Origin of the sequence: Pseudomonas sp. GM21 (genome assembly GCF_000282215.1) — a bacterium.
GTDB lineage: Bacteria > Pseudomonadota > Gammaproteobacteria > Pseudomonadales > Pseudomonadaceae > Aquipseudomonas.
Window position 1 is genome coordinate 1 of record NZ_AKJS01000076.1, and the last position, 47,628, is coordinate 47,628.

35 protein-coding genes are annotated in these 47,628 nt (G+C 59.5%); 28 read left to right on the plus strand and 7 right to left on the minus strand.

What is annotated here, in order from left to right; translation table 11 throughout:
* The first annotated feature begins 132 nt into the window (after nt 1-132).
* The 8 genes from prmA (at nt 133) to PMI22_RS17560 (ending at nt 10,465) form a co-directional block, all read left to right on the plus strand.
* Complete coding sequence (gene prmA / locus PMI22_RS17595) at nt 133-1,011, plus strand: 50S ribosomal protein L11 methyltransferase (RefSeq protein ID WP_007945213.1); 879 nt, start codon at nt 133-135, stop codon at nt 1,009-1,011.
* A 30-nt stretch (nt 1,012-1,041) separates the two neighbouring features.
* Nucleotides 1,042-2,259, plus strand: coding sequence for a DUF3426 domain-containing protein (locus PMI22_RS17590; protein ID WP_007945214.1), 1,218 nt, complete (start codon nt 1,042-1,044; stop codon nt 2,257-2,259).
* A gap of 184 nt (nt 2,260-2,443) precedes the next feature.
* Nucleotides 2,444-3,454, plus strand: a complete 1,011-nt coding sequence (gene dusB / locus PMI22_RS17585) for a tRNA dihydrouridine synthase DusB (protein ID WP_007945215.1) — start codon at nt 2,444-2,446, stop codon at nt 3,452-3,454.
* Complete coding sequence (fis, locus tag PMI22_RS17580; RefSeq protein WP_007945216.1) at nt 3,451-3,771, plus strand: DNA-binding transcriptional regulator Fis; 321 nt, start codon at nt 3,451-3,453, stop codon at nt 3,769-3,771. Before dusB ends, fis begins: the two co-directional genes overlap by 4 nt.
* An 82-nt stretch (nt 3,772-3,853) precedes the next feature.
* On the plus strand, nt 3,854-5,461 hold the full coding sequence (purH, locus tag PMI22_RS17575) for a bifunctional phosphoribosylaminoimidazolecarboxamide formyltransferase/IMP cyclohydrolase (protein WP_007945217.1): 1,608 nt from the start codon (nt 3,854-3,856) through the stop codon (nt 5,459-5,461).
* Between the two features lie 169 nt (nt 5,462-5,630).
* A complete protein-coding gene (gene purD / locus PMI22_RS17570) occupies nt 5,631-6,926 on the plus strand; it encodes a phosphoribosylamine--glycine ligase (protein ID WP_007945219.1) in 1,296 nt (431 codons plus the stop codon).
* A gap of 100 nt (nt 6,927-7,026) precedes the next feature.
* The gene (locus PMI22_RS17565) at nt 7,027-9,804 is read left to right on the plus strand and encodes a hybrid sensor histidine kinase/response regulator (protein WP_007945220.1); all 2,778 of its coding nucleotides are present in this window, start codon (nt 7,027-7,029) and stop codon (nt 9,802-9,804) included.
* A gap of 64 nt (nt 9,805-9,868) precedes the next feature.
* A complete protein-coding gene (locus tag PMI22_RS17560; RefSeq protein ID WP_007945221.1) occupies nt 9,869-10,465 on the plus strand; it encodes a MarC family protein in 597 nt (198 codons plus the stop codon).
* Nucleotides 10,466-10,539: 74 nt separating this feature from the next.
* Here the strand turns inward: PMI22_RS17560 and PMI22_RS32255 are convergent, their stop codons facing one another.
* From PMI22_RS32255 to cobG, 7 genes are all read right to left on the minus strand, one after another.
* On the minus strand, nt 10,540-16,770 hold the full coding sequence (locus PMI22_RS32255; protein WP_007945222.1) for a TcdA/TcdB pore-forming domain-containing protein: 6,231 nt from the start codon (nt 16,768-16,770) through the stop codon (nt 10,540-10,542).
* Entirely contained in the window at nt 16,725-17,516 is a 792-nt protein-coding gene (locus PMI22_RS32260; protein WP_007945223.1) for a TcdA/TcdB catalytic glycosyltransferase domain-containing protein, read from the minus strand. Before PMI22_RS32260 ends, PMI22_RS32255 begins: the two co-directional genes overlap by 46 nt.
* 218 nt (nt 17,517-17,734) lie before the next feature.
* Complete coding sequence (locus tag PMI22_RS17550; RefSeq protein WP_007945224.1) at nt 17,735-24,826, minus strand: TcdA/TcdB pore-forming domain-containing protein; 7,092 nt, start codon at nt 24,824-24,826, stop codon at nt 17,735-17,737.
* 269 nt (nt 24,827-25,095) lie between these two features.
* Entirely contained in the window at nt 25,096-26,799 is a 1,704-nt protein-coding gene (gene cobJ, locus PMI22_RS17545) for a precorrin-3B C(17)-methyltransferase (RefSeq protein ID WP_007945225.1), read from the minus strand.
* Nucleotides 26,799-27,530: a precorrin-2 C(20)-methyltransferase gene (locus PMI22_RS17540; RefSeq protein WP_033049173.1), complete on the minus strand. Its 732-nt coding sequence runs from the start codon at nt 27,528-27,530 to the stop codon at nt 26,799-26,801. Before PMI22_RS17540 ends, cobJ begins: the two co-directional genes overlap by 1 nt.
* Entirely contained in the window at nt 27,530-28,156 is a 627-nt protein-coding gene (locus tag PMI22_RS17535) for a precorrin-8X methylmutase (protein ID WP_007945227.1), read from the minus strand. The genes PMI22_RS17540 and PMI22_RS17535 overlap by 1 nt, the downstream gene beginning before the upstream one ends.
* Nucleotides 28,149-29,456, minus strand: coding sequence for a precorrin-3B synthase (cobG, locus tag PMI22_RS17530; RefSeq protein WP_033049176.1), 1,308 nt, complete (start codon nt 29,454-29,456; stop codon nt 28,149-28,151). The genes PMI22_RS17535 and cobG overlap by 8 nt, the downstream gene beginning before the upstream one ends.
* Before the next feature lie 144 nt (nt 29,457-29,600).
* On the opposite strand from cobG, the gene PMI22_RS17525 reads away from it, so the two are divergent.
* From PMI22_RS17525 to PMI22_RS17430, 20 genes are all read left to right on the plus strand, one after another.
* Nucleotides 29,601-30,812: a bifunctional cobalt-precorrin-7 (C(5))-methyltransferase/cobalt-precorrin-6B (C(15))-methyltransferase gene (locus PMI22_RS17525; RefSeq protein ID WP_007945229.1), complete on the plus strand. Its 1,212-nt coding sequence runs from the start codon at nt 29,601-29,603 to the stop codon at nt 30,810-30,812.
* The gene (locus PMI22_RS17520; RefSeq protein ID WP_007945231.1) at nt 30,805-31,902 is read left to right on the plus strand and encodes a cobalt-precorrin-5B (C(1))-methyltransferase; all 1,098 of its coding nucleotides are present in this window, start codon (nt 30,805-30,807) and stop codon (nt 31,900-31,902) included. The genes PMI22_RS17525 and PMI22_RS17520 overlap by 8 nt, the downstream gene beginning before the upstream one ends.
* Nucleotides 31,899-32,633 carry a cobalt-precorrin-6A reductase gene (locus PMI22_RS17515; protein WP_007945232.1) on the plus strand — a complete coding sequence of 245 codons (735 nt, stop codon included), beginning with the start codon at nt 31,899-31,901 and terminating at the stop codon, nt 32,631-32,633. The genes PMI22_RS17520 and PMI22_RS17515 overlap by 4 nt, the downstream gene beginning before the upstream one ends.
* A gap of 298 nt (nt 32,634-32,931) precedes the next feature.
* On the plus strand, nt 32,932-33,330 hold the full coding sequence (locus tag PMI22_RS17510) for a DUF2946 domain-containing protein (RefSeq protein ID WP_007945233.1): 399 nt from the start codon (nt 32,932-32,934) through the stop codon (nt 33,328-33,330).
* A gap of 48 nt (nt 33,331-33,378) precedes the next feature.
* Nucleotides 33,379-33,858, plus strand: a complete 480-nt coding sequence (locus tag PMI22_RS17505) for a copper chaperone PCu(A)C (RefSeq protein WP_007945234.1) — start codon at nt 33,379-33,381, stop codon at nt 33,856-33,858.
* Between the two features lie 20 nt (nt 33,859-33,878).
* Nucleotides 33,879-34,322 (plus strand): DUF2946 domain-containing protein, encoded by a 444-nt coding sequence (locus PMI22_RS17500; RefSeq protein ID WP_007945235.1) that lies wholly within the window; start codon nt 33,879-33,881, stop codon nt 34,320-34,322.
* An 83-nt stretch (nt 34,323-34,405) separates the two neighbouring features.
* Nucleotides 34,406-36,523, plus strand: a complete 2,118-nt coding sequence (locus PMI22_RS17495; RefSeq protein WP_007945236.1) for a TonB-dependent copper receptor — start codon at nt 34,406-34,408, stop codon at nt 36,521-36,523.
* 120 nt (nt 36,524-36,643) lie between these two features.
* Entirely contained in the window at nt 36,644-38,026 is a 1,383-nt protein-coding gene (locus PMI22_RS17490) for a PepSY-associated TM helix domain-containing protein (protein WP_007945237.1), read from the plus strand.
* 474 nt (nt 38,027-38,500) lie between these two features.
* Entirely contained in the window at nt 38,501-38,872 is a 372-nt protein-coding gene (locus PMI22_RS17485) for a DUF6124 family protein (protein ID WP_007945239.1), read from the plus strand.
* Between the two features lie 75 nt (nt 38,873-38,947).
* Nucleotides 38,948-39,247 carry a hypothetical protein gene (locus PMI22_RS17480; protein ID WP_007945240.1) on the plus strand — a complete coding sequence of 100 codons (300 nt, stop codon included), beginning with the start codon at nt 38,948-38,950 and terminating at the stop codon, nt 39,245-39,247.
* Nucleotides 39,248-39,470: 223 nt separating this feature from the next.
* Nucleotides 39,471-40,736, plus strand: a complete 1,266-nt coding sequence (gene urtA / locus PMI22_RS17475) for an urea ABC transporter substrate-binding protein (protein WP_007945241.1) — start codon at nt 39,471-39,473, stop codon at nt 40,734-40,736.
* A gap of 163 nt (nt 40,737-40,899) precedes the next feature.
* Nucleotides 40,900-42,402, plus strand: a complete 1,503-nt coding sequence (gene urtB / locus PMI22_RS17470; protein ID WP_007945243.1) for an urea ABC transporter permease subunit UrtB — start codon at nt 40,900-40,902, stop codon at nt 42,400-42,402.
* The gene (gene urtC / locus PMI22_RS17465) at nt 42,402-43,481 is read left to right on the plus strand and encodes an urea ABC transporter permease subunit UrtC (protein ID WP_007945244.1); all 1,080 of its coding nucleotides are present in this window, start codon (nt 42,402-42,404) and stop codon (nt 43,479-43,481) included. The genes urtB and urtC overlap by 1 nt, the downstream gene beginning before the upstream one ends.
* Entirely contained in the window at nt 43,478-44,347 is an 870-nt protein-coding gene (urtD, locus tag PMI22_RS17460) for an urea ABC transporter ATP-binding protein UrtD (protein ID WP_007945245.1), read from the plus strand. The genes urtC and urtD overlap by 4 nt, the downstream gene beginning before the upstream one ends.
* 61 nt (nt 44,348-44,408) lie before the next feature.
* Complete coding sequence (gene urtE, locus PMI22_RS17455; RefSeq protein WP_007945247.1) at nt 44,409-45,107, plus strand: urea ABC transporter ATP-binding subunit UrtE; 699 nt, start codon at nt 44,409-44,411, stop codon at nt 45,105-45,107.
* A 30-nt stretch (nt 45,108-45,137) separates the two neighbouring features.
* A complete protein-coding gene (locus PMI22_RS17450; RefSeq protein ID WP_007945248.1) occupies nt 45,138-45,977 on the plus strand; it encodes an urease accessory protein UreD in 840 nt (279 codons plus the stop codon).
* Between the two features lie 162 nt (nt 45,978-46,139).
* Complete coding sequence (locus PMI22_RS17445) at nt 46,140-46,442, plus strand: urease subunit gamma (protein WP_007945249.1); 303 nt, start codon at nt 46,140-46,142, stop codon at nt 46,440-46,442.
* A 9-nt stretch (nt 46,443-46,451) separates the two neighbouring features.
* Nucleotides 46,452-46,985, plus strand: coding sequence for a GNAT family N-acetyltransferase (locus PMI22_RS17440; RefSeq protein ID WP_007945251.1), 534 nt, complete (start codon nt 46,452-46,454; stop codon nt 46,983-46,985).
* Nucleotides 46,986-46,991: 6 nt separating this feature from the next.
* Nucleotides 46,992-47,525 carry a GNAT family N-acetyltransferase gene (locus PMI22_RS17435; protein ID WP_007945252.1) on the plus strand — a complete coding sequence of 178 codons (534 nt, stop codon included), beginning with the start codon at nt 46,992-46,994 and terminating at the stop codon, nt 47,523-47,525.
* Nucleotides 47,525-47,628: urease subunit beta (locus tag PMI22_RS17430; protein WP_007945253.1), on the plus strand; the 104-nt coding region annotated here is incomplete at its 3' end. The genes PMI22_RS17435 and PMI22_RS17430, both read left to right, overlap by 1 nt.

The window sequence follows — 47,628 nt, forward strand, 5'->3', positions numbered from 1 at the left end:
CGCCAGCTGCTACAGGTGCGTGTTGCAACATGACTGTCCACCCCACTCCCACAAACGCCGCGCGCTCGCGTAAACTTGCGCGCTTCTCGCAGCCCGCTAGGCTGCAATCAATATTTTTCAAAGGTGCCCGCCATGCCTTGGCTGCAAGTCCGTCTCGCCATCAGCCCAGAACAAGCCGAAACCTACGAAGACGCTTTCCTTGAAGTGGGCGCTGTGTCGGTGACCTTCATGGACGCCGAAGATCAGCCGATCTTCGAGCCAGAACTCAATACCACGCCGCTGTGGTCGCACACGCACCTGCTGGCCCTGTTCGAAGGCGGCACCGAAGCCGCCAGCGTATTGGCCCATCTTGAGCTGCTGACCGGCAGCCCGCTGCCCGAGCATCACAGCGAAGTCATCGAAGACCAGGACTGGGAACGCAGCTGGATGGACGGTTTCCAGCCAATGCGTTTCGGTCAGCGCCTGTGGATCGTCCCGAGCTGGCATGCCGCGCCCGAGCCAGACGCCGTGAACCTGCTGCTGGACCCGGGCCTGGCGTTCGGCACGGGCACCCACCCGACCACCGCGCTGTGCCTGGAGTGGCTCGATGGCCAGGACCTGAAAGACTGCAACGTGCTGGATTTCGGCTGCGGCTCGGGCATTCTGGCAATTGCCGCCCTGCTGCTGGGCGCCAAGGAAGCCGTCGGCACCGACATCGACGTTCAGGCACTCGAAGCCTCCCGCGATAACGCCGGGCGCAACAACATTGCCGACGCACTCTTCCCTTTGTATCTGCCGGAAGATCTGCCGCCGGTCAAAGCTGATGTGCTGGTCGCCAACATCCTTGCCGGGCCATTGGTTGCCCTGGCCCCTCAGCTGTCCGGCCTGGTGAAAACGGGCGGGCGCCTGGCGTTGTCCGGCATCCTCGCCGAACAAGGCGAAGACGTTGCCGCCGCCTACGCGCAAGACTTCGATCTGGACCCGATTGCCAATCGCGATGGCTGGGTGCGCATTACCGGCCGTCGGCGCTAGAATGAACGCCTGCATAAACCGGATCGCCGCATGACCGATAGCTTTGTCACCCAGTGCCCGCATTGCCAAACCAGCTTCCGCGTCAGCCATGCTCAGTTGAGCGTGGCCCGTGGAGTGGTTCGTTGCGGCTCCTGCTTGCAGGTATTCAACGCCGCCAAACAATTGCTGGAACAACGGGCCGGCAAAGAAGCCGTCAAACCGGTCGCCCCGGTCATCGTTGAACCGCCGGTGCAACGCGCCATCAGCCAAAAGCAGTGGACGGCCTCCGAACTGGATCTGGACAGCCTGGACCTGGACGAAGAGCTCGCTCGGCTCGAACAGCGGGAAATCCAGCCGACAACAGAGTTTGGCCGGCACCGTGAAGACGGTCTCAGTGCTCGCCGCGACTCTGTCGAAAACGACGAGGAGCCGTGGTCCGACAGCCTCTTTAGCGAGTCCGCCGCCGACCGCGCCCAGTCAGCAGAAACGGAACAGCAGGAAACAGAACCGGAAACAAACAAACACTCGCGAACCGAGCCTTCTTTTTCGCTGGAACCGGTTGATCCGGACGACGAACCCCAGGTGCCCCATCTGCGCCTGCACGATCCACTCGACGCCCCCCTCCCCCACGAACGCCTGACGGCGACCGAAGAGCTAGACGACAACCTGCCGTCCATCGAACCGTTGCGCAAGCGTCGCGAGCGCAGTGAGCCGGGCGTGCGCGCCGAGGTATTGCAAGACCTGACCGACGATCCACTGCAACTGGATTGGCAAAAACGTCGATCCCCCTGGGGTCGGCGGTTGTTCTGGTTGCTCCTGGTACTGCTCGGCGCCGCCGCGCTCGCGGGCCAATACATTGCCTACCAATTCGACGAACTGGCTCGGCAGGACCAGTACCGCCCATGGTTCCAGCAACTGTGCCCGAAAATCGGCTGCACAGTGCCGTCCAAAGTCGACATTGCCAAAATCAAAAGCAGCAACCTTGTGGTCCGCAGCCACCCGGAATTCAGTGGCGCACTGGTGGTCGATGCGATCATCTACAACCGCGCCCCGTTCTCCCAGCCTTTCCCGTTGCTGGAACTGCGCTTTGCCGACCTTAATGGCCATTTGATCGCCAGCCGTCGCTTCAAACCCGGCGAGTACCTCAATGGCGACCTCGAAGGCATGGCGGAAATGCCGCCGCAAACGCCAATCCATATCGCGCTGGATATTCTCGACCCAGGCGCCAAAGCGGTGAACTACAGCCTGAGCTTCCACTCTCCCGAGTGAAACGCTTTACCGTTTCAGGCCTGACGGCAGATTCTTGACTTTGGTCACCACACCAAACTGCTGGCAATAACAGAATAGCTGTTCAGATTTTGTTCAATTCAGCCTTTATCCAGTCATCGAGAGCGGGTATCATGCCAACCCTTTTTCGAACTCTAATGATCCGGCCCCACAACAGGGAAGTCCTATGTCGGCGGTACGCATCGGTCCATACACATTGCAAAACGGCTTGATTCTCGCCCCGATGGCGGGGGTCACCGACCAACCCTTTCGTCAGCTGTGCAAGCGATTGGGCGCGGGACTGGTGGTCTCGGAAATGGTTACCAGCGACATGAGTTTGTGGAACACCCGCAAATCGCGGATGCGCATGATCCACGAAGGTGATCCCGAGCCACGCTCGGTCCAGATCGCCGGTGGTGATGCGCAAATGCTGGCGGACGCGGCCCGGGCCAACGTCGAACTGGGCGCGCAGATTATTGATATCAACATGGGTTGTCCGGCGAAGAAGGTCTGCAACAAGGCTGCCGGCTCCGCACTGTTGAAGGATGAAGCATTGGTCACCGAGATCCTGCAGGCCGTGGTGGCTGCGGTTGATGTCCCGGTGACGCTGAAGATCCGTACCGGCTGGGACCGGGACAACAAGAATGGTTTGACGGTGGCGAAGATCGCCGAACAGGCAGGCATTACGGCGTTGGCGGTCCATGGCCGCACCCGTGCCGATCTGTACACCGGTGAAGCCGAGTACGACACCATTGCCGCGATCAAGCAGGCGGTGTCGATACCGGTCTTCGCCAATGGCGATATCGATTCACCCGAGAAGGCCCGGTACGTGCTCGACGCGACCGGTGCCGATGGTTTGTTGGTAGGCCGGGCCGCCCAGGGGCGGCCATGGATTTTTCGTGAGATCGAGCACTTCCTGCGTACCGGCGAGAAACTCCCGGCGCTGGAACTGATCGAGGTGGAACGCATTCTGCTAGAGCATCTGGCCGCCCTGCACGTTTTCTATGGAGACGTGATGGGTGTCCGTATCGCTCGAAAGCATGTGGGCTGGTATCTCGCAACCTTGCCGGGCGCCAGGGAGTTTCGCGCCCACTTCAATCGTTTGGAAGATACGGAAACACAATGCGCCAACGTTCAGGGCTTCTTCGCCGAACGTTACAAGAGCCTGACAGGGGACGAAAAAGGGGTGGCCGCATGACGATGATGACCGAGACTTTAGTGAGTGGAACTGCACCCGTGAGCGACAACGTAAATTTGAAACAGCACCTCAATACGCCCAGCGAAGAAGGCCAGACCCTTCGCGGGAGTGTCGAGAAGGCGCTGCACAATTATTTCGCCCACCTTGAGGGCGCTGCCGTCACGGATGTGTACAACCTGGTGCTCTCCGAAGTCGAGGCTCCCCTGCTCGAGTGCGTGATGAACTACGTCAAGGGCAACCAGACCAAGGCCAGCGAGCTGCTCGGGCTCAACCGAGGCACGCTGCGCAAGAAACTCAAGCAGTACGATTTGCTGTAAGCATTTAATCAAACCAGAAAGGCGCCCGCGTAAAACCGGTCGCCTTTTTTGCTGACTTCCTTTGCTTTTGATGGAAATTGAGATGACCGACCAGACTACCCGCCTGCCGATCCGCCGCGCCTTGATCAGCGTTTCCGACAAGACAGGGATCCTCGAATTCGCCAAGGAGCTAGAAGCCCTGGGCGTCGAGATCCTCTCTACTGGCGGGACGTTCAAGCTGTTGCGCGACAACGGCGTTGCCGCAGTGGAAGTCGCTGACTACACCGGTTTCGCGGAAATGATGGACGGTCGGGTGAAAACCCTGCACCCGAAAATCCACGGTGGGATCCTCGGTCGTCGCGGTACCGATGACGCCATCATGAGCGAGCACGGCATCAAGCCGATCGATCTGGTTGCGGTCAACCTGTACCCGTTCGAAGCCACCATCAACAAGCCTGGCTGCGACCTGCCGACGGCCATCGAGAACATCGACATCGGCGGCCCGACCATGGTCCGCTCGGCGGCCAAGAACCACAAAGACGTGGCCATCGTGGTCAACGCCAGCGACTACGCCAGCGTTCTCGAAGGCCTCAAGGCCGGCGGCCTGACCTACGCTCAGCGTTTCGACCTGATGCTCAAGGCGTTCGAACACACCGCCGCCTACGACGGCATGATCGCCAACTACATGGGCACCGTGAACCAGGCCGCTGACACCCTCAGCACTGAAGGTCGCAGCGAGTTCCCGCGCACCTTCAACAGCCAGTTCGTCAAGGCCCAGGAAATGCGCTACGGCGAGAACCCGCACCAGAGCGCGGCGTTCTACGTAGAAGCCAAGCCAGCCGAAGTCGGCATCGCCACCGCGACCCAACTGCAAGGCAAAGAACTGTCGTACAACAACGTGGCCGACACTGACGCCGCGCTGGAATGCGTGAAGAGCTTCGTCAAGCCGGCCTGCGTGATCGTCAAGCACGCCAACCCGTGCGGCGTGGCCGTGAGCCCGGACGCCGAAGGCGGTATCCGCCAGGCCTACGAACTGGCGTATGCAACCGATACCGAATCGGCGTTCGGCGGCATCATCGCGTTCAACCGCGAGCTGGATGCTGAAACCGCCAAGGCCATCGTCGAGCGTCAGTTCGTCGAAGTGATCATCGCCCCAAGCGTCAGCGAAGAAGCCCGCGCCATCGTTGCAGCCAAAGCCAACGTGCGCTTGCTGGCCTGCGGCGAATGGTCGGCTGATCGCGCCGCTGCATGGGACTACAAACGCGTCAACGGTGGCCTGCTGGTGCAGAGCCGCGATATCGGCATGATCGGCGCCGATGACCTGAAAGTGGTGACCAAGCGCGCACCGACCGAACAGGAAATCAACGACCTGATCTTCGCCTGGAAAGTGGCCAAGTACGTCAAGTCCAACGCTATCGTCTACGCCAAGAACCGTCAGACCATCGGTGTCGGCGCCGGCCAGATGAGCCGTGTGAACTCCGCCCGTATCGCGGCAATCAAGGCAGAACACGCCGGTTTGCAGGTGCAGGGCGCGGTCATGGCATCGGATGCCTTCTTCCCGTTCCGCGACGGCATCGACAACGCGGCCAAGGTCGGCATCACTGCGGTGATCCAGCCGGGCGGCTCAATGCGTGACAACGAAGTGATTGCTGCCGCTGACGAAGCCGGCATCGCCATGGTATTCACCGGCATGCGCCATTTCAGGCACTGAGTGCAGCGACAAGCCTCAAGCTGCAAGTGACAAGTAAAAGCCGACCTGCGTCGCTCTTGCTGCCACTTGCAGCCTCACTAATTCAGAGCTGCACGCCGCACTTCAGAGCGATAGAGATTGCTCTCAACTTGCAGCTTGTAGCTTGTAGCTTCTCCGAAGGAGTCTCTCTTTGAACGTTTTGATCATTGGCAGCGGTGGCCGTGAACACGCTCTGGCCTGGAAAGTGGCTCAGGATCCGCGTGTACAGAAAGTGTTCGTGGCACCCGGTAACGCCGGCACCGCCATCGAAGCCAAGTGCGAGAACGTCGCTATCGACGTACTGGCTCTTGAGCAGCTTGCAGATTTCGCCGAGAAAAACGTTTCCCTGACCATCGTCGGCCCGGAAGTGCCGCTGGTGGCAGGCGTGGTCGATCTGTTCCGCAGCCGTGGCCTGGACTGCTTCGGTCCGACCGCTGGCGCGGCCCAGCTGGAAGGTTCGAAAGCCTTCACCAAGGACTTCCTCGCGCGCCACAAGATCCCGACCGCCGACTACCAGAACTTCACCGAGATCGAGCCAGCCCTGGCTTATCTGCGTGAAAAAGGCGCACCGATCGTGATCAAGGCCGATGGCCTGGCCGCCGGTAAAGGCGTGATTGTTGCCATGACTCTGGCAGAAGCCGAAGAGGCCGTGCGCGACATGCTCGCGGGCAACGCGTTCGGCGATGCCGGTTCGCGCGTGGTCATCGAAGAATTCCTGGACGGCGAAGAAGCCAGCTTCATTGTTATGGTCGACGGCAAGAACGTGCTGCCGATGGCCACCAGCCAGGACCACAAACGCGTCGGCGACGGCGACACCGGCCCGAATACCGGCGGCATGGGCGCTTACTCCCCGGCCCCGGTCGTGACGGCCGAAGTGCATCAGCGAGCCATGGACCTGGTGATCTGGCCGACCGTTCGCGGCATGGCCGAGGAAGGCAACGTCTACACTGGCTTCCTGTACGCAGGCCTGATGATCGACAAGGCTGGTAACCCAAAAGTCATCGAGTTCAACTGCCGTTTCGGCGATCCTGAGACCCAACCGGTGATGCTGCGTTTGCAGTCCAGCCTGGTCCTGCTGGTTGAAGCCGCTCTGGCTCAGGCGCTGGACAAGGTCGAAGCGCAATGGGATCCACGACCGAGCGTCGGTATCGTACTGGCCGCGGGTGGCTACCCGGGTGACTACGCCAAAGGCGTGGCCATCAACGGCCTGGATGCAGCCGCCGCACTGGAAGGCAAAGTCTTCCACGCGGGCACTGCGCTCAAGGACGGTCAAGTGGTAACGGCCGGTGGCCGTGTGCTTTGCGCCACCGCCATGGGCGCCAGTGTCGATGCGGCTCAGCAGCAGGCTTACAAGCTGGCAGACAAGATTGATTGGGAAGGCTGTTTCTACCGCAAGGACATTGGCTACCGTGCCATTGCCCGTGAACGTGGCGAAAGCCAGGAATAAGGCCATTCATTCGGCGAGGCGAGGGCCGCTGGTCCTTGCCGCACTATTGCGGCACCGCGCATAGTTATAATCTGGCATCAACCTACGAAGGGATTTCGCCGTGCGCTGGCTCAGGATTGCCATAAGCCTCACCGTCACTCTGCTGACCCTGCTCTGCATGCTCCCGGCCCAGGCCGCGCAAGGCAGTGGCTGGGCAGTATTGTTCGACGAACAGGGCGACCTGCAGCTCAACGACATCCGTTCCGCTCGCTACACCAATCAATTCAGCCCCATCGAACTCGATCGCCTCACGGCAGCCGAGCCCGATGGCGCGTTATGGCTGCGTTTCAGGCTGGCCCCCGGCAAGCACGAACAATTGCTGCGGGTGTTCGCACCCGATCTGTCGGCGCTCAATCTGTATGTACTCGACGGCGATACGCTGATCGAGCATATGAACACCGGTACCGGACAGCCACAGGCTGACCGCCCTCTGCCCAGCAGCGACTTCATGTTGCCGCTGCCGCAAAGTGACAAGCCCCTCGACGTCTACCTGCGACTGGTCTCCGACCATCGTTTGCGGCCTTACATCACCCTGCAATCGGCAATCACCACCGCGGCCGATCAGAACCAGACGTTGATTTACGGCCTGCTGTTCGGTTGCCTGGGCATGCTGATCCTGCACAACTTTGTGCGCTACGCCTACACGCGTTCGCGCAGTAGCCTATGGCTAGCCTGGTGTGAAGGGTTGTTGATGCTCAGTGTGCTGTTGCTACTGAACCTGGCCGGGCCATGGTTGCCGAACTGGCACGCTGTTCAGACCCCTGGCGCCTACCTCGCATTATTGCTGACGGCGCCGAGCGGCCTGATGCTCGCCAGGCGCTTCTTCGCCCCGCTCGGCCCTCACCCGCTGAACAAACTGCTGCTGGCGGACATTCTGCTCATCGTTGCCTGTGGCCTGCTATTGTTGTTCGTCAACACATTGCCGCTGAACATCATTACCTACGCCCTGGTTGCCCTGGCAGGGCTGAGCATGCTTTTCGTCAGCGCCTATCACTGGCAAAAAGGTTATCGCCCGGCGCGGTTTTTCGTCGCGGCGATGGTGGTATTCAACATTGGCGCCCTGATCATGCTGCCCGCACTGCTGGGACTGACGCTGGTCGCGCCGCAAGGCCTGATCATCACGCTGCTGGTGTTCATCTGCATCAGCGGCCTGCTGATGAGCATCGCCCTGAGCGAACGCCAGCGCAGCATCACGGAAGATCGCTTCAGTGTCAGTCGCGACCTGGCCGCCAGCAACGCAGAGATCAACGCCAAGGCCGAATTCCTGGCGAAAATCAGCCATGAAATCCGCACCCCCATGAATGGTGTTCTGGGCATGACCGAGTTGCTGTTGGGCACGCCACTGTCGGTCAAGCAACGCGACTACGTGCAGACCATCCACAGCGCCGGCAACGAACTGCTGACACTGATCAACGAAATTCTCGACATCTCCAAGCTCGAGTCCGGGCAAATAGAACTGGACGACGTGCAGTTCGACCTCAATGCCTTGATCGAAGACTGCCTGAGTATCTTCCGCGCCAAGGCCGAGCAGCAGAATGTCGAGCTGATCAGCTTCATCCAGCCGCAAGTGCCGCGCGTCATCAGCGGTGACCCTACACGTTTGCGCCAGACCCTGCTGAGCCTGCTGGAAAACGCGCTGAAGAAAACCGACGAAGGCGAGATTCTGATCGTCGTCGCCCTCGACGAACGCAGTGCCAAACCGCGGCTGCGCATCGCCGTGCAAGACAGCGGTGTGCCGATGGAGGCCGAAGAGCGCGACGCCCTGATGCATGCCGAACTGCACAGCAAGCACTTCCTCTCGGCAACGAGTCTGGGCGGCAACCTGGGGCTGGTGATCGCTCGTCAGCTGATCCGCCTGATGCACGGCGAGTTCGGCATCAAGACCGGCGCCAACCAGGGCAGCACGTTGTGGCTGACGCTGCCACTGGACCCTGACCGACTGGAGCACCCGACCTGCGACCTCGATGGTCCGCTGCAAGGCGCGCGCGTACTGGTGGTGGATGATAACGACACCTGCCGCAAAGTATTGGTGCAACAGTGCAGCGCCTGGGGCCTGAACGTCAGTGCCGTACCTTCCGGCAAGGAAGCCCTGGCGTTATTGCGCACCAAGGCCCACTTGCGCGATTACTTCGATGTGGTCTTGCTGGACCAGAACATGCCCGGCATGACCGGTATGCAACTGGCGGCCAAGATCAAGGAAGACCCGAGCCTCAATCACGATATTCTGCTGATCATGCTGACGGGCATCAGCAATGCGCCGAGCAAGATCATTGCCCGCAATTCAGGAATCAAACGCATCCTCGCCAAACCCGTGGCCGGCTACACCCTCAAGACCACCCTCGCGGACGAATTGAATCAGCGCAACAAAGGCCCGGCCGTTTCGCCTCATCTGCCTGCCGGCCCGGCGCTTCCAGTCAAGGTCCCGAGCGACTTCCGCATCCTGGTGGCCGAAGACAACACGATCTCGACCAAGGTGATTCGCGGCATGCTCGGCAAGCTCAACCTGCAACCGGACACTGCCAGCAATGGCGAAGAAGCCTTGCAGGCGATGAAAGCCCAACGCTACGACCTGGTGTTGATGGACTGCGAAATGCCGATCCTCGATGGCTTCTCTGCCACCCAGCAGTTACGTGCCTGGGAAGTCGGCAATCAGCGAACCCGTACACCGGTGGTGGCATTGACCGCGCACATCCTCGCCGAGCACAAAGAGCGAGCGCGCCAGGCGGGCATGGACGGGCATATGGCCAAGCCTGTGGAGTTGTCACAGTTGCGTGATCTGATCGAGCATTGGGTGGCCCAGCGTGATCAGCAGAACCGGGCAGCGGCGCAACCTTCCTGAGCCGACAGACTCAGCAACGCCTGATAGACTCCCTCTCGACGTCCCTAGCCAGTGAGCTTGCACCATGCTTCAAGTGTTATTCAGCGTTTACCTGAAGATGCTGGTGCTCTATAGCCCGTTCTTCGTGTTGTCCTGCTTCATCAGCTTGACTCGCGGCTATTCGCGCAAGGAACAACGACGCCTGGCCTGGAAAGTGGCGGTCGCCACGCTGGTTTCCAGTGTCTTGCTGTACCTGTTCGGGCGAGTGATTTTCAGCGTCTTCGGCATCACTGTGGATGCGTTCCGCATCGGTGCCGGCAGCGTGCTATTCATCTCGGCGCTGGGCATGGCCCAAGGCAAGTCGGCGGTGCAAACCGATAACGTGCAGCAGGACGTGACCATCGTCCCACTGACAATTCCCTTGACCGTCGGCCCCGGCACCATCGGTGCATTGCTGGTGATGGGCATAGGCCAACCGCATTGGGACGACAAACTCACGGCCATCCTCAGTATCGCCCTGGCGAGCTTCACCGTGGGCGTCGTGCTTTATCTGGCCAACCACATCGAGCGTATTCTCGGCGACCAGGGCTTGCAGATTGTCAGCCGGTTGATGGGGTTGTTTGTCTGCGCACTGGCAGCGCAGATCATCTTTACCGGGGTGAAAGGCTATCTGGTTCCCTGACCGCCAAATGAACAGAGCCGCCGGCTCGAAAGCCGGCGGCATTGCACACGCAGGGATCAGTTCATTGCGCTGGCTTACACGTCGTTCAACCTCTTGACGAGCGACATCAGCGCGAGCCCCTCCGCATCGACGCCATCCATGGCTTGTACCAACTCATCGAGGGGCACCTCGATCGTGCCATCCAGGACTTGAAGACTCAGAGCAAGCGAACTGTGCATGGCTTGAGCGTCACGAAAGACCAGGCTGCGTCCGCTGTCGGGATCGGTAAACAGCAAATGCCCTCCGATCAGGTTTACCTGCCACATATCCTGGGTCCCAGTCTCCAACGTCAATAGGCCGGTCATCCACTCGCCCGCCTCTTTCAAGCGCGCGCACTCGACAATGATGCAGTCGAGTCGTCCCCAGACCTGCGCCGACACTCGACATGCCAATACGCCCCGATCTCTCGCCAGAATCAGCGTGGTGATTTCATCGGGAATCAGCGGCAACAAGTCGTCGATTCGATGGTCGGTTTCAAGGGTCAGCACTGCTGCATTGCGTTGTACAGCGCATGGCATCAACCAAACGTCACGTTTGTTACTGAGTAGCACGCGGTCGATCGGGTCGTAGAGCAGAAAGGTCTGCCGGTCCCGAGTCCCGATGTATGAAGACCACCGCCCGTCGAACCGCCCATCGGTGGTAAAGAGTCGGCCAGCCGAGGTGTCATACCAGGTGAATCTTTCACCTTCATTGGCAACCCTCAAGACGAGCGCAAACCGCTGATTGTCGATCAAGCGTCGCAACTTCGACTCCTGCTGCTGCCGGGTAAGCTGCTGCGGGAGAAACCGCTTGTCCACGCCAGTGATCATGGCCGGCTCGCCGTCGAGCAGCTCAAGGCAGACGCCGTCATGGGTCCAACCTTGCAAACCGGCGCCACTCACCACGACATCAGCAAAGGACCACTGTGGCCATACTGCCTGCATCGCGGGAATCACGTTGTTGTGCCGCAATCGCTTGCCATCGCCGAATGCTGTCTTCAACTGTTCCATTTGAAGGCAGGCCTGACGATAAAGCCGTCCTGCCTCTCGGACAAAAAACCACGCAGCGCGTTTGTCAGGCGTCGAACCCAGCCGTTGCAAATCCTTGCCGTGAGCGGGATCAACAAGCAGCAATTGCTTGTCTTGATACCCGGCGGACATTGGAAAGCCTTCAGCGTTGGAAAGGCCGACAATCGACAAATAATCGACCGAGTACTGCCCGGCGATGTCCGGCAACTCCGTCAGCCATGATGGGTGAGCGCCGAGCCACTGCTCGTTCAGACCTTGCAGCCGGATGACACCATCGTTGCCGACATCAAACAGCAAGCCTTCCCGGGTGAGGGCCAGGTAGCCTCCCGCGACGGCGACCATGCTTTTCAGCTCACTCAGCGCCGCGACCAACATCGGCTTGTCACCAGTACGGCGCGTCCAGCGCCACAGGGTGTGCCGGGCATCATCATAGAACAGCACGCTGTCGCCATCGGTGCCTGAAGGCATCAACAACACCCAACCATTCGTTTGGACTTCATGGTTCCAGAGAAGCCAGTTATCGCTGATGCGCACCCAGGCGGTATGCAGCTGATGTTTGAAGCGAACCTGCATCGAGACAAACGTCGCCGGTGCCCAGTGCTCAATCGAGTCAGCCATACCAACCGTGGAATCCTCAAACGAATCGTGGACGTCGAATCCCGCGAGGAACTGCGTCCAGCCGCCCCAGACAAAGTCCTCACCGGTAAACCCATGTACATCGTCCACAGTCGTTTCGATGGAACAGAGATGTAAACCTTCGGCGGACAGCAGATAGTCCATGCGATAAAGAGTGCCGTCCCGATCCGCGACCTGCTGGACGACACGAATTGCCGCACCTGCATCCTGACAGGCGATGATGGTTGAACCCTGGACAGGGTTCAGCAACCGATACCGTTGGGTCACCTGCCCGGTGATGGCGTCAACGCGCCAGATAGTCGGCTGTTCGCGATGGTAGAAGTACAGATCATCTTCCAACACAACGCCCAACTGAATGTCGGCACAGACAGCAGCCGGCAGATTGCGGGCATACAAGACACGGTCCTTGGCAACTTCGTAGAAACCATTGGTGCGAATCGGAGCCGTCGGATCAGCGAAAGGCACACTGAAGTTGTGCAGCGGCACATAAGGGCTGGCCAAGCGATGTTCGTGAGCGAGTTTTGCCAGATGCTCCTGCAACAGTCGCGAATCGCAAGCGTCTTCGATTTCCTGCTCCTCAAGCACAAGTCGTTTGTGCGTCCAGTCGACGGCGAACATCTGCCCGCCCTCAAGCTGAATATGCAATTGGGTCCCTGATGCAACCTGTACATCGATACCATCAACCCGCAGGCCCGTAGGGTCGATATTTACAGCCTCCTCGCCCACCCACGGTGCACGTAGCACCCAGTGCATCGGCGAATCGGCGGATGTGGTCACCAACCGGACAGCGGCGACACCGGGGTTCAGCGACAATGAGCACTGCCCTCCGACACCTTCAATGTCATAGGTAATCAGTCCTCTCCACTCCAGCGGCATTTGCGGAACGTAAAGGGACTGAATGTCTTTATCGAGCAAGACCCTGACAGTGGTGGGTTTGTAGACTGGTCTGAGGGTGTAGACGATGTACTCAAAAGGGGTCCAGGGTGTGAAGTAGAACTGTCGGTTGCCCTTGGCATCAAACTCCAGCTCACGGACGACATCGAACCCCTTGTCGTGACGATTAACCGCACCTGGCATGAGCTGGTATTCATAGCCGAAGTAGCACAGGGGCGTACAAGGTAAAATCGCTCCGCTGACCGTACGATTTCCTGAGTAGTCATCAGCGGGCTCATCGCCCGGGCCTCCGGCGATCAAGGCCTGCCCCGGCAAACCCCAGCCTTCGCGAATGTTGATCACCTTTGAGATATCGCCATAGTAATCGGGCAATCCCGGCCCGCTACGATGCTCCGCAAACAAGGCCTGACTGCCGAATTCGATCATGCGGTTGCGCAAATCCAGGGTCGTTATCACCACTTCCGACGTCGGATGAACAATTCCATCGATCAAGGAATGACCACCGAGGCCATAACTCTTTTTCAGCCAATCAAAATACAGCCCCACTTGCTGGGCTTTCTCCAGGATCGCGCTGTAGTTGTTTACGAGCGCACTCACGCCATAACCAACACCGGCCAACACAATGGCAAGTGGCCCAGCGAACGCACCGACGGTGCCGCCCACGGCTAATGCCACGCCACTTAACAACAGGCCGGCCAGGTCAAAGGTCAACTGAGTCGCAGCGCGAGCCTTTTGCGCGGAGTTGTCTGCATTGGCCAGCTCATAGATGTCAAATCCGACGTTGACCAAAGCAAGCACATTGCCCACGCCCTCACCTGCTACACGTCCGAACGTGCGGCCCACCACACTGGAAGTGGTTGCAGCGATTACCCGTTCATTCATCAAAGCCTGTCTGACCAACTGAACTACACCAGCAATATCAGCCAGGTTGCCATGAATAAGTTGGGCATAAATCACGTAGCCATGCAGACGCACCGCCGTTGCCAAAGGCGCTACGCTGGTGCGCTGAGCATTGTCTTCATGGTTGTGCAGCCCATTGAACAGAGCCTGGATCGCAAACCCGGCATTCAGCGTATTGACTGCCGACGGCTCGCCCGGAGCATGCTCAGTGTCGCTGCCTGCCAACGTAATAAATCGCTCCTGCAACCACGTCTTGATCTTGAACAGGCGCGAGTCTTCAACGGTGACGCGAACGACTTTTTGCGGATCCTTGATATCGATCAGGGACACGCTCCACTCTCTGGAGGAATCAGCCCGGACGGTTTCCAGCAGCGGCACATAGTCCTGTCCCAACGAATGACTGTCGCGCAGTCGGGTCATCACTTGCTCGAACTGCCGCGCCCAGCCTCTGCCATCCAGCTCCGCCAGACTGCGCCCCAATCGGGCATTCTCGGACAACGCCCGGGCACGCAACGCAGCGTGATGCTGCCAGGTTGCGATCTCTTTTCCACCGATTACCGGGGCACTGGACAACAAATCGGCAACGCGCAAGTTCGAGAGCAACGCCTTCTGGGCAATGCGCGCCCCCTCCAGCGCGATGAGATCGAAACGTGCATTCGCCGAGCCTTCCACACCATAAAGCGCTGCCAGCCCAGGCAGATCGAAGAAACGCTCGAGCCCCTGTCGAAGGGACTGCACCGTATCGAATCCAAACACACCAAAGTTTGGATCATAAAAACGGTAGACACTTTCCCCGGCCACCCCGCCCTTCACCAGCAACACGGAGTGGCTATCGGTATTGAGCATCAGCGCACCGGTCGAGTCTTTCGCGTCTAGCCGTTGAACAGCTTGCTCCAGGCTGGCGTTCCCCGCCTTATGACCAAAATCGGCCATCGGAAACGCGCGCAGCTCATCCAGTATCTGCAACAGAGCATGAGTATCGCGCTCTTCGGGCGCCAGGCTGGCGTTAGCCACTTTGCCGATCAGCGTCCGCTCTGCCGCTTCGCCCTTGCTCAACGCCGCCGCCATCACCAACGCCAACGGATAACAACGCCGGCCAGGATCACCTTCGCCCCGGATCAACAACTCTTGGGGCAACTGCTTGGCAGACGTGGCACCCGAGTTGAACAACAGCGTCCGAACGGCGACACCTCGCTGGAGAATTTGAGAGCGGTACTCGTCATGGGCAACCTTTTGGATACGCGCAACCTGCTCCCCCCACTGCCGGGTACTCAGCGGTTCAGCGAGAGCACGGACCTTTAGTTCCTGAGCACTGTGCACGAAGTTTTCAGCAGCCGGTTGGAGGTTAAAACCGGATTCAAATGCCCCCGTGCGTTGCGAGAGAAGTGCGCGTTCAATGGCTTCATAACGCGCCGAAAGACCTCGATCAGCCGTGTTGGCAGCAAGGGCGCGAGCGTCTTGCCATGTCTTGGCAAAACCCGCCTCGTCCAGCGATTGCGCGCCGAACACTCCACCGAGCAATACACGCTGCAACGGGCTTGTTTGCTCCAGAGGAAGCGAGCCATGATCGATGCGTGTGAACATCTCATTCAGATTGCCGATGGGTTGAGCGCCGATCGAGACCGGGAGCTCGTAGGTGGGTTGCGCGAGGATTTGCCGGCGCTTGTCGAAGCTGATCAACAACGGTTTGTCGAAGGTCACATCGCCACTCAACTTGTCATTCATTGCCTGGATGAAGGGATCACCCAAATCATTGAGTAGCTGCTGAAGAATGGAGGTCTGTAACACCGGCTTGCCTTCAATGATCGGCCAGCCTTGTTTGAAGGTCAGGGTTTGTTCCCTTAGAAGTTCTACGATGTTCCCGGTGTAACGAGACTGGAGTTTGCCGCTTTTCCATTTTTCCTGTTCTTTTGCAAGCCATTCAAGAGGCTCGGCATTAACGGTCCAGCCGGATATTTTTTCTTCTTCAGTGGCGACGTTATAGCCCTCGGTCAACTTCAACTGATCGCGGACATTAGCGATTTCTTCAACTGCCAGATGCGTTTCGGTGTACTCACCCAGTCCGATGACAGCAGCTCCTGGCCCGGTCAGGGTGATCGTGCCGCGTGCACCGATGCGAATTCCGTCCTGGTAATACTCGAAAATGGATTGGCCCAAATTGAATAGAATTTGTTTGCGTGAGAATGTGAGTGCCGTTCCTGTACCTTCTTTTTCAATTAAAACGTTTTGAATGGTATCTAGCAATTCAGCGGTATCGCCCCACTGCTTTCCCCTCTGGAATAATCGGCGCTCAACCTCAAAAAGACAGTCATAGTTGAACCGAATTATCTGCATGATCGATTCGGTCATACCACCCGCTGGGTGGGCGATAAAATGAGAGTTCATTTCCCTATCGAACTGAATAGCCATGCGCAAACCCTCTTTGGGGGCCTGCCTCTCCTGGGGCGGAACAAAAACTTCAAGTAAAGCGGGTTTACTGCGGGCGAACTTGAGCAGTGCCTCTTTATCCCCAGCGGGAATTTTGTCGGTCCTGTCGGGATAATGCTGTGCGTCTCGACCGGGCATCAATGCATCGTTATGGTTGAGCAACAGCTGCAATATGCCGAGCCGGGCCATCTCGTCATACCCTTTGATATCAACTCCACCCAACTTATCGGCCAAAGGTGGCAAGTAATCCATATCACTGTAACGACCACCCTCCAGATACTCGGCCTGCAAGCGCACGACATCACTGGCCGCGGCAAAGTTACCGCGCATGGCGACTTCACGCTGATAAACATCCTTTAAGTAATGGTCGGCGAACTCATGACGAACGTCCCGCAGCAGCAAATCCTGCCCGCCATCTTCAAATGAGTGTCCAGGCACTTGCGGCGAAATGCTTCCAGCACTGCGCGATCCTTGCCATAAGCCCGAACCATCAGGTCGATCCGGGCCTCGTCTGCCCTGTCGGCCCATTGGGGCTGACTGAGATAATCCGCCATTTGCCGTTTCAATACACGAGCGCGGTCCTCGATCATCCTTGAGAGTTTCACCGGGTCAGTCACCTGGTCGCCCCCGGACTCCATCGCATGCACTCTGGCGCTGTCGAGAATCACCCGGTTCATCTCGAAGGCCAACAAGGCATCGCTGTCGTACCAAAGATTGAAGGTATACCCCTCTGAAGCGAGGACCTTACGCCAGATGTTCATGTAATCACGCTGAATCGCGCCTACTTCACTGCCCCCGACCCAAACGAAGTGCATGATCCTGGGCACGGGTGCAGCTGCCTTGGAGAGCATGGCGACCGTATTGGACAGCCTGGCAGCATATTGCTTTAGGCCGACATGGGCCTGACGAAGGGTGGGTGACGACGTGTTTTTTTGACGAAGCAGCGACTCGAATGCTCCCTGAAAGAGTTTTACAGGTGCCAGATTTTCAGACGGCTTGGAACGTTCATTCGCAAGATGATAGTACCGTTCAAGGGCTAAATATTCGGTCTTTCCGGAAAACTCGTAAAAAGAAGCTTTAACGGCTGAAAACTCTTCTGCGGAGAAAAAAACACTCTGTTGTTCCGACACTTTTTCAGTATGACTCATTACACTTTCGTCCTTGAAATAAAGTAAAAAATTAATAAACAGGTACGTTAAAACATCCGCGCAACAATGCGGACACTGCCAGCTCTCAGCCAACCAACATAAAAAAGCTCTGTTAGTTAGCCGAGAATCAATAATGTTTGCCGAACCCGGCCACCTCACATAACGCAGGCAATGTCGTCAGACATTGAACAGGCGAATTAGGTGATGGGGCATCAAACTCAAGCTTCTACTGCTTCAACTTTGCTGATTGGTAAAAGTTCAGAAAGCGACACACTATTCAAAGTGTCATTTCTCGCAATCAGGACACTCACCAGACTCGACATCGCAAACGACGGATAGCCGCTTATTGCCAGAAACACTTCGCCGCGCAAGGCCGGATCCGTAGCGAATACATGACGAAATATAAGGCTGTGCCCACTGTCCGAATCAATCATCACCAAATGCTCGCCAACCTTGCTCAGCAACAGCTTTGCGGGTCTGTCCAGTTCCCAGATCAATTTGCCGGGAATCAAGGCTGAACGACCCAAAGAATGTCGGCAGTCGACAATGACCGACTCCAACCTGAACCAGGCAGCCTTCGACAGGCGGTAAGTGACTGCGCCCTGCCCCAGCCCGAGGACCAACGTATTCACGTCGTCGGGAATCAACGGCAAGAGGTCACTTACCGTCATCTGTCCTTCAATCGCCAGCACTTCGGCATTGCGCTGAACATAACGGACGGGACCGGCCTGCTCCATGCTCGGGTAGGTGTGCAGCAGCCCGTCTTTACGCTCATGCAGCAACACATTGGTCTGCTGCTGAGTGCCCAGGAGTTCGAAGTCGTCGGTTATCGAAGCTTTCGAAACCCGAATCAATCGTCCTGTTTGGGACACATACCATTGCAGATTGTCGGGTTTCTCAATCGACAGGAAGGCCGCGTGCCGGTGGTTCTCCACCAATTGCTTGAGTCCATCCTGCAACGGGCCGGTCTGAACAGTCACCCATTGGCTATCGACCCCAGTGATCAACACCGATTCCTGATAACGCAACTCCACGTTGATGCCCTCAAGCGTTGTGGCGCGAAGTCCTGCGCCTTCTGCTATTACATCGGCAAACCGCCAGGGCGCCCACTCACGCACAGGTGGCGGTATCGCATCGGCCTGCAACAAGCTCGAGCCCTGGCCAAACGCACTGTCCAGTTGCGCAGGATCGATGAAGCTCTGCCGGTAGATTTCACCGGTTGAAAGTTCCAGCAACCAGGCCCCGATGTTGTCCGGCGTAACGCTCAGCAAGCGCACTTCCCCGCCACGCCCCAGGTCGGATAACAGCAACCGATTGTTCACGTACCAGGCACTTAACCGCAGATGACCGTGCAAATGGGTCAACCCCACAATGGCAAAACTCGCGACCGGGTATTGGCTAACTACTGTGTCGAGCGCCAACCACCATCGTGCCCTATCCTTGAGCCAGTCATCTGTCAGGCCACCCAATTGCAGGCGACCTTCGGCGGTCACATTGAAGAACAGGCCTTTATCGGTCAGTGCCAGATATTCCTCTTCAATGGCAACCACATTCACCAGCCCTGCGGGTTCAATCCGCTCAACGGACCAAGTCCCATTCATTCGTTGTTGCCGAGACAGTCGCTTGGCGGCCTTGTCGTAGACGACAAACGCATCACCCTCATTGTTTGCCGGTGGGACAAGTATGAGTTCTTGCAGATACTTGATGGAATCTGGCCAGCCTCGTTCCCGGTGTCGCGACGCGGTTGGGCAAATAATCAGGCGATCACTGCTGCGAATCCAGGCCAGGTCGCGCAGCGTCGCATCCACCTTCCAGCAAATCGAGACGTACACCGCAGGCTGCCAGTCGACTGAGGTCACCACACCATTGGCCGGCGCAGGCGAAAACAAAACATGCTCACCCAACACCTGCGCCCAGTCGCTGAGTGTCTCGCTTTTGCTCACGACCGCGTCCAACACCGGGTCCAGGTCCCGGGTCATCGAACTCAAGAACAGTCCGTCTTGATGCAGCTGGTAGACAAACTCATCCACCGTCTGATCTTTACGAGTGACCTTCTGCACGAGGGTGATCACCCCATGCGCCGTCTCTTTGCAGTAGGTAATGAGACTGTCGGCGGCTTCAGCGAGCAACAGTCGATAACGCCGATGAAGCAGGCCCGTCACTGCATCAACTTGCCAGACAAAGTAGTTTCGCGGGTCATAGAAGTACGCATAACCGTCTACCACTGCGCCCAATAACGCGTCATCGGCTTCCCCCAGCTCATCGTCGCGAAAGTACAGAAAGCGATCGACAGCCGAGTCGTACCAAGCGCTCGTAAACCTGGGTTCATCCGGTTTTTCGAACGGGACCGGAAACTGATGAACCGGCGTGTAAGGCATGCCCAGGCGATGCGCTCGGGCCAACATTTTGAAGTGATCATGCAACACCTCGGCATCCATGCCTGGAGTCGCGTCTTGCTCTATAAGCATCAATGCCATCTTGGCAAAATCAACTTTGAAGACTTGATTCTTGCCGATCTTTATCAGGACCTCATGGTGCCCCTTGCCGCTCATCTCCACGTTGATGGCACCGATAAAGAGCCCGCCAAAAGACTCAACGCGAATATCGCTTTGTTTAGCCCATGAGGCTTGCAGCAACCAACGCGAGGTTTCCTGACTTGGCGACTCCAGTTCGATCCTCACCCCGGGACTGAGCACGATCGAGCAATTGGCACCTGCACCCTCGATTTTATAAGTGATCTTGTCGTGCCACGACTTCGGCAGGGCGGGCACCACCAGCGTGCGCGCGATCGCATCGAGCTGAACATTGATCACCGTCGGCTGATAGACCGGGTTCAGGCGATAAACAATGTAGTCACCGGGAAACGAATAGAACGAAAACAGAAACTGACGTTGGCCATCCGCTTTCCTCTTCTCCAGGCGGCGCGCCGTATCAAACCCGACATCGTGGCGCAGCGTCGAAAAAGGCAGCCATTTGTATTCATAGCCGTAAACCGTTTTAGGTGTGCAAGGCAGCACGATGGTCTGACCCGCAACAGGTGCAAACGCGGCACGTCCTGGCAAACCAAGCTCGCGGCGAATATCAATCGCTCGCTCGTAATCCGCGTCAAAGTCGGGGACACCGAAATGATCACGCAGGGGGAACAGTTCAGGGCTACCGAATGCCAGGGTTCGCGCCTTCAGGTCCAGCGTCTGGAAAACCACTGCCGAATGAGGCAACCACGCGCTGGCCGCCTCATCAAACCTATAACCGCTTTCGCGATACGCTCGTTCCAGCCCGTCAAAAAACAACCCGACCTGTTTGACCTCCTCGGCAATGACCGCAAAACCCTGGGCGAGTGCTGCCGCACCGATTGCCAGGCCGCCCAGAATCACACCGGCACCACCGAGTACTGCGGCCGCTGTACTCGCCCCTACCACGCCAGCACCAATCCCGGCTCCCGCCAGTAACACGCTGGCAGCATCGAATGCCAGCTGAGTACCGTACTGCGCGCGCTCAACATCGTTTTCAGCCGTGGACAACTGGTAGATATCAAAACCTGTGTTAGCTAAACCTAAAACAGTACCCACACCTTCATTAGCGACATGCCCCAATGCTTCGGTCACCACCGGAGCACAGGTTTGCGCGATCACCTTCTCTTCAGCCAGCGCTTGTCGCACCAGTTTGACCAGCCCTACTACATCGACCACATTGCCATGTACCAACTGTGCGTAGTTGACGTAAGCGTGCAACCGAACGGCCATCGTCAATGGTTTTCCAGCACCTTCTTGATTTCGCAACGCGTTCATCAACGCCTGGATGGTGAAACCCGCGTTCAAGGTATGAACGCTGCCGGCACCTGTCGGATCCAACTCATTGAGCGGTGCCCGGGGTTTTGTGGCCAGCGCAGAGAATTGCTCTGACAGATAGGTTTTGATGCGCAGGAAGCGCTGATCGTTGGTGATGACTTGCACCAGATGCTCAGGCTTCTGGGGATCGATCAGGCTCAAGCGATACTCGCCGACCGGGGTAACCTCCAGTGTCTCGAACAACGGGACAAGACCATGTGCCAGCTGATTTTTTTCCAGTAGTTCAGTGGTTGCCTCGCGTATCTGCTGGCTCCATCCATAGCTGTCGAGCCCCAGCAGACTGCTGCCCAGCCGCGGATTATTCATCAGCGACTCGCCGTGAGCACTCGCCAGGCGCTGCCGGACCACAGGCAATGACAGTTCCTTCAAGGGGCCGGGTTGCAGCAGCTCGGAGACACGAATCCCCGATGGCAACAACGTAGCGGACAGACGCGCACCGTCCAGTTCGATCAGGTCAAACGTTGGCCGGGATGCCTCGCCATAAGCGGCGTACTGCCTGGCCATTTCATGTTGCAGGAAGAACTGCTCCAACGCCTCGCGAAAAAGCAGCGGTTGCTCAAACTCGAACACACCAAAGTTCGGATCATAGAAGTGGTAGAGGCCGCGCTCGCCGACAAAAGTTTTCGCCACCAGCATCGAGTGGTTATTGGAGTTGAGCATCAAGGTACTGGTGGATGTCCTGGCTTCCAGTACCGCCACCACCTGCGCTACATCAGAGCGCGCAAGGGCGGTGCCCATTTCGTTGAGCTGCACGCCGCGCATTTCTTCCACGGCGTGCAGAAAGGCCGCAGAGTCGTTTTCCTCATGGTCAATGACCCCGAGGTAGAAGCGTTCCCGCAGGGTATTGGCGGCGGCAGGGCCGTGTACCAACGCCGCGGCCATTGCCAGTGTCAGGGGATAACAGCGGCCACCCACCCGCTCGCCAGCCCCCTGCAGAAGCAGATCCTGCGGTACCAGTTTTGTCGTACCCGCATGGAAGCTGTCCAGAACAATGCTCACTCGCTCGACAACCCGGTCACGGAATTCAAGCTTGGCGACCTGTTGGATGCGGGCGACGTGTTGCCCCCATTGACGCAACGTCAACGGCTGCGCGAGCGCATTGGCCTTGAGTTCCAGTGCATGCTCGGAGAATGCTGGCGGTTCGTCGGGCGCGCTGTTCATTCCTGCCAGGAAGGCCGGCGCATTGTGTTTGAAGAGCTGACGTTCAATGACCGCGTAACGCCCCGAAACACCCAGATCGCGAAGGGTGTTGGCCAGGTTATCCAAATTGCTACTCACCGCCTCGAAGCTACGGTTATCCAGTGCTTTGGCCCCCAACAAAGCACCGAGCAACAGGCGCTGAGCGGGGCTCAATTGCGTCGTCAGGAACGAGCCGCTGGCGAATCCGGTCAAGATTTCATCGACCGATAAAAGCCGCGTCCTCGTATCGCTCAGCGAAGCAGGAGGCAGCGTTTTTGCGTCTTGGGCGAGGATCGATTGCCGGTCATCAAAGCTCAACGGCACGGCCTTTTCAAACGTCACCGTATCGCTGCGCTGTTCATTCATCGCTCGCAGAAACGGCTCACCGAGTTCATCGGCCAAGTGCTGCAACAGACCGGTCGACAACACATGGCGACCTTCGATGACCGGCCAGCCTTCCTCGAAATCAATGCTCTGGTACTTCAGCAGTTGCGTCATGTCACCCATGAAACGGTTTTTGAATGTCCCTTCTAGCCAGCGCTTTTGCTCACTGGCCAGCCATTGGGAGGTGTCACTCGTGTTTTCCTTCCAGGAGTGATCAAGTTCCTCCTCGGTCGCTCGGTTGACGGTCGCAATGGGGGCAATAGTGACGTCCTCTCGCCAGGCGTCAGCTGCCTGAGGGGTGAAGTGAATTCTGACGTAGGCTGCGATCGCATCACGCATCGCCGCAGGTCCGGTCAGGTAGATCGTCACTTCGCTCTGGGGGCGAATTCCATCGCTGTAATAGGTGGCTGCCGCTTCAATCAGAAAACCGAGCGACAGGTCTTCTTCCTCAGGCAGGTCGCGCAAGGGACCGAATTTTTCCTCGACGACCTCCCGCGCAAGATCGATCATGGCCTCAACGTCGATCAAGGCAACCTTTCTCTGCATGGCCAACCGTGCCGTGGCATCGACAATTTCATAGTTGAGCCTGAAACGTTCAATGACTGCGCTCAGCATTGCCGAGTCGGGATGCGCCATCAGGAAGGCATTACTCAAACTGCTTTGCTCGGCGACAGCTCGCAGTCCGGCCGGACGAACGAGGCGCTCGACGGGCGGGCGGAAAACGCTTTTCAACGCTGGACGACTTTTGGCAAAACGTTCCAGGGCCGGACGATGCTCTTGGGGGATGACCTCAAAATAGTCGGTGTACTTGCTGCGAAGCGCCTGACGGCCCGGCATCCATTCGGGATTGTGATCAAGCAACAATTGCAGCACGCCCAGGCGTGCATCAACGCCAAACTGGCTGATGTCCACCTCCCCCAGCACTTCCAGAAGTGGCGGCAGGTTATCGACATCCGCGTAACTTCCTCCTTCAGCCATCAAGGCCTCGACGCGTACAACATCGGAGGCGGCGGCAAAGTTGCCGCGCAGCCTGACTTCTCGGTCGTATATAGTCTGCAAGCGTAGCGGCGTACCATTGCTCGCCAGATCACAAAGTTCCAGACTGCCCTCGGCCAGCGCCGAAAGGCTCTCGCTGTTTTTTACCTTCAAGGCTTTCAAGTGCGCTTCGTTCTGCCCATAAGCGCGGACCAGAAGATCAATTCGCGCATCGTCGGATTTTTCGCCGCGTTTTACCGCGTTGGTGATATGCGCGCTCATCTGCTGCTTGAGGACAATGGCTCGCTCTTCGTACTTGTCACCCAGCTCAAACGCTGTTTTGCTAATCGCCCCACCGTTGATCATCGCATCAGCCTTCGCCGCCTCAACAATGATCCGGTTGGTTTCGTAGGCCAGCAACGCGTCGCTGTCGTACCAGAGTTTGAGGTTATAGCTTTCCCCCGCGAGGGCCTGTTTCCAGACATTGATGTAATCGCGCTGGATGTCCCCGACGCCACCGCCAAGCCATACAAAGTGCAGGTTTTTCGGCACTTCGGTGGCGGCGACCGTTAACTGTTCAACACTGCTGGACAAGCGCGTCTGAAAATCTTCAACGCGGTTGAGAATGTCCGTCAGGGTTGGTGGCTGACCTTCACCCGGTTCCGCCTGCACCGTCACTTCCGCGGAACGCCGGCGTCGCTTTGTGGGCTCTATAAAAGATCCAAGTGCCTGAAGCAGCAATCCAAGCGGCACCCGCATCCGTGGAAAATCGAGTTGGCCAATGCAACCGAAGTAATACCGAAATACCGCGTCATATTCATCGGTCCCTTTATGTTCGTGCAGCGCCTGTTCAAGATCAGACAACTTGAACAAATCGATAAAACTTACATAACCGCCCGCACGACTTTTATCTCGCTCTTGCATAAACACACTTCCTTGTAGAGTAACAATTGACGACCTTATCAACACATAAAATCAACACTAACCGAATTGATTTTCGGTCTCAAAAAATAAAACAGACAATTGATTGCCAATCAAACATTCAGAAATGCAAGAACACCGAAAACAACTAAATAAACGCCAGCCGTTAAAATATCAACTTACACCAGCACCTATAAAATACTGTTGCAAAAGTTTGATATTAATTAAATAGCAGCAAATATAAAGCGGCCTCATAATGAGGCCGCTGACTATCAGGAAGTTGGCTTGTCGCCATACCAGCGCGGCGTATACACCCACTTGCCACCCTCGGCACGCGGGAACACACAGGTGGTGCTGGAGCCGATCAACACCATGGTGCGCATGTCCACCTGATCCGGGGTCAACTGCCCCAGCGTGGTGACGCGCAAGGTCTGACCCGGGCGCCCAATGTCCCGCCCCAGCACCACGGGCGTTTCTGCGGTGCGGTGTTGCGCGACAATCTCCAGTGCCCGCCCCAACTGCCAGGGACGTGAACGCGAGATCGGGTTGTAGAACGCAAGCGCCAAGTCAGCCTGAGACGCCAGATCCAGGCGTTTCTCGATGATTGCCCAAGGCTTGAGGTTGTCCGACAGGGACATCACGCAGAAGTCGTGCCCCAACGGCGCACCGGCCTGAGCGGCGGTTGCCAGGGAAGCAGAAACGCCCGGGAGAATCTCCAGATCAACGCTGTGCCACGTTGGCTCATTCGATTCGTGTAGCGCTTCAAGCACCGCCGCCGCCATGGCGAACACGCCGGGATCGCCGGACGATACGACCACCACCGAGCGCCCTTGGGCCGCCAGTTCGAACGCATGGCGAGCGCGCTGCATTTCCTCGCGATTGTCCGTGCAGTGCAGCACCTGATCGTCGCGGAACGGCCCGGCCATGCGCACGTAGGTTTCGTAGCCGAGTACATCATTGGCGCGCGCCAGTTCGGTCTTGACCGCTGGCACCATCAATTCGGCAGCGCCAGGGCCCAGGCCGATTACCGCCAGACGACCGCGCGGGCGACCGATTCGCGCAGGCTCCAGCGGTTCGCTGGCTACCGCGATGGCAATGTCCTTGTCAGTCGAAAGGATGGAGGCGTTCGGCAGCGCCTCACGGACCACCTCACCGGCTCCGCCGGCGGTCGACGCAAATCGCAAAGGCACGCCCAACTCAAGCGCCGCTTCACGCAACGCCGCATTGGCCATGTGCTGATCACTGGCCAACAGGCAAGCCACCGATTGCACGGCGATGTTCGCCTGATGCAGCGCCGCGCGAATTGAGTTCGGCAGATCCGCCACATCAGCATTCACCGCCACCAACACACTGCGCGGATAAATCATCAACTCATTGGCCGCTGGCGTGCGCGCGGCACTGCCGACGTGAATCGACAACTGCGCCTGCGGATCCTCCGGCAACTGGGCGTGCGCCAGCCACGGTGCAGCCCCTTCGATCCGCACGCTGTGACCGGCGAGTAAATCCGAGACAAAGCGTTTACCCAACTCCAGATCACCGAGCGCATAACCACTCGGCGGGTTGAGCAAGCAGGTACCAAAACGCAACTCACCACTGGTAGTAATCGCCGCTGCGACCTCAAGACCGGCCGCAATCTCCCGAGCCATGACATTCACGCCACCCAGCCCGCCGAGCAGCGGCACCACGGCGCTGCCGTCTTCGGCCACGGCCAGTACCGGCGGCTCGGCGCCTTTCTCCAGCAACAACGGCGCCAGTGTGCGGATCACGATCCCGGCCGCGCACAAAGCGATGATCGGCGTGTCCTGTTGATAAAACTCACGCAAGGTTGCGCCGAACTCGTGATACACACGGTCTGCACCTTCAACCCGTTCAGCCAGGCCGTGGATCAACGCGCCGGGGTAGACCTGCTGAATCTTGCGTGCGGTCGCGAGGCTGCCGTTGCCCAGAATGACAATCGCCGGAACTGGACGGGCCATCAGCCTTGCCACCTTTCACCGGGAACGATGATCAACGAGAAGTACGGCGAGGACATCGGCTCGACCTCATTGAGCGGGACGATTTTCTGGTTGGCCATGGTCGCGCGCTCGACGTACAGCGCACGTTCCGCCAGACCAAGTTCTTCCAGCACCTGACGGACCTTGGGGAAATTGCGCCCCAGCTTCATGATCACCGCCGCATCCGCATCGGCCAGCCGACGCTTGAGGTCGTCATGAGGAAGCACGCCGGACAGCACCGACAAACTCTGATTGCGGTACACCAACGGCGCACCCAGCACCGAAGCGCCACCCAGCATCGAGCACACGCCCGGCACGACTTCGGCTTCATAGCGTTCGGCCAGACGATCATGCAGGTACATGTAAGAGCCGTAGAAAAACGGATCGCCTTCGCAGATCACCGCCACATCACGACCCGCGTCCAGATGCGCGGCGAGTTCTTCGCCAGCCGCATCGTAGAAATCGCTGATCACTTGCTCATAGGAAAGCGGCGCCGGCAGTGCTTCGGTGGTCACCGGGTACACCAGCGGCAGCAGCGTTTGCGCGTCCTGCAAATGCGCTTCGATGATGCCGAAGGCGTTGCCCTTTTTGCCCTTGGCGACGAAGTACGCCACCACCGGCGATTCGCGCAACAGGCGCAGGGCTTTGACGGTTATCAGTTCCGGATCACCGGGGCCGACGCCCAGGCCGATCAAGCGTCCAGGTTGCTGCATCATTCAATCTCCGTGGCGAGGGCATTAACAGCGGCGGCAGCCATGGCGCTACCACCCAGCCGGCCTTGCATGATCACAAACGGCACACCGCGACTGTCGGCGGCGAGCGCGGCCTTGGATTCAGCGGCGCCGACGAAGCCCACAGGGAAGCCGAGGATCAGGGCCGGTTTCGGCGCACCGGCGTCGAGCATTTCCAGCAGATAAAACAGTGCGGTCGGCGCGTTGCCGATCACCACCACGCTGCCTTCCAGGTGCGGGCGCCACAGTTCCAGCGCGGCGGCGGAACGGGTGTTGCCCAACTCACGAGCCAGGTCCGGGACGCTGTCATCGCGCAGTGTGCAAATGACTTCGTTGTTGGCGGGCAAGCGCGTACGCGTGACGCCTTCGCTGACCATCCGCGCATCGCACAGAATCGGCGCACCGGCGGCCAGCGCCTCGCGCCCGGCCTTGCCCGCGCCTTCGGAAAACTGCAGGCCGTCGATGGCATCGACCATGCCGCAGGCGTGAATCACCCGCACCGCGAGTTTTTCCAGATCGGCGGGGATGCGCGCCAGGTTGGCCTCGGCGCGGATGATCGCGAAGGAGTTGCGATAGATCTCCTGACCGTCGCGGATGTAATCAAGCATCTAGGGAGCTCCGTGAACGGTCGTCGAGCAAGGCTGCGACCGCTTCAATAGTAAGATTGCGTGCGTGCAGCGCGCCGAAACCGGGCTGTGCTGCATCGCGAAAATAGAGGTCGTAGTGGCCGGCAGAAACCGCCAGCAAAGTGATCGGCGCGATGTGCGCAGCGGCGCAAGAACGCGAGCAACCTGACAGGTGAACGTTCAGCGCAGGACCCTGACGTTGCAGCAGCGCCGCCAGATTCCGGGCATCGCCCTTGGTGTCGGCCAAGCCTTTGCCACAACCGCTGGAGCCGGTGCAGGCGATCAGTTGTGCCAAGGCATCATCGGCCGAGCAGCGCAGGCCGAGTTGTTCGAGGCTGTGGATAACTTGAGCTGCATGGTCGGCTTGAACACCGGGCAGCAACAGGCTTTGCCAAGGTGTAAAACGCAGGCTGCCGTCGCCCTGCTGCCGCGCCAGTTGTGCGACACCCCGCAGCATCGAGGGATCGAGACGACCCAGCGGTGGCACTGCGCCGATGTACGCACGTTCGGCGTCACGTTGCGGATGGGCGCCGATGTGCAAGACATTCGAACCTGTCTTGCGCTGCCAGTCCTCTATGGCTATCAGCGGCACACGTTCGGCCAGTCGAGCGAGAAACCGGTCGAGCGAACTGTCGGCGAGCAGATGACGCATGCGCGTCTGGTCGGGCCGCGCCAACTCAAGAAACAACTCCAGTACGGCGACCACCAGCGCATGGCCTTGATCCAGCGACACCGAACCAGCGGGTATGTCTGTCGGACACCCGGCCAGACCGAAGGCCCAACGTTGTTCGCCGTCTCGCTCAACCGCTGAAAGCCACAGGTCGTGGGGATGTTCGAGCATTGCCAAACCTTCGCCGCCATCCAGTTGCACGGCAAATTTGGCGCTGAGGTCGTGCATGCGTGCATCGCATTGCAGCGTGGCGAGAATCTGCCCGGCCAACGGGCGCGTGTCGAGCAGCCTCTGCCGGTCAATCCCGGCGCTCGGGCTGAGCATCAGGTTGCGCACATCATCACCAGCGACGCTGCTCGGGCCGAGCCCGGCCGCCATCAGGCTGTCGACCAATGCCCCGTGTTCGCTGCCGATCCCGCGAATTTGCAGGTTGGCGCGGTTGGTCGCCTCGATCACGCCGCCGGCAAACCGTTCGGCCGCTTCCGCAACCGCTTCGGCCTGATCGGCACTGATCGCACCGCCATTCAACTTGATCCGACAGATACCACCATCCAGCGCCTGAACAATACGTAGCAACCCCGGGCAAGCCGAGGGGCGTAAGGCAGTGGACATCGGGCGTTCGTTCAAGGGGGCGACCGGCTGTGTGGGAAAGGCGCTTCGCGGGCGAAGGCGCGGTATTATGCCTGCTTTGTCAGGCGGCATGAAAAGCCTGCCCGTCGGAACCGTCCGGTTGAGGACTATTTTTAAGGACTGCAGATGTCACCCTGGCTGACAGTAGTGGGAATCGGTGAAGACGGCTTCAAGGGCCTGGGCAGAAACGCCCGACACGCGTTGTTGCGCGCTTCGCGGATCATTGGCGGCCAGCGCCAACTGGATTTGCTACCGGTGTGCATCCGTGGCGAGCGCCAATTGTGGCCGAGTCCGTTTTCCCTGGAGTCAATGTTGGCCCGTCGCGGTGAGCCAGTGTGCGTACTGGCCAGCGGCGATCCGATGTTCTTCGGCGTGGGCGCCAGCCTGGCGCGGCAAGTGCCCGCGAATGAAATGCAGATCCTGCCAGCACCCTCCTCCTGCTCCCTCGCGGCAGCACGAATGGGCTGGCCGTTGCATGAGGTGGTCACGCTGTCAGTGGTTGCCCGGCCGATCGCCGCCCTCAATGCGCAGTTGTTCAGCGGCGTGCGTCTGCTGGTGCTGAGCAACGACGGTCAAAGCCCGGCCGCGATTGCCGCACTGCTGCGCGAAAGCGGTTTTGGGCCAAGCCGCCTGAGCGTGCTGGAACATTTGGACGGTGCCGCCGAACGCCGGATCGATAGCATTGCCAACGACTGGAATGATCCGACAGTTGCCGATCTGAACCTGACCGCCATCGAGTGCATCGCCGAACCGAACACGCCGCGCCTTTCGCGACTGGCCGGGCTGCCGGACTCCGCCTTCAAGCACGACGGCCAACTGACCAAGCGCGACGTGCGCGCCATCACCCTCGCCCGCCTCGCTCCGATTCCCGGTGAATTGCTGTGGGACGTCGGCGCCGGCAGCGGCTCGATCGGTATCGAATGGATGCGCGCCCACCCCAGCTGCCGTGCACTGGCCATCGAAGCCGATGGCGGCCGGCAGTTGCTAATCGAACACAACCGCGACGCCCTCGGTGTTCCCGGCCTGCAACTGATTCGCGGCAACGCGCCACAGGCCCTGACCGGGCTCGAACGCCCGGACGCGATTTTCATCGGTGGCGGCGTCACCCGCGAAGGCGTGCTCGACACCTGCTGGGCGCAACTCAAACCCGGCGGCCGACTGATAGCCAACGCGGTCACGCTGCAAAGTGAAATGACCCTGATGGCCTGGCGCGAACAGCATGGCGGTGAACTGACCCGCATCCACATCGCTCAGGCCCAACCGCTGGGTGAGTTCGACACTTGGCGCCAGGCTTTGCCCATCACCTTGCTGGACGTGACGAAGCCCCACGATGCGTGACGAAACCGCCGAACAACCCGCCCCGCTGCGCAGCGGTCTGACCACAGGCAGTTGCGCCACCGCCACCAGTCTGGCGGCGGCCCGGCTGTTGTTGGCCGGGATGAGTGCGGACGCGGTCGAGATCGTGTTGCCCAAGGGCAAGCAGGTGCAGATGCGCCTGGAGTTTTGTCGCCTGACCGACGACGGCGCCGAAGCCGGGACCCTCAAGGACGCCGGCGATGACCCTGACGTGACCCACGGCGCCCTGCTGTACACACAAGTGCGCCTGAGCGCCGAACCGGGCATTCGTTTCAAGGCCGGGCGCGGTGTCGGCACGGTGACGCGCCCCGGTTTGGTGCTGGGCGTCGGCGAACCGGCGATCAACCCGGTGCCGCGCAAAATGATCACCGATCACCTGACGTTGCTGGCTAAGGAGCTCAGCTACAACGGCGGCTTCGAAGTCACCGTCAACGTCGAGGACGGCGAAGCCCTGGCGCTGAAAACAATGAACCCGCGCCTGGGGATTCTCGGCGGACTGTCGATTCTCGGCACCAGCGGTATCGTCCGGCCGTTTTCCTGCGCGGCCTACATCGCCTCGATCCATCAAGGCATCGACGTTGCCAAAACCAACGGCTACCTGCACATCGCCGCCTGCACCGGCAACGCCAGCGAAGACACCATGCGCCGGGTCTATGACTTGCCGGAAATCGCTCTGATCGAAATGGGCGACTTCGTCGGCGCCGTGCTCAAACACCTGCGCAAAGTGCCTGTGGATAAACTCAGCCTGTGCGGCGGCTTCGGCAAGATCAGCAAACTGGCGGCCGGACACATGGATTTGCACAGTCGGCATTCGAGCATTGACCTGCCGCAACTGGCCCAATGGGCGGCGGCGGTCGGCGCTGATGAAGCACTGCAACAGGCTATTCGCGAAGCCAATACCAGCCAGCAGGCTTTGGCGATGGCGGCCGCTGCGGGTATCGCGCTGGGTGATGCGGTGTGTCAACACGCCCTGGAGTTTGCCCGCAGCGTGGTGCCGGCGCAGGTTCAGGTTGAAGTGTTCGCTATTGATCGTCAGGGCGGGATCGTCGGCCATGCGGGAGCTTTTCAATGAAGCGCATTTTGCTGCTCGGTGGCGTTACGGAAGCCTTGGCCATCGCTCGAGCCCTTGGGCCTGAACACATCTACAGCCTCGCCGGCGTGGGTCGCGTGCCGACCGATTTGACCTGCCGGGTGCGCGTCGGTGGTTATGGCGGTGCAGAAGGTCTGGCGCAATTCATTCGCGACGAAGGGATTGATCTGCTGCTGGATGCGACCCACCCTTACGCCGCCCAAATCAGCCACAACGCCGCCTCCGCCGCGCAGTTGACCGGCATTGCCTGCTGGGCGCTCCGCCGACCCGCCTGGCAACCTCAGGCTGGGGATGACTGGCGCGAAGTCGGCGATTGGGCCGAACTGATCGAAACCCTGAAACCCTTCCATCGCCCCTTGTTCACCCTCGGCCGCGAACCGTTGCAGCACCTGCACGAAATCCCGCCAGAGCAATTCTGGACCTTGCGCGCGCTGGACGTTTACCCCGGCAACGACCGTTGCGAAGTCATCGGCGCGCGGGGGCCGTTTGTCATCGAGGATGAGCGTGAACTGTTTGAGCGTCGGCAGATTGATGTGCTGATCAGCAAGAACAGCGGCAGCACGGCGACCGAGCCGAAGCTGGAAGTGGCGCGGGAGCGCGGGGTGCCGGTGATTGTTTTGCGCAGGCCTGTGTTACCACAGGTTGATCGTGAGTTCAGTACGGTGGCGGACCTGCTGGCAGCCCTGCCATCAAAAACACCACATAACCTGTAGCAGCTGGCGAAGCCTGCGTCCGGCTGCGAAGCAGTCGTAAAATCAGGCACCCCGATCTTTCAGATTAACCGTGGATGCAGGGTTTACGCCTGCTGCGCAGCCGGACGCAGCCTTCGGCAGCTGCTACAAAAAAGTACTCGACCTCAGCTGGACGGCACTGGCAATCTGAAATTCGCGACTATCATGAAGTTTATGAAAGCGTGGCACTGCGACACCACACCGCACGCCGCTTTTTTACTTATCGGCCCTGATCAGGCTAAATAGCCGCGCTTGATCGCCCACCCACCGGATTAGTCCCATGTCCCGACATCGGCTTGCAATCGCCTGGATCGCCTGCTTCGCAGTGCTGTTCAACATGCTCGCCATGCCGATGAGCAATGCGATGGCGCAGTCGGCGAAATCGCCCGCCGAGCAATTGTTGTGGGGCAGTTACTGCACCTCCAGCGGCACCAAGATGGTGGCGATTTCCCTGGGGGATATCGAACAGAAAGCACCACAGGGCGACGATCATTCCAACATGCAGCACTGCTGGTGTTGCTCGGGTTCCGCTCCTTTGGTGGCGCTGCCAGGGCATGAGCCGCAGCTGTATTTCGCGCAGTTCGAGAGCAATCGAAGCCTGCCTGCCGCCACACTCGACACCCCCACACCGCGCCAGCAATGGCCAAGCCTCAACCCCCGCGCGTCCCCTCTGGTCTGATTCCTTCTCGCAATTGAACTGCGTTTTGAATCGTTCCGGAGAATTGTCATGTTGAACAAACTCATCGTTTTGGCTGCGTTGCTGCTGCCTGCCTGCTTTGCCAATGCCCAAGACTACACAGTCGGTGAGTTGGAAATCACCCACCCGTGGTCGCAGGAGTTGCCGCCCAATGCGCCAACCGTTGCCGCCTATTTCGTGATTCACAACAGCGGCAAATCCGCTGACCGCTTGCTCAGTGTCGATTCGCCGATTTCCGGTGAGGCGCAACTGCACGAGCACGTCATGCAGAACGATCTGATGAAGATGCAACACGTGCCGAGCGTCGAGATTCCCGCTGGCGGCACAGTAACGTTTGCGCCGATGGCCTATCACGTGATGCTGCTGGGACTGAAGGATCGCAGCCTGTTGAGCGACGGCAAACACTTCCCGCTGACGATGCATTTCGAGAAGGCCGGCGATGTGACGGTTGAAGTCGCCGTGCAAAAGAAACCGTCGGAAAACCCGCAGATGCACGCTCACGCCCAGTAATCGACTGAGCAGAAGCCGCCATGCGCCCGCTTAGCGTCAGGTCATCCGCGTCACGTCGTCAGTCATTGAGCCTGACGCGCGGCAGCTGGATCAGCCTGTTCGCCATGTTGATGATCTTTATCGGCCCGCTGATTTCCCAGTCGATGCCGATGGATCAACGCGCCTCTGCCATGACCATGTCGATGGACATGAGCATGGACATGTCGGCCATGGAGCACGCCGACCACGGCGCGCAACCCGCCGCAGAACACTGCCCGCCCGAAACCTCGCATCACGCGCTCTGGGAAAAATGCGGCTATTGCAGCCTGCTGTTCAATTGCCCGGCGCTGACCGGCGGTGTTTCGTTCACAACCTTCAACACCCCGCCCGCCAACAGGTTCTCCCCCCCTTCCCCCCGCCTGGGCTACGCCCGGCAACCCTTCTTCCCCGGCGCCCGAACCCGCGCCCCGCCCATCGTCGCGTAAACACTCACCTCTGATCTCACACGGCCAAGAATCCAGCCCCCGGCTGCCGGCCGTGTCGTTTATGCCGTTCGATGGAAATTGTCATGTCCAGGTTTTCTGCTGACTCACGCTTGAGCCCTGCCCAAGCTACTTTTGCCCAGAACGAACCCAGTGTTCGATTCAGGCACGCCACCGCATTCCTGTGTGGCGCCCTGTTGACGCCGATGGCGTTGGCCCATGAACAGGCCGGCCACAGCGAAGAGCTGAGCCCGACGGTCATCACCGCGATCGCTCCCAGCTCGCCGCTGACCATCGTCACCAACCCCAAGGATCCGCGCCAACCGGTGCCGGCCAGTGACGGTGGCGACTATTTGAAAACCATCCCCGGCTTCGCCCTCGTGCGTAACGGCGGCACCAACGGCGACCCGGTGCTGCGCGGCATGTTCGGCTCGCGCATGAACATCCTCACCAACGGTGGCCAATTATTGGGCGCCTGCCCCGGTCGGATGGATGCGCCAACCTCCTACCTGTCGCCAGAAACCTACGACAAACTCACCGTGATCAAAGGCCCGCAAACCGTACTGTGGGGGCCGGGTGCGTCCGCCGGGACCATCCTCTTCGACCGGGAACCGGAGAGTTTTGGCGAACTCGGCACCCGGGTGAATGCCAGCATGCTGGCCGGCTCCAACGGCCGCTTCGACAAACTGGTGGACACCGCTGCCGGTGGGCCGCTGGGCTACGTGCGGGTAATCGGCAACACCGCGCATGCCGACGACTACCGCGATGGCAACAACGACATCGTGCCCTCGCGCTACGACAAGTGGAACGGCGACGTCGCGCTCGGCTGGACCCCGGACACCGACACCCTGCTGGAACTGACCGCCGGTAAAAGTGATGGTGAAGCACGTTACGCCGGGCGCGGCATGGACGGCTCGCAATTCCTGCGTGAAAGCCTCGGCCTGCGCTTCGAAAAATCCAATGTCGGCGACATGCTGGACAAGATCGAAGGCCAGCTCTACTACAACTACGCCGACCACGTGATGGACAACTACACCCTGCGCACGCCGTCCGGCAGCGGGATGATGTCCGGCCCGAGGGCGTCGAACGTCGACCGTCGGACCGTCGGCGGCCGGGTCAAAGGCACCTGGCGCTGGGCCGTCGTGCAGCTGATCAGCGGCATCGACGTGCAAACCAGCGAACACCGCCAACGCGGCAGTGCGGGCATCAATACCTACAAGGACCTGCCGTACACCGAGGACGCCGACTTCCACAACTACGGCGTCTTCAGCGAACTGACCTGGTACGCCGCCGACCGTGACCGGCTGATTACCGGCGCGCGCCTGGACCGCGCCTCTGCCAAGGATTACCGGCAAACCATCGGTTCAGGGATGACGAAACGCCCCAACCCGACCGCCGACGACACCCGCACCGACACCCTGCCAAGCGGCTTCGTCCGTTACGAGCATGACCTGACCGACAGCCCGGCTACCCTCTACGCAGGCCTCGGTCACACCGAACGATTCCCGGATTACTGGGAGCTGTTTTCACCCAAGAGCGGCCCCGCCGGTTCGTTGAATGCCTTCGATTCGATCAAGCCCGAGAAAACCACCCAGCTCGATTTCGGCCTGCAATACCGGACCGAAGACCTCGATGCCTGGGCCTCGGGTTACGTCGGAAAAGTGCACGACTACATCCTGTTCAACTACATCCCGACCCCGGCGGGCACCCTCTCCCAGGCACAAAACATCGACGCCGACATCATGGGCGGCGAACTCGGTGCGGCCTACCGGTTGACCAACCACTGGAAAGCCGACGCAACCCTCGCCTACGCCTGGGGCAAGAACAGCAGCGACGGCAACCCACTGCCGCAAATGCCGCCACTGGACGCGCGTTTCGGCCTCACCTACAGCGAAGACAACTGGAGTGCCGGGGCGTTGTGGCGGGTAGTCGCCGCGCAAAACCGCATCGATCTGAACAAGGGCAACGTCGTCGGCAAAGACTTCGACAAAACCCCGGGCTTCGGTGTGTTTTCGCTTAACGGTGCCTACCGGATCGACCAGCACTGGAGGGTCAGCACCGGCGTCGACAACCTGTTCGGCAAGGCCTACGCCGAGCACTTGAACCTGGCCGGCAACGCCGGTTTTGGCTATCCGGCCCAAAACCCGCAAGCCATTAAAGAACCGGGGCGAACGCTCTGGACCAAGGTGGACATGAGTTTCTAAAAAAAAAAGCAAAGGATCGCAGGTTCCTGCATGGGTACGCTTACACCCTGTAGGAGCTGTCGAGTGAAACGAGGCTGCGATCTTTTACAAACAATTGAATCGCCAAGTGGAGCACAACCAATGAAACAGCCCAAACCGAATTTCTACAACCTGGCCTGGCGTTGGCATTTTTATGCTGGTCTGTTCGTGGCGCCCTTCATGGTGATGCTGGCCCTGACCGGCATCATTTACCTGTTCAAACCACAACTCGATCCGTTGATGTACGGCAGCCTGCTGAACGTCCCTGCCGGCCACCACACCGTGCCCGCCGACGACCTGCTCAAGCGGGTCAAAGAAGCGTATCCACAAGCCACCATCAAGCAGTACCTGCCACCGGTCAACGCCGAGCGCAGCGCGCAATTTGTCGTGGTCAATGGCGATACAGAACTCAACGTATTCATCGATCCCTACCAGGGTGACATCCTCGGCGAGCAAGACGCCAAGATGAATCTGCAAGCGGTTGCGCGGTCGATTCACGGCGAGCTGATGATCGGCACCGTCGGTGACCGATTGATCGAAATGGCCGCCGGCTGGGGCATCGTGCTGGTGGTGTCCGGGGTGTTCCTGTGGTGGCCGCGCGGCCAGGCGGCGGGCATTTTGTGGCCGCGCCTGACCAGTCGCGGTCGCGTGTTGTGGCGTGACCTGCACGCCGTGACCGGGTTTTGGGGTGCGTCGTTGCTGTTGGTGATGTTGCTCAGCGGCATGACCTGGACCGGGTTCTGGGGCGCGCAATACGCCGGCGTGTGGAACGTGTTCCCGGCCGCCATGTGGGACAACGTGCCCAAATCCGATGAACAGGCCCGCAGCCTCAACACCGCCACGCAACAGACCGTGCCTTGGGCGATGGAAAACACGCTGATGCCAATGTCCGGCGGCGACCACGCCGAACACATGGCCCACGACGGCGCGCAGGCTGGCCCCGCAGCCCCGACCATCAGCCTGCAAGACGTGCAAAACATCGCCGTGCAACGCAAGGTCGAGCCGGGTTACAGCATCACCTTCCCGAAAACCGCGACGGGCGTGTTCACCATCGCCGTATTCGCCGACGACCCGCGCAACGACGCCACGCTGCATGTCGATCAATACACCGGCGATGTCCTGGCCGATGTGCGTTTCGAACAATACGGCACCGTCGCCCGTGCCACCGAAATCGGCGTGATGCTGCATGAAGGCAAAATGTTCGGTGTGGTCAACCAGATCATCGTGCTGCTGATTTGCCTGATGATCCTGCTCAGCGCCGTCAGCGGCGTGGTGATCTGGTGGAAGCGTCGGCCACAGGGCAAATTCGGTGTGCCGCCACTGCGCCACGACCTGCCGAAATGGAAAACCGCGACGGTCATCATGCTCGCCCTGGCCGTGATATTCCCGCTGGTGGGGGCTTCCATGGTGGTGGTCTGGGTGCTGGATCGGGTGCTGTTGTCGCGTTTCAGTCGACAGACTGAATCGGCCTCATCTTCATCCTGAGTAATCACAAACCCTGTGGGAGCGAGCCTGCTCGCGATAGCGGTATGTCCAGTCACATAGATGCTGTATGTGCCACCAGCATCGCGAGCAGGCTCGCTCCCACAGGGGGGGTGGGGATTCCGGGGTTGTTGGGGATTCCGGGGTTGTTTATGTGTGTTTATCTGGATGCGAAATGACCGGACGTTTCCCACGACTTTTTCAGGTTGTTCGTCGGACGTAGGCTGTCTAGTCTGGGGCTGTCACTGCACATCAGTGATCGGGCGTGAGAACCCGGTAGCCCCTGTTAATCCAACATCAGTACCACCATAATTGCCGCCGGCTTATCCGCTGCCAGCAATGTCTATGGCGGCTGTGTGCGGGCGGACTTCGGTCCGGCCGGATTTGGGGTCACCGGTTTCTCACTCCGCACATAGCTGCCACCCCTTCATCGTGTGAGAACGATTAAGTGGTGGCCTCAATTGAGTAGACCCCAAGATGAATAAGAAGATTGTTCCAGACCCACCCATCGACACCACCACCCCCGATCCCGAAACATCTCGCGACGAAGACCTGCTCAGAGACCGCGACGCCATCAAGCGCGCCCTCGACTACTACCTCGATCCTGCGCCCCAATACACCGAAAAACCCCGCCGCCCCAGCACCATGTTCATGATTGCCCCGAACAACGACACCGAAAGCCTGTTGGTCAATGCCTGTGAATCCTTGGCATCAGCCAGTGTCCTGACCAGCGATTTCGCCGCCGAGTTGATCGGCCCGCAACGGCATAAAGCGATAGCGATTCAGCAGGTCATCATGCTGGCGGAACTGGCCGTGAACCGCGCGGTGGATAACGTCGTCCCCACCTAGAAACACCTGAGCCCGCTCCCACAGGGGCTCAACATTCCCTACACTGCAAGTATCACGACTCACAGGATCAGCCTCATGTTGAAATCAGTTTTCCTGTCGTTGGTGGTGTTCGGCTCCAGCGTCGCATGGGCCGATACCACCGTCGATGTCTCGAAGATCTACGGCAAGATCCAATTCGTCGACAGCTTCCCTGACTACAAGGTGCAGGTGGTGGACTCCTTTCCCGATCTGAAGGTGCAGCAGGTCGACTCTTTCCCGGACTCGCCGGGCAAGTGGAAAACTGTCGATAGTTTCCCTGATTACAAAATCCAGATCGTCGATTCCTTCCCCGATTTCAAGATCCAGTACGTCGACTCCTTTCCCGGCGTCAACTGAGCCCCTCTGCGTCACCGCTGCCGCCACGCGGCAGCACCACAATGACGCACACCCTCGCACCACTGCCCCAAGCTCGTCCCTTCATGGTGCGTCGCAAAATCGCACAACCGCTCTAACCCGTCATTTTCGCGACTTTTGCCAATCGGCACAGCCCTTGCAAAACACCCTTCAGTAGTCCGCATCTGCCAACCAAGAAAACTCATCAGTTCATGGAGATCGCACAATGAAGCGTCGTAGCTTGATCAAGGCTTTTACACTCTCGGCAAGCATTGCCGCGATGGGCATGACCTGGACGATCCAGGCCGCCGAAACCATCAAGGTCGGTATTCTGCATTCGTTGTCCGGCACCATGGCGATCTCCGAAACATCGCTCAAAGACATGGCGTTGATGACCATCGATGAGATCAACGCCAAGGGCGGCGTGAACGGCAAGATGCTGGAGCCGGTGGTGGTGGACCCGGCGTCGAACTGGCCGCTGTTCGCCGAGAAGGGCCGTCAGCTACTGACGCAGGACAAGGTCGCGGTGGTGTTCGGTTGCTGGACTTCGGTTTCGCGCAAATCGGTGTTGCCGGTGTTCGAAGAACTCAACGGCTTGCTGTTCTACCCGGTGCAATACGAAGGCGAAGAGATGTCGCCCAACGTGTTCTACACCGGCGCCGCGCCGAACCAGCAAGCGATCCCCGCCGTTGAATACCTGATGAGCGAAGAAGGCGGCAGCGCCAAGCGCTACTTCCTGCTCGGCACCGACTACGTTTACCCGCGCACCACCAACAAAATCCTGCGTTCGTTCCTGCACTCCAAAGGGGTGGCGGACAAGGACATCGAAGAGGTCTACACCCCGTTCGGCCACGCCGATTACCAGACCATCGTCGCCAACATCAAAAAATTCTCGGCCGGTGGCAAGACAGCGGTTATCTCAACGGTCAACGGCGACTCCAACGTGCCGTTCTATAAAGAGCTGGCCAACCAGGGCCTGAAGGCCACCGACGTTCCGGTCGTGGCGTTCTCGGTGGGCGAAGAAGAACTGCGCGGTATCGACACCAAACCGCTGGTGGGCAACCTCGCGGCGTGGAACTACTTTGAATCGGTGGAGAACCCGGCGAACAAGAAATTCGTCGCGGACTGGAAAGCCTACGCCAAGAAACACAACCTGCCGGGCGCCGACAAAGCGGTGACCAACGACCCGATGGAAGCCACCTACGTCGGCATTCACATGTGGGCGCAAGCGGCTGAAAAAGCCAAGTCCACCGACGTCGACAAAGTCCGCGAAGCCCTCGCCGGCCAGACCTTTGCCGCGCCATCCGGTTACACGCTGACCATGGACAAGACCAACCACCACCTGCACAAGCCGGTGATGATCGGCGAAATCCAGGCCGACGGTCAGTTCAACGTGGTATGGCAGACCGAAGGACCGATCCGCGCCCAGCCGTGGAGCCCGTTCATTCAGGGCAACGACAAGAAGCCGGAATATGCGGTGAAGAGCAACTAAGCCACTGGATGTCGGGCCTGACGCAGTTGGCCGGCCCGACACAATCCCCTGTGGAAGCGAGCCTGCTCGCGAAGAGGGAGTGTCAGTCAACATTGATGTCGTCTGGCACACCGCTTTCGCGAGCAGGCTCGCTCCCACAATGTCCGTGTCAAGGCGACTACCTATGCCCTCCGCCCTTTATCGTCTGATTCTCGCCATTGCGCTGTTGCTGCCAATGGCTACATTTGCCAGCGACACCGAAGACTTCGTCGCCGCAAACCCTGTGCAGCAAGCCAAACTGCTGGAGTCCTGGGCCGCGCAGCCTGACCCGGCCCGCATCGAACTGATCAACGGCCTGCAACAAGGCGAATTGACCGTCGATGGCCAACCGAAAACCCTGCGCCTGAACAATCGCCTGCGGGGTCTGATCGACACCGCGCTGGCCAGTCACCAACTGCTCGCCGCCGACGCCAAAATCCGTCTGAGCGCTGCGCAGCAATTACAGAAAAGCGCCAAACCCGCGCAGTTGAAATTCCTCGACCAGCAACTCGCCAGCGAAGAGGACGAAAGCGTGCATGCCGCGCTCAGCCTAGCCCTGGCCAATCTGCAACTGGTCGACACCGCCCCGGCCGTGCGCCTCGCCGCAGTGCGACTGCTCGGTGAAACCGGCGACCCGCTCGCCCGCACCCGTCTCGAAAGCCTGCTGGAACCGGGCGTCGAAGCCGACGCCATGGTGGTCACCGCCGCCGAAACCAGCCTCGCCCAAGTCAAACGCAAACTGCTGATCGGCGAGTTGCTCGGTCAGGCGTTCAGCGGCATGTCCCTCGGTTCGATCCTGCTGCTCGCCGCACTGGGGTTGGCGATCACCTTTGGCCTGCTCGGCGTGATCAACATGGCCCACGGCGAGATGCTGATGCTGGGCGCCTACTCCACCTATGTGGTGCAGCTGATGTTCCAGCGCTACGCCCCGAACGCCATCGAGTTCTACCCGTTGATTGCGTTGCCGGTGGCGTTTTTCGTCACCGCCGCCATCGGCATGGCGCTGGAGCGCACGGTGATTCGTCACCTCTACGGCCGCCCGCTGGAAACCCTGCTCGCCACCTGGGGCATCAGTTTGATGCTGATTCAGCTGGTTCGCCTGGTCTTCGGTGCGCAGAACGTTGAAGTGGCCAACCCCGAGTGGTTGTCGGGTGGGATTCAAGTGCTGCCCAACCTCGTGCTGCCGTACAACCGCATCGTGATCATCGCCTTTGCGCTGTTTGTGGTGGTGCTGACCTGGCTGCTGCTGAACAAGACCCGCCTGGGTTTGAACGTGCGCGCCGTCACCCAGAACCGCAACATGGCCGCATGCTGCGGTGTGCCGACCGGGCGTGTGGACATGCTCGCCTTCGGCCTCGGCTCGGGCATCGCCGGCCTGGGTGGCGTGGCGCTGAGCCAGATCGGCAACGTCGGCCCGGACCTCGGCCAGAGCTACATCATCGACTCGTTCCTGGTGGTGGTGCTCGGTGGTGTCGGCCAGTTGGCCGGTAGCGTGTTCGCCGCGTTCGGCCTCGGTATTGCCAACAAGATTCTTGAACCGCAGATCGGCGCCGTACTCGGCAAGATCCTGATCCTCGCGCTGATCATTCTGTTCATCCAGAAACGTCCGCAAGGCCTCTTCGCACTGAAAGGACGGGTGATCGACTGATGAACCAGCCCCTGATGCTCACGGCCACGCAAAAGGCCGGCCCTAAAGTCACGATTGCTGTCGGTGTGGTGATCCTCGTTCTGCTGCTGGCGTTGCCGCTGCTGTCGCTGTTATCGCCGGACAGCACGCTGCACGTCTCGGCGTACACCCTGACATTGGTGGGCAAGATTCTTTGCTACGCCATCGTCGCCCTGGCGCTGGATCTGGTCTGGGGATACGCCGGTTTACTGTCACTCGGCCACGGCCTGTTCTTCGCCCTCGGCGGTTACGCCATGGGCATGTACCTGATGCGCCAGGCCTCGGGCGATGGCTTGCCGGCGTTCATGACCTTTCTGTCGTGGACCGAATTGCCGTGGTACTGGACCGGCACCAGTAGCTTCCTCTGGGCCATGTGCCTGGTGGTCCTGGCGCCGGGATTGCTGGCGCTGGTGTTCGGCTTCTTCGCCTTCCGTTCACGGATTAAAGGCGTGTATTTCTCGATCATGACCCAGGCCCTGACCTTCGCCGGGATGCTGCTGTTCTTCCGTAACGAAACCGGGTTTGGCGGCAATAACGGCTTCACCAATTTCCGCACCATTCTCGGTTTCGGCATCACGGAACCGGGCACCCGCGCCGTGTTGTTTTTCGCCACGGTGGTGTTGCTGGTGACGAGCCTGTTCATCGGCTGGCGCCTGGCGCAGAGCAAGTTCGGCCGGGTGCTGACGGCCCTACGCGATGCGGAAAACCGCCTGATGTTCTGCGGCTACGACCCGCGCGGCTTCAAGCTGTTTGTCTGGGTGTTGAGCGCGGTGCTATGCGGCCTGGCCGGTGCGTTGTACGTACCGCAGGTCGGGATTATCAACCCGAGCGAAATGTCGCCGACCAACTCCATTGAAGCGGCGGTCTGGGTGGCTCTTGGTGGTCGCGGCACGCTGATCGGCCCACTGTTGGGCGCCGGCGTAGTCAACGGCATGAAGAGCTGGTTCACCGTGGCGTTCCCCGAATATTGGCTGTTCTTCCTCGGTGCGCTGTTCATTGTCGTGACCCTGTACCTGCCTAAAGGCGTGATCGGTTTGCTGAAAAAAAGGGGTGAGCAATGAAAGTCACTGCGACGGCTGAATTCATGCTCGAACCGGCCTTTTTCCCCGTGGAGCCGAACAAGGACGCCGGCACCAGCCGCGACGCCATCAGCCACGGCCAACGCGTCAGCCCAGGCCTCGATACCCGCCACGGCACGATCCTGACTCTGGAAGACATCAGCGTCAGCTTCGACGGCTTCCGGGCGCTGAACAATCTGAACCTGTACATCGGCGTTGGCGAACTGCGCTGCATCATCGGCCCCAACGGCGCGGGAAAGACCACGCTGATGGACGTGATCACCGGCAAGACCCGCCCCAGTCACGGCAAGGCCTGGTTCGGTGAAACCCTCGACCTGACGCAGATGAGCGAAGTGCAGATTGCCCAGGCCGGGATCGGTCGCAAGTTCCAGAAGCCGACAGTGTTCGAAGCCTTGAGTGTGTTTGAGAATCTCGAACTGGCGCAGAAAACCGACAAGTCGGTGTGGGCCAGCCTGCGCGCGCGTTTGAGTGGTGAGCAGAAAGATCGCATTACTGAAGTGCTGGAAACCATTCGCTTGACTACTTCGGTCAATCGCCCGGCAGGCCTGCTGTCTCACGGCCAGAAGCAGTTTCTGGAGATCGGTATGCTGCTGATGCAAGACCCGCAATTGCTGCTGCTCGACGAGCCAGTAGCGGGCATGACCGACGCCGAAACCGAATTCACCGCCGAGCTGTTCAAAAGTCTGGCCGGCAAGCATTCATTGATGGTGGTGGAACACGACATGGGGTTTGTGGGGTCGATTGCCGACCATGTCACCGTGCTGCACCAGGGCAGCGTACTGGCCGAAGGGTCGCTGGAACAAGTGCAGGACAACGAGCGGGTCATCGAGGTGTACCTCGGTCGCTGATTCGGTGGGATTGATCGTTCCCACGCAGAGCGTGGGAACGATCATTGAGGAGAGTTTGAGAATGCTGCAAGTCGACAAGCTGCATCAGTACTACGGCGGTAGCCACATCCTGCGCGGCCTGACGTTCGAGGTAAAAGTCGGTGAAGTCACCTGCCTGCTCGGGCGCAACGGTGTGGGCAAGACCACGCTGCTCAAATGCCTGATGGGTTTGCTACCGGCCAAAGAAGGCGCGGTGAACTGGGAAGGCAAACCGATCACCGCGTTCAAGCCGCATCAGCGCGTGCATGCCGGGATCGCTTACGTGCCGCAGGGTCGGGAAATCTTCGGCCGGTTGACCGTGGAAGAAAACCTGCTGATGGGCCTGTCACGCTTCCCAGGCTCCGAAGCCAAGGAAGTCCCGGCGTTCATCTACGAGCTGTTCCCGGTGCTGCTGCAAATGAAGCAGCGGCGAGGCGGTGACTTGTCGGGTGGCCAACAGCAGCAATTGGCGATTGGTCGTGCGCTGGCCAGCCGTCCTCGCCTGCTGATCCTCGACGAACCCACTGAGGGCATCCAGCCGTCGGTGATCAAGGAAATCGGCGCCGTGATCAAGAAGCTCGCAGCCCGTGGCGACATGGCGATTTTGCTGGTGGAGCAGTTCTACGATTTCGCTGCCGAACTCGCCGATCAATACCTGGTGATGTCCCGGGGCGAGATCGTGCAGCAGGGTCGCGGTGAAAACATGGAAGCCGAAGGTGTGCGTGGATTGGTAACGATCTAATCTGTAGCGTCACGACGAAAACTGGAAACCATGAATTTACCTGTCCCAACTGCCCTGTTTACCCCCAGCTGGCACGCCGAGCTGGAGCTGGGCTACGCCCGTTTCGGCGACAGCACACGCCCGATCCAGCGCCGCCACAAAGGCCCGCTGCGGGTGCAAAAGCACCTGTATGCCGAAGGCCCCGAGGTGTGCCAGCACATCATCGTTCACCCGCCGGGCGGTATCGCTGGCGGGGATCGGCTGGACATTTCGGCCAGCGTCGGCACCAACGCCTGGGCGCAAATCACCAGCCCCGGCGCGGCCAAGTGGTATCGCGCGGCGGGCCCGGCCTTTCAGAAACTGGATCTGAACGTGGCTGCTGGCGCGACACTGGAATGGTTGCCGCAAGAGACGATTATCTTCAGCGATGCCCAAGCCGAACTGAGCACCTCGATTGAGCTGGAAGGCGATGCGCGGTTGTTCTATTGGGACGTTGTGGCGCTGGGCCGGCCGGCCTGTGGCGAGCGCTTTGATCTTGGACATTTTCAGGCGCATCTGGATATCCGCCGCGACGGCCAGTTGCTATGGCACGAACGCCAGCGCATTGTCGGGAATGACGGCTTGCTGGATTCGCCGATTGGTCTGGACGGGCAACCGGTGTTTGCGACGTTGCTGGTGACCGGCGAGATTGATAGCCCGTTGCTGGAAACCTGTCGCTCGCTGCCCAATGACGTGCGCGGGGATTTGACCCAATTGCCGGGGCTGTTGGTGGCTCGGTGCCTGGCCAGTGAAGCGTTGTTGGCGCGCGGCTGGTTGATTGAATTGTGGCGACTGCTCAGGCCTACGTTGCTTGGCCGGGAAGCGGTCCCACCGAGAATATGGAACACCTGAACACCTATCTCTGTAGGAGCTGTCGAGTGAAACGAGGCTGCGATCTTGTATCGATGCAGCTGAAGATCAGGATCAAAAGATCGCAGCCTCGTTTCACTCGACAGCTCCTACAAGAGGATGCAAGACATTAGATTTTCATTCTGCCAACAATGGATTCCAACGATGGACCTGACACCACGCGAAAAAGACAAGCTGCTGATTTTCACCGCCGGCCTCGTGGCCGAGCGGCGTTTGGCGCGCGGCGTGAAACTCAATTACCCGGAAGCCATGGCCTACATTTCCGCGGCGCTGCTCGAAGGCGCGCGTGACGGCCAGACCGTGGCCGACTTGATGCACTTCGGCACGACCCTGCTAACCCGCGAACAAGTGATGGAAGGTATCCCGGAAATGATCCCGGAAATTCAGGTTGAAGCGACGTTCCCCGACGGCACCAAACTGGTCACCGTCCACCAACCTATCGCCTGAGGCCCCGTCATGACTTACCACATTCGCGAAGCGGTACAGGCCGATCTGCCGGCGATCCGCGACATCTACAACGACGCCGTGCTCAACACCACCGCGATCTGGAACGAACAGGCCGTCGACCTCACTAACCGCCAGGCCTGGTTCAGTGCCCGGAAAGTTCAGGGGTACCCGATTCTGGTGATCGTCGACGCTGAGAACAGTGTGCTCGGTTACGCATCATTTGGAGACTGGCGGCCGTTCGACGGGTTTCGCCACACCGTCGAGCACTCGGTGTACGTGCGCAGCGACCAGCGCGGCAACGGCCTCGGTCCGCAACTGATGACCGTGCTGATCGAACGCGCCAAAGGCTGCGACAAGCACGTGATGGTCGCCGCTATCGAAAGCGGTAACGCCGCTTCCATTCGACTGCATGAGCGCGCCGGTTTCATCACCACCGGGCAAATGCCCCAGGTGGGCACCAAGTTCGGTCGCTGGCTGGACCTGACCTTCATGCAACTGACCCTCAATCCCGGCGCGGAGCCGCCAGTCGCCCACCAGGAGTAATCGCTGATGAACGCCGCCCAACTGCGCCGCGTGAATGTTGAAAGCTTTGCGCACTATCGCCAGGGCTTGATCGATTTGTTGCTCGATGCCGTGGGGTATGGCGCCAGCGTCGGCTTCCTGTCCACTCTGGATGCCACACAGGCGCGCGCCTATTTCGATGAGGTTCAGGAGAACCTGAACAAGGGCAATGTGCTGCTGTGGGTGGTGGTTCGCGACGAACAAGTGGAAGCCAGCGTGCAACTGACCCTGTGCCAGAAAGCCAATGGCTTGAACCGCGCCGAGGTGCAAAAACTGCTGGTTCGTGAACACGCGCGTCGGCGGGGTCTGGGCCAACAGTTGATGAGCGCGCTGGAACAGGCTGCGCTCCAGCACAAGCGCGGCATGCTCTACCTCGACACCGAGGCGGGTTCACCCGCTGAAGACTTCTACAAGGCGCTGGGTTACACCCGTGCGGGGCAAATCCCCGACTACGCCTGCGACCCGAACGGCCACTACAAACCGACCGCGCTCTACTACAAAATTCTGCAAGGAGCCCATTGATGATTCCCGGTGAATACCAGATCCAGCCCGGCGATATCGAACTCAACGCTGGCCGCCGCACTGTCAGCCTGAAAGTGGCCAACAGCGGCGACCGGCCGATCCA

Bases quoted from the DNA above. Each gene is read 5' to 3' on its own strand.
- prmA (WP_007945213.1), top strand. From the start codon at position 133: ATGCCTTGGCTGCAAGTCCGTCTCGCCATCAGCCCAGAACAAGCCGAA.
- PMI22_RS17590 (WP_007945214.1), top strand. From the start codon at position 1,042: ATGACCGATAGCTTTGTCACCCAGTGCCCGCATTGCCAAACCAGCTTC.
- dusB (WP_007945215.1), top strand. From the start codon at position 2,444: ATGTCGGCGGTACGCATCGGTCCATACACATTGCAAAACGGCTTGATT.
- fis (WP_007945216.1), top strand. From the start codon at position 3,451: ATGACGATGATGACCGAGACTTTAGTGAGTGGAACTGCACCCGTGAGC.
- purH (WP_007945217.1), top strand. From the start codon at position 3,854: ATGACCGACCAGACTACCCGCCTGCCGATCCGCCGCGCCTTGATCAGC.
- PMI22_RS17560 (WP_007945221.1), top strand. From the start codon at position 9,869: ATGCTTCAAGTGTTATTCAGCGTTTACCTGAAGATGCTGGTGCTCTAT.
- PMI22_RS32260 (WP_007945223.1), bottom strand. From the start codon at position 17,516: ATGAGTCATACTGAAAAAGTGTCGGAACAACAGAGTGTTTTTTTCTCC.
- PMI22_RS17550 (WP_007945224.1), bottom strand. From the start codon at position 24,826: ATGCAAGAGCGAGATAAAAGTCGTGCGGGCGGTTATGTAAGTTTTATC.
- cobJ (WP_007945225.1), bottom strand. From the start codon at position 26,799: ATGGCCCGTCCAGTTCCGGCGATTGTCATTCTGGGCAACGGCAGCCTC.
- PMI22_RS17540 (WP_033049173.1), bottom strand. From the start codon at position 27,530: ATGCAGCAACCTGGACGCTTGATCGGCCTGGGCGTCGGCCCCGGTGAT.
- PMI22_RS17535 (WP_007945227.1), bottom strand. From the start codon at position 28,156: ATGCTTGATTACATCCGCGACGGTCAGGAGATCTATCGCAACTCCTTC.
- cobG (WP_033049176.1), bottom strand. From the start codon at position 29,456: ATGTCCACTGCCTTACGCCCCTCGGCTTGCCCGGGGTTGCTACGTATT.
- PMI22_RS17525 (WP_007945229.1), top strand. From the start codon at position 29,601: ATGTCACCCTGGCTGACAGTAGTGGGAATCGGTGAAGACGGCTTCAAG.
- PMI22_RS17520 (WP_007945231.1), top strand. From the start codon at position 30,805: ATGCGTGACGAAACCGCCGAACAACCCGCCCCGCTGCGCAGCGGTCTG.
- PMI22_RS17515 (WP_007945232.1), top strand. From the start codon at position 31,899: ATGAAGCGCATTTTGCTGCTCGGTGGCGTTACGGAAGCCTTGGCCATC.
- PMI22_RS17510 (WP_007945233.1), top strand. From the start codon at position 32,932: ATGTCCCGACATCGGCTTGCAATCGCCTGGATCGCCTGCTTCGCAGTG.
- PMI22_RS17505 (WP_007945234.1), top strand. From the start codon at position 33,379: ATGTTGAACAAACTCATCGTTTTGGCTGCGTTGCTGCTGCCTGCCTGC.
- PMI22_RS17500 (WP_007945235.1), top strand. From the start codon at position 33,879: ATGCGCCCGCTTAGCGTCAGGTCATCCGCGTCACGTCGTCAGTCATTG.
- PMI22_RS17495 (WP_007945236.1), top strand. From the start codon at position 34,406: ATGTCCAGGTTTTCTGCTGACTCACGCTTGAGCCCTGCCCAAGCTACT.
- PMI22_RS17490 (WP_007945237.1), top strand. From the start codon at position 36,644: ATGAAACAGCCCAAACCGAATTTCTACAACCTGGCCTGGCGTTGGCAT.
- PMI22_RS17485 (WP_007945239.1), top strand. From the start codon at position 38,501: ATGAATAAGAAGATTGTTCCAGACCCACCCATCGACACCACCACCCCC.
- PMI22_RS17480 (WP_007945240.1), top strand. From the start codon at position 38,948: ATGTTGAAATCAGTTTTCCTGTCGTTGGTGGTGTTCGGCTCCAGCGTC.
- urtA (WP_007945241.1), top strand. From the start codon at position 39,471: ATGAAGCGTCGTAGCTTGATCAAGGCTTTTACACTCTCGGCAAGCATT.
- urtB (WP_007945243.1), top strand. From the start codon at position 40,900: ATGCCCTCCGCCCTTTATCGTCTGATTCTCGCCATTGCGCTGTTGCTG.
- urtC (WP_007945244.1), top strand. From the start codon at position 42,402: ATGAACCAGCCCCTGATGCTCACGGCCACGCAAAAGGCCGGCCCTAAA.
- urtD (WP_007945245.1), top strand. From the start codon at position 43,478: ATGAAAGTCACTGCGACGGCTGAATTCATGCTCGAACCGGCCTTTTTC.
- urtE (WP_007945247.1), top strand. From the start codon at position 44,409: ATGCTGCAAGTCGACAAGCTGCATCAGTACTACGGCGGTAGCCACATC.
- PMI22_RS17450 (WP_007945248.1), top strand. From the start codon at position 45,138: ATGAATTTACCTGTCCCAACTGCCCTGTTTACCCCCAGCTGGCACGCC.
- PMI22_RS17445 (WP_007945249.1), top strand. From the start codon at position 46,140: ATGGACCTGACACCACGCGAAAAAGACAAGCTGCTGATTTTCACCGCC.
- PMI22_RS17440 (WP_007945251.1), top strand. From the start codon at position 46,452: ATGACTTACCACATTCGCGAAGCGGTACAGGCCGATCTGCCGGCGATC.
- PMI22_RS17435 (WP_007945252.1), top strand. From the start codon at position 46,992: ATGAACGCCGCCCAACTGCGCCGCGTGAATGTTGAAAGCTTTGCGCAC.